The organism is Flavobacterium sp., assembly GCF_004295795.1.
GTDB lineage: Bacteria > Bacteroidota > Bacteroidia > Flavobacteriales > Flavobacteriaceae > Flavobacterium.
In genome coordinates this window covers 1-57671 of record NZ_SEBR01000002.1, presented here as the reverse complement: position 1 = coordinate 57671, position 57671 = coordinate 1, and the positions used below count along the sequence as shown (strand labels likewise).

The following is a 57671-nucleotide window of genomic DNA, read 5'->3' as shown; positions in this document are numbered from 1 at the left end:
TTTTCGGTATAAGTGTTCTTGAAATCCTGCTCGATCGCCTGATCCAAAAACGCCGAAGTCTGCAGGAATCGCGTCGCACTTTTCTTTACAGCGCGCATCACATATTCTTTTCCATCCTTATCGCCCAAACGCAGCGACATCGATTGGTGGCCGCCGCCGGCTTGCAACGGTTTGAGTCCGCCGTACAGCGTGTCGAGCGAAACTTGTCTTGCGCGAACCGTTGTGCTGTAATAGCTGCGGAAGTGTTCGCCCCAGAAAAAACGGTAAATCCCGCTCCTTTTGGTCATTTTTTTGGTGTAGACCGATGTGTCTTTCGTAGCCGCGAAAGCATTCGGATACTCTTTCAACTCCGGCATTTGTCGAGGCGGAAGCGCTTGTGTTTCGAAGATTATCTTGTTTTCCTTATCGGATTTTGGGGCGAAATAAGTGACATTGGTCGCTCCGTCTTTTTTGACCCTGACTTGGGCAAAACCGTTTTCCCCAAACGAAAAATCCTGTTTCCCGACAATTCTCGCGGCTTCGGTTTTCGATCCCGAACCCGAAATGATCTGCTTGATCCCGTCGCGTTCGATATATTCGAGATTGTGATCGTGACCCGAAACGACGAGCACGTTTTCCTTGTTTTGGATCAACGTCTTGACGCGCTTGATGAATCCGTTGTACTTGGCATTCTGCAAATCCTGCGGACTCAAACCCGATGATTTTCTCAAGATGTTTACGAACGTTCCCACGATCGGCAACGGAATTCTATCATTTATAGGAAAAATGTGCTTGTGAAAGGAAAATTCGCCTCCGTGCGCGCCATTGCTCGCTAAAGGATGATGCATCACGAGGAATATCGTCTTGTTTTGATAGTCGTTAATCTTGTCGCCGAGTTCTTTGTAGAACATTTCGCGGGTTTTGATGTCGCAGTCGTTGTTGATCGTCGGCATAGTATCCCAATCTTCGAGAAACCATTGCGAATCCACGAAAATCACCGCAACCGACTCTCCTACTTCGATAGCGTCCAAAGCGCAGCCTTTTTTGGGCCGTGACGCGTTCTTTTTCCCGAGCAATTCGTTCACCAATTTGGCTTGGTCGCGAACGCCGTCGAGTCCGCTATAGTAGTCGTGATTTCCAGGAATGACGTAGGTTTTGCCTTTGAAATCTTTGGCGATCGAAAGCTGTTTTTCCATTCGCGAACGCGCGTCTTCGTAGTTTGGTGCGTCTTTTTTGGGAAGTCCGTGCGGATAGATGTTGTCTCCGAGGAAAATCAAAGTGCTCGAAGTATCGGCCTTCTTTAGTTTTTCGGACAATAAAGCGAGTACTTCGGGCGTTTCAGTTCCGGTCCAATTGCCGGCGTCGCCTATCAGGAAAAAGTCGTGGTCGATTTGGGATGCGTCCGAAAATTCCTGCTGCGTTTTCCCGGATTCCGACCCGAACTGCGCTTTGTGCGTGGCACAGGATTGTATCAGAAAAAAACTGCCCAAAATGGCAATTACCCTCATATTTCGCCCGATTGACGAGGCAACCCGAAATAATTTCATAATTTGGTAAGGTAAAATGGTGACAATGACGCTTTCGCAGACAGCCGAAAATTTCGTGCGCGACCTCTTCAAAGATAAACTTTCCGATTCATATACTTACCATAATTTTAAGCATACGAAACGAGTGGTCGCGTCTGCCGAAGAACTGGCCGACAAGGAAAATCTATCTCCGGACGAGAAGTCCGCATTGGTGCTCGCGACTTGGTTTCACGATACGGGATACGTAAATGGCCCGATGAAACACGAATACAACAGCGCCATAATCTTCCGGGGATTTGCATCGGAAAACGACATTCCCGACAACATCGCAAATTTGGCCGAAAGACTGATTTTGGTGACTGAAATGTGCGAAAATCCCGAAACTTTGTCGGAAAAAATCATCCGCGATGCCGACTGTTCGCACTTCGGAAGCGAGAAATACGAGAAAATTGCCGCAACTTTGAGAGCCGAATGGGAAAGCCAGGGCCGAACCTACACAGATTCGGAATGGATCAAAGGCAATCTCGAAGTGCTCGAGAAATGGCACCGTTATTACACGACTTCGGCCGTGGAGAACTGGCAGCCGCAAAAGGAAAAGAACATCGCATCCATAAAACAAAAGCTAGAGGAAATGGAGCCTGAAAACGATAAGTCCGGGAAAGACAAATCTGAAAAGAAGAAAAAGAAAAAGGACAAGCCCGATCGCGGCGTCGAGACTTTGTTCCGTGTGACGCTCAACAACCACACGCAATTGAGCCAGATCGCCGACAGCAAAGCCAACATCCTGCTTTCTGTAAACGCGATCATCATTTCGATCGCCCTTTCCACTTTGATCCCGAAACTGGACAGTCCGAGCAACGCTCATTTGGTGATGCCGACTTTTATTATGCTGTTGTTCAGCGTGATCTCGATCATTTTCGCGATTTTGGCCACACGACCGAAAGTCAACACGGCCAAATATCATCCGGACGAAGTGAAACAGCGCAAAATGAACCTGCTTTTCTTTGGGAATTTCTCGAGAATGCCGCTCGATCACTACCAATCGGCGATGAAGGAATTGATGGAAGACCGCACTTATCTGTACGAATCCTTGATCAAAGACCTTTATTTGTTGGGAACGGTTTTGGAACGCAAATACAAACTGCTGAGAATCACCTATAACATTTTCATGTTTGGGATAATCAGTTCAGTGATCGCATTCGTGATCGCATTCAAATCGTATTAACTCTTGATATCGAGCTCTTTTACCAAATCGTCGAACGTGTAGTTTTCACCTTCGGGCGTGACTTGGTACAACACTTCCACTCTTAGCGCTTTCAATCCTGTGACGCCTTGCAGATCTTCGACTTCAAACGATTCGATATTGTTTCCAAGCCTGTTTTTGTATTGGAGCAAAGTGATGAAACGGCGATATTCGTGCTCTTCGTGGCTTTGTGAGAACACGATCGTGATCTTTCCGGCTTCGGTGATGCGTTTCGTCGTGCCTTTTATGTTCGATTTGTCGATGCGTTTCTTGACGACTTCATAGCGCGCGTTGTACGTTCCGTCGACGTCGAAGCGCTTTTCGTCCATTCGGAATCGAATCGATATCGGCGAACTGTAAACCAGAATCAGTGAAGTAACGTCGAGCTCATAAGGCAAACTCGGACGCAACCTGAAATATTCCACTTCGAGATCGCACATCGCCTGAAGTTGCCAAAGTCTCAAATTGTCGAGAAAAATCGGGCTGTAAGTTCGCTTTGGTGCGATCGATGCACCGATGTAAAGATTGTGTTCGACGCCATCAGTCTTGAAACGCTCGTAATAATGTGGAAAAAAATCTTGCGCCTCTTCCTGTTTTTTATCGAGTACCGATGCCATTCTCTTGTTGATAAGCGAAAGCGTGTCGTCGAACTTTTTCCTCGCATCGTAAACCATCCCAAAAGCCGGATCGAGAATCGCCGCGTAATTTTCGAGTTTGCCGACGATCTCTTTTCTCGTGTTGAAGTGTTCGAGCATCGGATGGATTTCGGTCAGAATGTAATTCTGGGCAACGGCTTCAGAATCGGCTTTGAGATCGTCCCCGATATTCACTTTGAGCTTCTCGAGTTCAAAAACGTGCTGTTCCAAAACCGGAAGTTTCTGGCTTTTGGTCAACTCGCTTAAAATGTCAGACAACGCTTCGATCTGTTTGGTCAAATCCTTTTGGATCGCCTGATTTCTTGCAACCGACGAACCTTTGATGTCGATTTGTCCATACATCGGATAAACGTCCTTGAAAATGATCTCGCGGAAAGGTTTGTCGGCGTTTTCAGACAATGTATGCAAATCGGCTTCTTCCTTGAATTTCCAGTAAACGCTGGGATGAATCGCCGTGTATTCTTTTTGGATGATCGCGTCGATGTGGTTCTGCTTTTCGGAATAATACCGATCCATCGTATCAGTGATGAACGGCAAAACGAAGTCAAGTTTGTTGGCGTTGATGCTGTTGAGTTGCCTCGGAATCGGAGAAACCAATTCGAAAACGCCCAAAACGCGCCCGTTTTTCATGATCGGGGCGAAAATCGCGCTTTTCACATCCTGGCGCAACAAGTGTTCGGCGAATTCTCTTTCCTCGGGAAATTGTTCGGCAAAGCGCTCCACGTCTGAAATGGCGAGATATTTTGCCTCGCTGACCAATTCGTCCATCGAGCACGCGCAAAGGTCGTGGTATTCGGTTTCGGACTTTCCGGCGAGCAAAATACTCGGGATGGCCGAACCGAAATTCGCGATCTTGAACCGCTGTTCTTCAGGCAAATATTCGGCAAAACCAAGCCGCAGATCATTGATTCTATATATCGACCGGAAAATATTCTCGAGCAGACTCGCCTTTCCGTCGTCTTTCTTTTTCTCGTTCGAAAGCAGGTTTTCCTTCAACAAAGAAACCGCGCTTTCTACTGTCGAATCGTACAAAGTCATGATTCCGAAACCTCTCAAAATCCAGGTTTCAGGCGGAAATTTCTCTTTCCACATCTCGAAATTGTCGAAGTTGTCGAGCAGGATCGCAATGTCTTCGGGCGAAACGTCGGGCGCCGCATCGGTCTTGACCACTTCCATGAAGTCGGCGTTGTACAAAATCCTGTAATGCTTCACGCTTCCGTCAGAATCCGGAATGTCGTAAAAAACCGGGCGTTGGAAATCGACGTTGTGTCCGTAGTGATATTTGAGAATCATGCAACAACTCATCACATAAAACTGATGTTCGTCGAAATCGCGTATTCCCATGTCGAATTCGGGTCCGGCATTGAGAATGATCTGGGCGAAACGGCGCGTGTGATTGAAAATTATGTGGTGAAACGGAATCGTCACGGCCTTGATTTCATTGTCGGTAAGCGCCGTAGGAAAAAGGTCTGACAACAAATGCCGGATGAGCTGGCTGTTTTTTTCGATTACTCTGGGATCGCTGATTCCCGTTCGCAACTCGGGCACTTTTGCCGCCTCGGCCAATAAGCCTTTGGCGTAGTTCGCCCTGAAATCCACATCGGAACGAGCTATTTCCTCAAGTCCTTCAATGACTTTGTGAAATGAAATCTCAATTTGAAATGGATTGCCAAACTGCTTCTCGAAAATCATCACCATCTGTTTTAGAACTGCAAAATTACGAATTTTTGAAGTCCGCGATTATTGAACTGCTTCAAGATTTCGGTAACTTTAACGCAATCAAATGTCTCAAATGGAAGCAAGCCTGACAAACAATCTTTCGCGCTACGTTACTTTCACCGACGAAGAACTGCGGGTATTGACCTCACTCGTCAAAACGCAATTCGTTCCTAAAAAAACCATGATGTTGCGAGCGGGCGAACACGGGAATTTCGAGGCTTATGTCGTCAAAGGTTGTGTAAGAAAATTCTACATCGACGAAGACGGAAACGAGTTGATCCTGCAATTCGGGATCGAAGACCATTGGGTTGGCGACATTTCGTTCAACGCTTTCGACGATCAGCCAAGCCGCGTGTTCATCGAGACTTTGGAAGATTCCGAATTTTTGATCTTCGACAAGGAATCGAAAGAGGAATTGTTCCGACGCGTCCCGAAGTTCGAGCGCGCCTTCCGGATTCTCGTGCAACGCCATCTCGCCTCGACCCAAAATCGCCTGTTCGACTCGGTTTCTAAGGACGCGACCCAAAAATATCTCGATTTCCTGAAACTTTACCCTACGATTCCGCAGCGCGTCGCCCAACATTACATCGCGTCCTATCTTGGGATTTCCCCGGAATTTTTATCGAAAGTCCGCGCGCGCCTTGCCAAACATTGAGTTATGGACTTGTCGGATTTTATCCTGAACAGAAAAATCGCGAACGTTGGAATCACTTCGAACATTTCCGATTTTCCGAAATGCGACAAAATTCAGGAACAAGAAGGCGACATTCCGGCGTTATTTGGATTTGATTTCGATGGAACTTATTTCGAGATTTCGGTTTTGGCCGATCTTTCCGATAAAACTTCGTTAAACGACTTGGCTGATTTCCTCAAAAGCACCAATTTGGAATTCGATATCGTAGCGTCAAAGTTCGCGGTTGGTTTTTTGGGGTGATTTTTTTGGCGCATTTTAGTTGATTGGTTGGGCGCGAAGTCTGTGACTTCGCGAGATGTGTGGCGGAGTTTGCAACTCCGTGTTCGGCACTTTTAACTCAGGCACTTTTTTACTTTCTTGTCCTAGTTCAATGCACAGCATCGAAATCAGTCGCAATTTTGTCCTGTAAACAAACGACAACACAATGGACAGAAAAGACTTCATAAAGAAAGGCCTAATGGGAACAGGAATGTTCGTCGCTTCGGCCGCAATGGGTGACGTACTCAAAAACGACATAGATGAGATCAAGGAATTGGAACCTGTCGGATTCAATCATTTGCCAAATACCGATTCGAAGATTCTCGAAAACACAGTGCTCCACAAAGCCGAATCCCGAGGACACGCCAGCCACGGTTGGCTCGATTCGCACCACACTTTCAGTTTCGCCAATTACCACAACCCGGAAAGGATGCACTTTGGCGTCTTGAGAGTTTTGAACGACGATCGCGTCGATGCCGGAATGGGCTTCGGACGCCATCCGCACGATAATATGGAAATCATCTCGATTCCGCTTGAAGGCGATCTGGAACACCAGGATTCGATGGGAAACACGGCCGTAATCAAGAAAGGCGATATTCAGGCCATGAGCGCCGGAACCGGAATTTTCCACAGCGAATACAACAAGAACAAAGACCGATTGACGAAATTCCTGCAAATCTGGGTTTATCCGAACAAGAGAAACGTCTCGCCGCGTTACGACCAAATCGCGTTGAATTTGTCCGACAGACACAACAAACTGCAGCAAATCCTGTCGCCAAACGCAGACGATGAAGGCGTTTGGATTCATCAGGATGCGTGGTTTCACCTCGGAACGTTCGACAAGGACACAAAAGTCGAGTACGATCTCAAAAAGAAAGGAAACGGCATCTACGCTTTCGTGATCAAAGGCGATTTCCAAATCGGGAACATCGAAGTGAACGAACGCGACGGCCTCGGAATCTGGGACACGTCAGCGATCGACATTCAGGCGAAATCCCAGGACGCCGAAATCCTGTTGATGGAAGTTCCGATGCAAATCGGTTAAAACCCAAAATAAGCGCTTCTTCGGAAGACAGTCATACATTTTCAAATCATCTAATTTTCAAATTATTATGTCTACAACAAAATGGGTTCTCGACCCGACACACTCAGAAATCACATTCAAGGTAAAGCACATGATGTTCACCAACGTTTCCGGTAAATTCGACACTTTCGAAGCTTCGGCAGAAACGGATGGAGACGACTTTTCTACAGCCAAAATCGAATTCGTTGCCGAAACAGCTTCGGTAAATACAGGAAATGCAGACCGCGACAATCACTTGAGAAGCGCCGACTTTTTCGACGCCGAACAATTCCCGAAAGTCACGTTCAAATCAGGCGGATTCGTAAAAAAATCAGGAGACGATTACACGCTGACGGGCGATCTGACACTGCACGGCGTTACGAAACAAGTCACATTGGACGCGGAATTCGGCGGATTGTTGCAAGATCCTTGGTTAAACACCAAAGCAGCGTTCTCGATCAACACGAAAGTGAACCGCAAAGATTGGGGATTGAACTGGAACGCGGCGCTTGAAACCGGCGGACTTTTGGTGAGCGAAGAAGTCCGTTTCGCGATCGAATTGCAATTCGTAAAACAATAATTGGTTTCTCGATCGCTTTTTCGGTCGGGAAATTTGATCCAAGACCTGGCATTTTTTTGAAAGCTGTCAGGTCTTTTTTTGTTCCGACATCTGTCAAAAAAACAAATCCAAAATCAGAAATCATGACAAAAGTCCTTTACATAGGTCGCCATCCGGAAATCCTCGAAACGGTTTTGAGGCTTATAAATGGCAAAGAAGATTGGTTCGCCCTTGGTGCGGAATCAGACGAAGAAGCGATTTCCCTGTTCCAAAAACACGATTTCGACATCGTCCTTTTGGGCTGCGGGTTGTCCGAGGAATGTGAAAACCAACTCACGTCCACATTCAAGAACCTGAAACCTGAAATTGCGGTCGTGCTGCATTACGGCGGCGGAAGCGGCTTGCTCACAAACGAATTGCTTTCGGCATTGACATAAAAAAACCCGCTGATGCCAACGGGTTTTCCTGCAGAAATATAGATATGAGAAATCCTATTAGTCTTCGTTGGCAATCGCCGTGTTGCCTTTGTCAAGTTTGTTGGCCACTTTAAGCGTCGTTGCGACACCTTGTTCGTTCACCATAGTCATGTGCATCGTGTCAAGAGATGCGAGTTTTTGTGAAACCAATCCGTTGAAACCATTGTAAGAAATGTTCAGCTCGCGCAATTTCTTGAGGTTCTCAAGTTCGAAAGGCACTTGTCCGTTGAATTTGTTCTCGAAAAGGCTAAGGTTTTCCAACGATGCCATTTTCGCCATGTCCGGACTCAATTTTCCAGAAAGTCTGTTGCTGCTCAACAAAAGCGTTTTCAAAGAAGTCATCGCGAACATAGAAGCCGGAATTTCGCCTTCGAGATCGTTGTTGTAAAGCGAAAGTGTCTGAAGTTTTCCCAATTGTCCGATTTCTGTCGGAATGTTCCCACTCAAACGGTTCATATACATTTCCAGGCTCGCCAATTCTTTCAATTGTCCAATAACCGATGGAATATTTCCCTGCAATTTATTGAAAGCCAAGTTCAACGACTGAAGTTTCTGGAGTTGTCCGATTCTCGCCGGAATCGTTCCCGTGATCTGGTTCTTGAAAAGATTGAGTTTCGTCAAACCTGTCAAATTCCCAAGTTCTGACGGAAGTTCGCCAACGAGATTGTTGTTCGACAAATCGATAGACACGACCTGATTGTTTTGGATCAATACACCATACCATTGCGTTTCCGGCTTTTTCAGATCCCATTTTTTCGTCCATTGCGTGCCATTCGTCGCTTTGTACAAACGGATCAGGGCAATTTTTTCTGCTGCCGGAATAGCGGCGAACATCGTAGAAGCGGCTAAGATAAGTGCGAGAGTAAAAATTTTCTTCATGGTGTAATGATTTAGGGAATTCTGATGGTGTAAAACTAGCAGAAACATCGATAACCGACAAATAAAATCGATGAACTACACTACAACTATACAAATTGACATAATTAACTTACAAATTGTCGACTTTTGCGCGAAGATTAATTACAAATTGGCGTGCGGATATTTTTCTACATTTGAACTACAAACCAATCAATTGAACAATAATGGAAAACATGAACTTCGTGCCTTATTTCGTGGCACCTTTCGTATCGCTCGTCGTGGGCATGATCTGGTACAATCCCAAAGTTTTCGGGAACGCGTGGATGCGCGAAGCCAGGATTACCTTCAATCCCGAAGAAAAATTCAACATGGTCAAATCGTTCGGGCTTTGTTTGCTGTATTCGTTTTTTATCTGTTGGATTTTGGGCGCGATCGTGATCCATCAAGCCGGAGCGCTTTCTGCGACATTCGGGATTGAAGGCATCGATCCTTCGGTTTTGAAAAACTACATGGACGCTTACGGCGACACTTACAGAACATTCAAACACGGCGCCTTGCACGGAACAATGGCGGGACTTTTCTTCGCCTTGCCGGTCGTGGGAACAAGCGCGATTTACGAAAAACGCAGTTTCAAATACGTGCTGATCGTAGGCGGATATTGGGTTGTGACCTGCGCAATCATGGGCGGAATCCTGTGCGCCTGGAAATGATGAGAACAACTGAAAATCCCGTCTTCTTGTGGCGGGATTTTTTTTCGCGTTAAAGTTTTACTTAGCCAGATTCGGCTGCGGCGCGCAATTTCTACCTTTGGCCACATTTTCGACAAGTATTGGAACATCGCTACACTTTTGCCATTTACGATTCGGTAAACCGATTGCCTGGCGATTGGGATGATTTGGCGTCCGACAACATTTTCCTGACCAAACGCTATTTCTCGGTGCTCGAAAATTCCGGTCCGTTGAACATGACTTCCAAGTTCATTGGGATTTTCGACGGACAAAATCTCGTCGGAATCGCCTTGTCGCAATTTCTCGATCTGAATATGTTGGAATCTTTTGGCGAACGCGACAAATGCGTCAGGACGACTGTTCGCAATTTCATCTTCAAGCGTTTCAGTTCGCACGTGCTTTTTATCGGAAACAATATGTTGACCGGACAGAACGCGTTTTATTTCAAGCCCGATGTCGATATGGATTCGGCTTTGTCCACTTTGAAAAACGCCGCAAACGAGGTCGCAAGATCGTATGGAAAATCCGGCAAAAAAGTACACGTGATCACTTACAAGGATTTTCTTCCGAACGAAATCGACCAACTCAAAAAATCAGGTTTTTCAGACTTTTTCAGATTTTCAGCTCAACCGAATATGGTTTTGGACATTCGCCCAAACTGGAAAAGTTTTGACGATTACGTGGCCGACATCACCAAAAAATACCGCGACCAATACAAACGCGCGCGAAAAAAATCCGAAGGTCTGGAAAAGCGAAAGATGCATTTGGACGAAATCGGGCGCTACGAAGAAAAGATTTACGATTTGTACCATCACGTCGCGTTGAACGCACCTTTCAACACGTTTTTCCTGGCGAAGAATCACTTCACGAAACTCAAGCAAGAACTCGCCGACGATTTTTTGTTCTACGGCTATTTTCTCGACGGAAAACTCGTCGGATTCAATACTTTGATCAAGAACGGCTGCGTTTTGGACACTTACTTTTTGGGTTACGACGACAGCGTCCAACGCGAGCACATGTTGTATCTGAACATGCTTTATGACATGATCACTTTTGGAATCAACAAAGGTTTCCAAAAAATCATTTTCGCAAGAACGGCTTTGGAAATCAAGAGTTCCGTAGGTGCTGAATCGATCGAGACGTTTGGTTTGATGAAACACCGGAACAAACTGGTCAATCGCAAACTGGACAAGATTTTCGACTATCTCGAACCGAAAGTTGATTGGCAAAAACGCAATCCTTTCAAGGAATAGCGACCTTCATTTGCTTTGGAAGAATGTAAGCGTCAAGCACGGTTTCTTCCCCAAAGTATTCTCCGTCGATCTGGAAATGCACCGGAACTTTGGTCGTGACTTTGGCTTTGTCTGTCGAATAAATCTCGATTTCTCCGGTATCGAGCGGCATATTTCCCGTAATAATTTTTCCGAAAAGCACCAAATCTAGCGTTTTTAGAATCACGACCTCGAATTTCCCGTCGTCCATTTTTCCTATCGGATTTATGGTTACGCCAGTTCCGTATTTCTGTGAATTCGCCAGCACGATCATTCGCGCCTCGGTCGTGATGGTTTTTCCGTCGACTTCGACCGTTGCTTCGAAAGATTCCTGTTCCTGAAGCGTCGCAAGACCTTGGAGCGCGTATCCGATTTTGCCGCGAACGGAACTTTGCTCGTAATTTTTGACCAGATTAGCATTGATTCCGATGTCGCTCAAGTGCAGACTTTTTTCGCCGTTGATGCAAACCATGTCGATTTCCATGTGATTTCCGTGAAAGGCGATCTGCAGGTTTTCGTCAAGTGCTTGCGGCAGATCCAGATCGACCGACAAGCCGTTGGCCGAACCCGCGGGCAAAATCCCGATGATCACATCGCAATGTTCGACGGCCTGACCGACCATTTTGATCGTTCCGTCACCGCCGGCCACTAGAATCCTTTCGGGACAATTGTCTTCGAAAAGCTTGCGGATCGCTTTCTCGTCGTCGTTTCCTGTGGTTTCATAAGTGATGATTTCGATCGATTCGTTTTTGGCAAATGCGGTCACGGCCGACAAAATTTCGGCTTTGTCCAAATCTCCCGAAATCGGGTTTACGACGAAAAGGTATTTCTTGAGCGTTTCCATACCCTAAATTTGCGCGATTTTTCGTAGATTGAAGTAAGCTTTAACAGCGATTTTAAATTTACAGATTTTCATGAAGCCAATATTGAAATTGTACCGAGGATATGCCAACGAAGAAGAACTGATTGTTATGGGCCACGTTTTTCGTCCGACGACTAAGGAAGAATACAATTTCCAGAAACGGCGTTTCCGGAATGCCAAATGGGTAATCCGGATGTTTCGCATCAAAACCCAAAAAAATGCCGACGTTTACCTGCATTGGAACGATCAGAAAATCCACACGAAAACCTTGGACGACGGTTACTTCAAATTTTCGATTCCGCTACAGAAAGAAACCGATTATGGTTGGATGGATTATCGCGTGAGCATCTTGCACGAAGGCGAGGAAATCGTGACCAAGAGCAGTTTTGTTCGGCCGCATGAGGGAAATTTGGGTTTTATTTCGGATATCGACGACACGTTTTTGGTTTCGCATACGAGAAATCCTTTCAAGAAACTCTATATTTTATTGTTCCGAAACGTGAATGACAGGAAGGTTTTTGAAGGCGTCGTGCCACATTACCAAGCCTTGAGCACGGCCGGACGAAACAAGAAGAACGAACAGAACGCGTTTTTCTACGTCTCGAGCAGCGAATGGAACTTGTACCGATTCATTGTCGATTTCACGCAATTGCACGAATTGCCAAGAGCCGTGTTGTTACTGAAGGACATCAAAACCAGCCTCACGGATTTCTTTATCACGGGACGAGGCGACCACAACCACAAATTCGAGAAGATCAAACATATCCTGGAGTTCTATCCGCATTTGCAGTACACGCTTTTGGGAGACGATTCCCAACACGATCCTTATTTGTATGAGGACATTTGCAAGATTTTCCCCGTCACGGTCAAAGCGGTCTACATTCGCCAAACCGGAAGTGAAAAGAAAAAGAAAGCGATCGAAGCCATAAAAGTCATGGAATCGATGGATGTCGCCTGTTGTTATTTTCGGGATAGCGAGGAAGCGATCGACCACTCAAAGCGAATCGGGTTGATTTCTTAGCTCGGGTTACAAACCCGAAAACGCAATCGCAAAGTCACAGACTTCGCTCCCACCCAAAACCTAGCCCGGATAAAAGCGGTTAGCCTTTTGCAGAAACCAACAAAGTTTTGTTCACTTGCCAAAGCGACCGAAGGAAGCTCTTGGCAAGTGTTACAAAACTCGTTGGTTTCAAGAAAGCTAAAAGCGGGTAGCCGGATTCAGCTCCCGATAAAATCAAGACTCGATTTCCTCCTGGATTTTTTCCCACTCGGCCATCAAAGTTTCGAGTTCGGCCTTTTTGCGGTTGTAAGCCACGAAGAAATTCGCGTCCTCGACATGTTTGTCGTAATTCGATTCGAGCGCTTTGTCGTCTTTTCTGATGTCTTCTTCCAACTGTTGGATCTGACTTTCGACTTTTGACAACCTATTTTGCAGCTGTTTGTTCTTTTTCTGGTCGTCCTGTGACAATTTCGGAGCTTCCTTGGCTTCTTTTTTGGCCACATCGCGTTTCTCGACCTCGCGCATGTTCTCGACATTTCGCTGTTCGAGGAAGAAATTGATGTCGCCCAGATATTGCTTGATCTTGTGATCGCGGAATTCGTAGACCACGTTCGAAAGGCCTTGTAGGAAATCCCGGTCGTGGGAAACGAGCAAAAGCGTGCCCTCGTACTTTTGGAGCGCGGCTTTCAACACGTTTTTCGACTTGATGTCGAGGTGGTTCGTCGGTTCGTCCATCAGCAAGACGTTGATTGGCTGAAGCAACAATTTGCAAAGCGCCAGACGGTTTCTCTCGCCTCCGGAAAGCACTTTGACCTTTTTCTCGACATCGTCTCCGCGGAACAGAAACGAGCCCAACATGTCGCGCACTTTCGAGCGGTTCGAGTCTGTCGCGGCATCTGTCATGGTTTCGAGCAGCGTAATTTCACCATCGAGGTATTCGGCTTGGTTTTGGGCGAAATAGCCGAGTTCGACGTTGTGGCCGAGTTTGATCGTGCCGGTGTAATCGATATCTCCGACGATCGCTTTGATGAACGTCGATTTTCCTTGTCCGTTTTGGCCTACAAAAGCCATTTTGGAGCCGCGTTCCACGAGAAGTGAAATGTCGCGGAAGATATTTTTGTCTCCGTAATTTTTTGTGACGTGTTCCGATTCGATCACGACGCGACCCGGTGTTTTGGAAACGGGAAACGAAATGTTCATGACCGACGTATCTTCTTCATCGACCTCGATCCGTTCGACTTTGTCCAGTTTCTTGATAAGCGATTGCGCCATCGATGCTTTGGACGCTTTGGCGCGGAATTTCTCGATCAGCTTTTCGGTTTCCTCGATTTTCTTCTGCTGATTTTTTTGAGTGGCAAGTTGCTTTTCGCGGATTTCCTGACGCAGTTCGAGATATTGCGTGTAAGGTTTCGCAAAATCGTACGCCTTTCCGAGCGAGATCTCGATCGTTCGGTTCGTGACGTTGTCCAGGAACATTTTGTCGTGGGAAACAATTACGACGACACCTGGAAAATTCCTCAGAAAGCCTTCGAGCCAGATGATGGATTCGATGTCGAGGTGGTTCGTCGGTTCATCGAGAAGCAAGATGTCGTTGTTTTGCAAAAGCAATTTCGCTAGTTCGATGCGCATTCGCCATCCGCCCGAAAAAGTGTCCGTTTGGTTGTTGAATTCTTCGCGTTTAAAGCCAAGTCCTAATAGGATTTTTTCGGTGTTTCCGATGTAATCGTATCCGCCGAGCAATTCGTATCTGTGAGTGAAATCGGACAAATCCTCTATCAATTTTGAATAACCTTCGGATTCATAATCGGTTCTAGTGACCAAATCGTGGTTGATTTTCTCGAGTTTCGCCTCGATCGACTTGATTTCCTCGAATGCTTGGTAAGCTTCATCGAGCACGGAACGCCCTTGAACGAAGTCGATGTCCTGGCGCAAAAACCCAATCTGGACTTCTTTCTCGGTTGCGATAACACCGGAATCGGGCAAAAGGTCGCGCGACAGGATTTTGAGCATGGTCGACTTTCCGGCGCCGTTTTTACCGACGAGACCAACGCGGTCGCCGGCTCCGAGTCGGAACGTTACTTCTTCAAATAGATATGAGCCTCCGAAAGAGACCGAAAGATTGTGGATATTGAGCATTATTGGCGATTTTTTACGGACGCGAATCCGTAATTTTGTGGCGGAAATTCACGGATAAACTTCTCGCGCGAAATTTTTTGCAAATGTTAAAAAAAGGTAGCAAACTCTATAGCATTTTAACAGGAACTTGTCCGAAGTGCCACGAAGACAAAATGTTCGTGAATAACAATCCTTACGCGCTGGCCGACAATCTCAAAATGCATAGAAATTGTCGCAAATGCGGATTCGTCTACAAGATCGAAACCTCGTTTTTCTTTGGAGCGATGTATGTGAGTTACGGCTTGGGCGTCTTGCTGGGAATGTTGATCTTCGGGCTGACTTATGCTTTTGGCGGAACGATGTTGCAATCTTTCGGATGGATTTTTGCCATCGAGATTTTGTTGATGCCCGTGATCACGAGATTTTCGCGCAATATTTACATCAATATGTTTGTCGATTACGATCCGGACGCGATTAGCCGTTATAAGGGAAGCGCGTGATATTGACATTCAAGGGGATTTCAGCTCCTGATTCGATAGCGTCGTAAAGCAGTTTGGCCATTGTTGGGCCAAGCATCACGCCTCTTGTTCCAAGTCCGTTCAGGATGTGGAAATTTGGATGGATCGGATGCGTTCCCACCATCGGCTTTCTGTCTTTTACCGTGGGGCGGATGCCTGCTTTTTGGTCGATGACTTCAAAGTCGACGTTTATGATTTCCTTTAGCTTTTCGATCAATTCCTGTTTCGCTGCTTCGGACGGGATCTCTGTTTTGTCGATCCATTCGTATGTCGCCCCGACTTTGAATGTTCCGTCGCCGTTTGGCAATATGAAAACACCACCTTTGATTATCGCGTTCGGTTCAAGATTCGCTTTGATGACAATAATTTCGCCTTTCGTGCCTTCGAGCGGCAAATAGTTGAAATACGGATTTGATTTGATCCCAAAACCTTCGCAGAAAACGACTTGCTTGGCTTCGAAATTCCCATATTTCACAAAATCGTCATGATGTGTCAATTTCGTATAATCGAACGTTTCGCCCGAATAGGAGTCGGAAGCTTTGAGAAACTGTCGGAAATCGGCCAAAAACGCTTGTGTGTCGACGAATCCGGTTTGCTCGACAAGGCCAAAGTCGAAAGGTGAATCGATGCCGCGGAATTTGTCACGGACGATTTTCGTCGACAGAAACGGTGAAAGCCCTTCTTTTTCGGATGCGATAAACCAATTGTTCTGTTCTTCGACCGACGCAAACCGACGCAGGATTGGCATATCGATGTTGTACTTCCTGCCGATGGTCGCTTCGATTTCGGCATAAAATTGCTTGACGGAATCGAGTTGCAATTGTGCATCCTGAAGCTTGCTGAAACGTTTCAGTATAACCGGATTGTAAACTCCGGCAGCGGTTTGGGACGAATGTTGGGAATCGTTGTCGAAAACGAGAATGGACTTTCCGTTTTTTAACGCTGTTTGCGCGAAGGCCAATCCGGCCAATCCGGCACCAACGATGATGTAATCTGTCATGGCGTAAAAGTACCGATTTCGCTTGAGTGGCGGAAGTGTTCAGGGGTAAAGAGTTGGCACTGGCGGTAGCAGTTGCAGTTGCAGTGGCAGTAGCGGTAGCAGAAGCAGAAGCAGAAGCAGAAGAGACAGAAACGTCTGTAAACAAAAAAACCCTCACTAAAAAGCGAGGGTTTTTGTATGATTCAAGAATTTCAGTAATTCCACATATCTTGTTCAAAATCGCGGATCTTGTCTTTGATACGTTCTGACTCCAAAAGTTGCATTTGAGCATTGTCTTTCATGTAGTCGGCAATCTGGCGGTCACCGTAAACGTTCTCTTCTTTGTAGATCTCCCCGCTGAAACGGCGTGAATTCAACAAATGGTCAAACGAGATTGGCATTGCCGAGTTGCGTTCGTTGAAAGCTTTGTGCTCGTGCAAAATCTCGCGGACAGAAGGGAAATACACCCAAAACAATTCAATCGGATCTGCTTTTTCTTTACCAATGTCACGTGCCTCGATGGCAAGTGGACAAATGGCCAACATACGATACTTCATTTCGCCCTGACGTTTGTCGAAATACCAATATCCTTTGATACGGTAACCTTTCACGTCTTGTGGAGTCAATTCAGTCTTGTTGATGTATTCAGCAGCCAATTGTTTTTGTGCTGGAACCGTTCCGCCTGGCGTAGATGAGATGATACGACCTTTCTTGTCTTTCTTCACGACAGCTTTTGTTGTGCGTGGGAAATACAAGTCGCGGTTGTTGTTAAGTTCATCACGTCCGGCGTCCAACGTATCGATATAAGTAAATACAGACTCCATGTCTTTCAACGTTTTCTTTGTGTTGAAATACTCGTCAGCATAAACCTCAGTGATCTTACCGTTTTGGATATTGGCAAGCAAAACATTGAACAAAGAACGTCTGTCTTTACCGATGTTCGCCGTATCTACCGGATAGTACATCGGAAAGTTCACACGCTGATCAAGATCAACGTATTCCCAGACTGTCTTACCCATCAGGACGTCGCGATCGTGCACATATCCGTAAGGAAGTGGTTTATCGTTATCGGAAATCATCTGTGCAGGCGTCTTTTTGCCGATTTCATCCGGATTCTTTGCATTGAGCAAGTTAGACTGGCCAAATGAATGACTCGCAGCCGCCGCGCACACTATTACTAAAAGGTTTCTGAGTTTCATGTTTTAACTGTTAAGTTATGTAGGTTAACGGATAACTTAAATTCTTATTGTATTTCGTAAAGCACCGGTGAACATTTCTTGGTTGTTACCGTTGGCGCATTTGTAATTACAGTTTTGATATCGCTGATTGTGATAACGTCACCACGTGTAGCACGAGCCAAAGCCGCTTTACAACGAGAATCAACTTTATCGCCGTTCACGACAACAGCTGCCTGTCCTGGAACTTTGAAAGTAAACTGGGTAACTCTAAAGTCAAGATCGTAAAGGAAGTCTTCCAGTTTCGCAGAAACCGTAGAAACTTCAAGACGAGACTTAGCCCCTTTGGAATCCCCAATTTGACCACCGATCGCTCCTTGAGGTCCAGGAATGTTTTTGATACGGAACACTTTTCTGTCAGTGACAGATTTTCCGTCAGACATCTTAGCGTTTACGTTAACTGTAACTTCTGTTCCACTTCCTGGGTTAAGGTTGTATTTACCTTTTCCACCAGCACTTGACAAACCTGCAGCAGAAGCTTTTACATCGCTATCAGCAACACCTGAGACAGAGATTGTCATCGGGTTTGGAAGTCCGCGGTATACTACGTTCATTTTATCAGCAGAGATGTTGGCTCCTGAAGGACGTGGCACAACAACATATTTTCCTTCGAATTTCAATGGAACCGGCTTACCGTCTTCAAGGAATGAAAATTCACCAGCGATTTTTTGCTCACCAATAGAACCAGCAGTCATATCAATTACAGCCTGACCATTTTCAATTTTACCTGGACCTTTGAAAGATGTCGGCTTAGTGTTTTCGTCATAACGACCCAAAACAACTTTACCTGTAACCTTCTCGCCTTGGAAATAAGCGTTTTTGTCAAGAACGACCAATGCAGTGTAATTCTTCATTGACGAGGCATCGATTGCAGCTTTACCCAAAAGGTTGTTGTAACTATCAGTTTCGGCCTTTTGAACGTCGTTTTGCCAAGCAGTCAATTTTGCAAGTGAAGCGATTGCCGGGAAGTGCTCGAAATGGTAATTCAAGTACTTTTTAGTAACACCTTCACGGTCTTTCACATCAGCAGTGTTGAACTTTGCTTCGATTTCTTTAACAACCGGAACAAGTTTAGGATTGGAACCAGCAGCCGCTTTCATATCAGCAACATACTTACCCATTTTCTCAACGATCTCTTTCCCTTTTGGAGAATAGCTATCGCTGATAAACCAACCTTCGTCAATTCCGGCTCCTTTATCCATTGACTCGTATGGAAGTTTTCCATCCTTATCAACCTCAACTCCTACAAGAGCGTCTTTTTTCAAAACCTCGATGTAGTCGTAAAAATCTTTAGATATTTTAGCGATTTTATCTGCAGACTTCTTAGCTTCTCCGAACAAACCAGCGTTTTCTGCACCTTTTTGGTCAAGTGTAGCCAACAACTGCTTGTTATTATCGATAGAAGCTTTGTTAGAAGCCTCAAATTTCTCGTTCATCAACCCGAAAGCCGATAGTACTTCTTTTGACATGTTCAATGCCAACATCGCGATGAAAACCAGATACATCAGGTTAATCATCTTTTGTCTAGGGGTTAATTTTCCTCCTGCCATTTTTTGTTTTAGCTAGTTAGTTAAATATTAAAAAATGATCCGGAATTAGTTTCTTCCCATTGCAGACAACATACCTCCGTAAACATTGTTCAATGAAGACAAGTTCGAAGTAAGCGATTGCATTTGATCTTTCAATTTTAGGTTGTTCTCAGCAACTTCCTGGTTGATTTGAGCGTTGCGAGAAGCGCTTTCCAACTGGATTTTATACAAGCTGTTCAATGACTCCAACTGAGCTGCAGCTGTAGTAAGTTCTTCGCTGTATTTCTTTTGAGAAGAGATTGCATCTACCGTAGGAGAAATTCCTTTTGCAGCAGATTCGAAGTTTTTGATGCTACTTCCCAAGCTGGCCATAAGCTCGCCGTCGATTTTAGCTTCTTTCAACAAGTTGTCAAGCTTCTGAGAAAGCAAACCTTGTGCTTCTGTTGGATTTTCAACTTTTTTGTCTTTTGCCTTAGCTTCCCCACCCGCAAGTTCAGGGTAAACCAATGACCAATCGAGATCTTTAGCAACAGGATCGAAAGCAGAAAGACCGAAAATCAACGCCTCAGTACAAAGACCGATAATCAAAAGCGGACCCGCTCCAGGATAGTGCTGGATCTTGAAAAGCGCTCCAACAATTACAACTGCCGCTCCCATACCGTAGCAGAAATTCATCACTTTAGGACTCAATAATGACATAATAATAATTTTTAGTTAGTTAAGTTAATCTACAATTATGTGGTTAAATAATTAAGGTTCTTATCTTTTTGGCGCTTTGCCAGTCAACTGCATACCCATGTAATCTTGTACAGTTCTGAATCCGATGTAGCTTCTGGCCGTGTCAGCATACTCGAAATCACGTGTTGAAACCTGAAGGAAGTAAGCGACATCTTTCCAAGAACCACCGCGAACTACTTTACGCATGTTGGTTTGGTCGCCTACTGTTGGGTTCATTGTCGAAACATACTCATAAGCTGCAGGATCGTAAGAAGAATCAGTCCACTCCGAGACGTTACCAGCCATGTTATACAAGTTGAATCCGTTTGGCTCGTAAGATTTTGCCTCTACAGTGTAAAGCGCTTGATCTGCCGCGTAATCCCCACGGTTTGGCTTGAAGTTAGCCAAGTAACAGCCGCGGTCATTCTTCGTGTAAGGACCACCCCAAGGGTAAGATCCTGACTCAAGACCACCACGAGCAGAATATTCCCACTCAGCTTCTGTAGGCAAACGGAAAGAGTTGATAAGATCTCTTCCTTTTTTAGTCTTGATGTAAGCATTCTTGTTCAAAGTTCTCCAAGCACAAAACGCTTTAGCTTGCTTCCAGGTAACACCCACTACAGGATACTCGCTGTAAGCCTGGTGCCAAAAGTAATCGTTGTGCATCGGCTCATTATAAGAGTAAGCGAAATCTTTGATCCACACAGTTGTATCTGGATAAACTTTAACCTGCTCATTCTTAATAAACTGACTGCGTTTTCCTACTTTCGCCTTAGCAGCAGCCTGGATATCCATCCAAGAATAACGGAATTTCAATTTGTTCACATCTACAGTGCGCAAACCGTTGAACGATTCCGCAACCGGCAGATACATACTGTCCATTACCTCAGTGTAGTACTCATCAGGATACTTGCTCGTATCGTTGATCAGTTTTACTTTTTTGTTAAGCCTTCTTCCCGCATATGGATCTTCAGAAGTACCTTGGCTGTAGTAATTCTCGAACATATACTTTTCGTAAGGCGTCATTTTCGCTGGATCGGCATCGTTGAAAGCGAAATCGCTGATACCTTTTCCATTGCTCTTTCCGCCACCGCCACCGGCAGTGCTTCCACCACCAACCTCGTCGGCAAGGATCGCAAGACGCACACGAATCGTAGAGTCTTTTACCCATTCCACAAACTGGCGGTATTCGCTATTTGTTATTTCAGTTTCATCCATGTAAAATGAACGAACAGTTACCGTCTTAGTAGGCGCATCCTGAATATTCGCCAAATCGTCATCCGATTTACCCATGATGAACGAACCTCCAGGAATCAAAACCATCCCGTAAGGTTTCTCCGGATGCCACTTCTTCCCTTTCACCCCAACGAGCTCACCTTTGCCGTTGTTCGAGCCGCAGCTTGCCAAAAGAGCGAAAAATGCTGTGAATGCAACGAATTTCTTCATATAAATTTGGGTTATGTGTGTTTTCTTTTTTAAGGGCGTAAACCTATCTATAATTTTTTAAAAAAACAATAAATAATTCTAAAATTTCTTTGACGTTTCAAATGTAGAATTATACTTCAGAATAAAAAAATATTTCATCGACAAAATGCATAATAATATCGATAAAATACACTTTAATTCAATTTCTGTAAGTAAAATCTCACGAAAACGTTTTAGTTACATCTTTAACTGACAATGTTACACTTACACAATATTCTTACGTTGTGCCTTCCACCATCGCTCTGGCATTTCCTGGTTACAAGCAGCCAGATATTCATCATACGAACATGGTAATAACGTGTTTCTTTTTAATTTATTATTAACATTTGAAATAAACGGAATTTCGATCCACCAACGATCTGTTCGGTCGCTTTTGTAGAATACGATTTCATCATCTTCCGAGGTAACTATATATTTAAGGTAGGATTCTTTGCTTCCGAAAGGATACTCATTCGAGCGATATTGCACACCCTCGACAAAGTACCAAACTATCTGTGCAATAAGCGGCGCCTCGTGTTTCGACCCGTGGTGACCGAAGATACCAAATGCGCTGACCTTATCGCTGATTCCGGCGTAACGCGCCAGCGAACAAATCTCTTTTCCGTCAAAACCGTTTGGCACGAAATGGCTCATGTTGCCCGACGCCGATGATTTCACCGCCTCAAGATCCAAACTAACCAAATCAGTGTCGCGCATAACGGGCTCGGCTAATGTCAGGTTGTTCGAAACTTCACCCAACCTGTAAGCGTCGAAAAACAACTTGTCGATCAGGTCGATTTCTTCCTGCGAATTATAATAGGTCTGATACCCCAAATTCGAATAATTGAAAAGGTTGTTCGGCTCATCGACGACAATACGCGACAAATAAGAATGTGCCGGAACCGCATCATTTTCCCCTTTTCCAAAATCGAACCGGCTGTCGATCGCAGTCAAGTTCACCATTTGTTCCAGCTCGTCGTAGGCACGATAGATTGAGTAGGTCAAATCCTGGCTTCCGCCGATTATCACCGGAATGATTCGCCTCTTGATCAATCCGGCGCAGGCTTTCTGCAAAGCATAATAGGTGTCCGACAAAGATTCACCCGCGACGATATTTCCCAAATCGGCAATAGCTACGCCCCAATTTCCGGGGAAAAGCGAATAAAGCTCCTTTCGGAAATGAAAAAGGTCCGTTTCAGTTGTTACCGAACCGGACCCGCGATTTTCATAAACGCCCAAAATGGCGATTCTGATGCTATCGAGGTCAGGAAAATCCTCCTCTGTGTGAAAAGTCACTTTGCTCCCAAGATGCTGGCTCGACAATTTTCCTACGAATTCCAGCACATTGTCTTCCACGGGAGACAAAAAATCAAATTCCATATTTTATTTCTTTTTGGCCACTGCCTTTTTTGTAGTCGCTTTCTTAGCTGCCGGTTTCTTGGCAGCCGTTTTTTTGGCCGGAGTTTTCGCAGCGATCATTTCCTTGACCTGTTCCAAAGTCATGTTTTCGGGATTCGCATCCTTGCCAAGCTCGATCTTGATCTTGCCTTTGGTAATCACCGATCTTCCCCAACGCGCTTTCTCGACCTTGATTCCTTCGTCTTCCCAATTGTGGATCACCTTGTCCTCGTCTTTCTGAAGTTTGTCGATGATCAGATTATCGACATCAGATTGCGTCAAGGCATCGAAGTTGTATTTTTTGTTGACGTTGATGAACATGCTGTTCCATTTGATGAAAGGCCCAAAACGACCTACTCCTTTTTGGACAGGCAATCCGTCGTACATCGCAATCGGAGCATCGGCTTTATTTTTCTCGTCGATGAGTTCGATGGCTCTGGCCGAAGTCACGTCAAGCGGATTTTCACCTTTCGGAAGTGAGATGAACGTTTTCCCGAATCTCACATAAGGCCCAAAACGACCGTTATTCACTTCGACTTCTTCGCCGTTGTATGTTCCGAGGCTTTTCGGAAGCAGGAACAAATCGAGCGCTTCTTCAAAACTGATGTTCGAAATATTCTGGTCAGACATCAAACTTGCGAACTGCTTGTTCTCGTCATCGGCTTCACCAATTTGCGCCATCGGACCGAATTTGCCCAAACGGACACTGACCTGCTTGCCGCTTTTCGGATCGATCCCAAGAATCCTTTCGCCACTCTCGCGCTCAGCGTTTTCCTCGACTTCTTTCACATTCGGATGAAAACGACTGTAGAATTCGGCCATCATTTTTCCCCAACTGCGATTTCCCTCGGCAATCTCATCGAAATCTTCCTCGACTTTCGCCGTGAAATTGTAGTCCATGATCGCCTCGAAGTTCTTTACCAAAAAGTCGGTTACGATCGTTCCGATGTCGGTCGGGACAAGTTTTCCTTTGTCCGAACCCGTATTTTCAGTCAGCGTCTTTTCCTGGATTTTGCCCGATTGCAAAACCAGTTGTTGGTATTTGCGCTCGACGCCGTCCATATTTCCTTTCTCGACATAAGTCCTGTTGATGATCGTGGAAATCGTCGGAGCATAAGTCGAAGGACGACCGATTCCCAATTCTTCCAATTTCTTCACCAAAGAAGCTTCTGTATATCGAGCCGACGGACGCGTATATTTTTCAGTCGCCGTAATCAACTCATTGCGCAAGCCCTCGCCCACTCTCAAAGCCGGCAACATGCCTTCCGTTTCCTCTTCCTCGTCGTCGTGTCCTTCGAGATAGACTTTCAAAAAGCCCTCGAATTTCAAAACTTCACCCGAAGCGATAAAGTTGTCATTGTGATTGTTGGCCGAAATCGTGACGTTCGTGCGTTCCAATTCGGCATCGCTCATTTGCGAGGCAAGCGTTCTTTTCCAGATCAGATCGTACAGACGCGATTGATCGCGGTCGCCGGTGATCGAATGTCTCGACATGTCCGTCGGGCGGATCGCTTCGTGAGCTTCCTGAGCGCCTTTCGACTTGGTCACGAAATTTCTCGGTCTCGAAAATTCCTTTCCGTAAGACGAAATGATCTCGTTTTTTGCAGCTTCTGACGCTTCCGCGGATAAATTCACGCTGTCGGTTCTCATGTAAGTGATGAGTCCGGCTTCATACAGACGCTGTGCAACCTGCATCGTGATTCCGACTGGCATATAAAGTTTACGCGCCGATTCCTGTTGCAAGGTCGAAGTCGTAAACGGAGCCGCCGGAGATTTTTTGGCCGGTTTGGTCTCAAGGTCGGCTACCTTGTATTGTGATCCGATGTTTTTCGAAAGGAAATCCTCGGCTTCTTTTCTGGTTCCGAAGTTTTTAGGAATGCGGGCTTTCACTGTTTTCCCGGCTTCGTTCGTAAATTCGGCCGTGACCGAAAACGAAGCGACAGGAGTAAAATTCTGGATGTCGCGTTCTCTTTCGACAATCAACCGAACCGCCACGGATTGCACGCGTCCGGCAGAAAGTCCGCCTTTGACTTTTCGCCACAAAACGGGAGAAAGCTCGTATCCGACCAAACGGTCAAGCACGCGTCTTGCCTGTTGCGCATCGACCAAATCATAATTGATCGACCGCGGATTGTCAATCGCTTTCAGGATCGCCGTCTTGGTAATCTCATGAAAAACGATTCTTTTCGTCTTTGATTTGTCGAGTTTCAGTTCTTCCGCCAAGTGCCAGGAAATGGCCTCTCCTTCGCGGTCCTCATCGGAAGCCAACCAAACCGTCTCTGCAGTTTTGGACAAATCCCTGAGTTTTTTGACCAGCGCTTTCTTGTCTGGTGAAACTTCATACTTAGGTTTGAAGCCGTTTTCCACATCGACGCCAATTTCCTTTGAAGGAAGATCGGCGATGTGCCCGTAACTCGATTCTACCTGAAAATCCTTCCCGAGGAACTTCTCGATAGTCTTGGCCTTTGCAGGCGACTCCACAATCACTAAGTTCTTTGCCATACCGTTTTTCGTTTGGCGCAAAAGTAGGTGAAAATTTTAAATATCGCACTTTAGTCGTTTTTGACATTTTCCACAGGCGGCAATTCTGATTCTACCTTAATATATATAGGTGTGATTCTCACCGGATAAATCTCTGTTAAATCACGAACTGACATCTTGTCACTATTATCATTTTTCGCGTATCTTTGCCGACCTATTTAAGCCTTTATGGAAAAGATTATTGAGGAAAGCAAACAAGGTGAAAGCCTCGTCCTGGAACAAAAGCCCGAGAATACGAAAAAACTTTTCATCGAAAGTTACGGTTGTCAGATGAACTTCAGCGACAGCGAGATCGTGGCCTCGATCCTTCACGGACAAGGTTATAACACGACCCAAAACCTCGAAGACGCCGATCTTGTATTGGTGAATACGTGCTCGATCCGCGACAAAGCCGAACAGACCGTTCGCAAGCGCCTCGAAAAATACAATGCCGTAAAAAGCATCAATCCGGGAATGAAGGTGGGCGTTTTGGGCTGTATGGCCGAACGTCTCAAATCGAAATTCCTCGAGGAAGAAAAAATCGTCGATCTTGTCGTCGGGCCTGATGCTTATAAAGACTTGCCGAATTTGCTGGCAGAAGTCGAAGAAGGACGCGACGCAATAAACGTGATTCTTTCAAAGGAAGAAACTTACGGAGACATTTCACCAGTTCGTTTGAACAGCAATGGCGTAACGGCTTTCGTTTCGATCACGCGCGGATGCGACAATATGTGTACTTTTTGCGTAGTTCCGTTTACACGCGGACGCGAAAGAAGCCGCGATCCGCAAAGCATCATGGACGAAATCGCCGATCTGCATTCGAAAAACTTCAAGGAAATCACACTGTTGGGACAGAACGTCGACAGCTATTTATGGTACGGCGGCGGACTCAAGAAAGATTACGACAAAGCCACCGACATGCAAAAAGCGACAGCCGTCGACTTCGCACAATTGCTCGATATGGCTGCCACGACTTACCCGAAGATGCGATTTCGATTTTCGACCTCGAATCCGCAAGACATGCACGAGGAAGTTCTGCACGTGATCGCCAAACACCACAACGTCTGCAAGTACGTCCATTTGCCGGTTCAGTCGGGAAGCACGAGAATCCTAAAGGAAATGAACCGCCAACATTCGCGCGAAGAATACATGGCCTTGATCGACAAAATCAGGTCGATTATCCCGAACTGCGCCATTTCACAAGATATGATCACGGGTTTTCCGACAGAAACCGAACAAGATCACCAAGATACATTGTCATTGATGCAATACGTGAATTACGATTACGGATTCATGTTCGCCTATTCCGAAAGACCGGGAACGCTGGCCGCGAGAAAACTCGAAGACGACATTCCCGAGGAAACGAAGAAACGCCGTCTGGCCGAAATCGTGGCGTTGCAGCGCGAACTTTCATTGAATTGCACGCAAGCTTTCGTGGGACAGATCGTCGAAGTCCTGATCGAGAAAGAATCGCATCGCTCCGATAAACACTGGAGCGGACGAAATTCCCAGAATACGGTAGTGGTTTTCCCCAAAGAAAATTACAAAGCCGGAGATTTCGTTTTGGTTCGCATCGATTCTTGCACCAGCGCGACTTTGATAGGAGAAGCGATCGGCTTTTCTGAAAGAATGCAATAACGACAAGATTCGGAACAACTAACTCAGGCACTTTCGCACTCAGGCACTCAGGCACTCAAACCATGGAATCAGTACAAGCCATAAAACAACGCTTCGAGATCATCGGGAACGACCCGAAACTCAACCGCGCCATCGAAAAAGCGATCCAGGTTGCTCCGACGGATATTTCCGTTCTAGTCACTGGTGAAAGTGGCGTCGGGAAAGAAGCGATCCCGAAAATCATCCACGCGCTTTCGCATCGAAAACACGGGAAATACATCGCCGTGAACTGCGGTGCGATTCCGGAAGGCACGATCGACTCGGAACTTTTCGGACACGAAAAAGGTGCGTTTACGGGCGCAACTTCCACACGTGAAGGTTATTTCGAAGTGGCCGACGGCGGAACGATTTTCCTCGACGAAGTTGGAGAATTGCCATTGACGACACAAGTTCGCCTGTTGCGCGTTCTCGAAAATGGCGAATTCATCAAGGTCGGATCGAGCCAAGTGCAAAAAACCAACGTGAGAATCGTCGCCGCGACCAACGTGAAAATGTCCGAAGCGATTGCCAAAGGCCGTTTCCGCGAAGATTTGTACTACAGATTGAGTACTGTCGAAATCCACCTTCCGCCTTTGAGAGAGCGAAACGAGGACATTCACCTATTGTTCCGCAAGTTCGCCGCCGATTTCGGCCACAAATACAAAATGCCGCCAATCCGTCTTGACGATCCGGCTGTTCAGAGTTTGGTGCGTTATCGCTGGGGCGGAAATATCCGTCAATTGCGGAATATAGCCGAACAGATTTCGGTTTTGGAGACCACAAGAGATATTTCGGGTGCGACACTGACTTCTTATTTGCCTACGGCCGACGGTTCGAGCAATCTTCCCTCGGTGATTCCCGACAAGAAATCCGACAGCGATTTTTCTACCGAAAGGGAAATCCTGTACAAGGTTTTGTTCGATATGAAAAACGATTTGAACGACCTCAAAAAACTGACCTTGGAACTCATGAAAGACGGAGGCGAAAAAGTGCAGGAAGATCATTCCGGCCTAATTCGGAAAATCTACGGAAATCCTGACGAGGACGACTTCGAATTCGAGCAACAACATCACGTTTCATTGCTTCCGAACCAAAAAACGCCTGTCGTCGCCGCTCCAAGCCGAGACGAAGAGTATGATTTTGCCGAAACCGTCGAGGAAGAAGAACCGCTTCGTTTGGAACAGAAGGAAATCGAGATGATCAAAAAGGCTTTGCAACGCAACAAAGGCAAGCGAAAGGCCGCTGCGACCGAACTCGGAATTTCGGAAAGAACGCTGTACAGAAAAATCAAACAGTTTGATTTGGAATAAGTTCGCTACATTTAACGAATGCACCAAAACCTTCAAACCATGAAAAACGCCTTACTTTTCCTGTTCTCGATTCTCGTTTTTTCGTCTTGTTCCGATGATGATCAGGGAACGACTCCGGATGTTCAGCAAAACGATCCGACGTTGCTTGCAATGGCTGTTTTCAATCCTGGCGCAACGAATGAAACGCATTGGAAATTCGACGATGACGGCATTCTCACAGACATCACTTCGGCAAACGGAACTGTTTTGAAACACTTCGAATACGATTCCCAAGGCAGGCTTACGCAGGCGAATTTCTTCGGGACGACTCCGGAGAATTTTGTTTTCACATACGATTCGAACAACCGCATCGCATCGGTAAACGGAATGGTGTTCACATACAACACGACTTCGGGAACTTACATCCAGGATTTTGAAGATCCGATAGTTGGTGCGGAATTCGATTATTTCGACCGATACGAATTCAATGTCGACGCCAGCGGACGTTTGGTTTCGGAAGTTGGGATTTACCTTTCATCTGACGGAAATTACGATACTGCGGGCGCGAATGCAGCTTACCAAAACGCCAACACGGTTTCGCTTTGGTCTTACGGAGGCGATTCGAGTGAAGGTTACACTTACGACAGCCACAACAATCCGCTGAAAGCCGCGACTGACGCCATAAGACGTGCCTTTGCAGTGACGCATTTCGGAAGTTATCACGACAAATTTCTCGGCGGAATGTATTCTTCGGGAAACAATCCTGTTACACAACATTACGCTTCCGAAGATCCGGAATCGCACGAATTTGAATACGAATACAACGCCAACGGATTGCCTTTTTCTTGTGTGTTGAAAAACTTCTACCTCGGAAATCCCGATGGCCAGGCGCAATACATCAACTATTATTATCAGGGCGACGTGCAACCGTAGCCAATTTCTATGAAAAATCTCAAATCGCTTCTTTTTCTTTTGCCGGTTTTCGTTTTGCTTAACGGATGTTCGGTCAATTACAACTTCACCGGAGCCAAGCCAATCGACGCCAAGACGTTCCAGGTGAATTATTTCCAGAACACCTCTGAGCTGATCGAGCCCGGAATCGACCGTACGTTCACTTTGGCGCTCCAGGATCTGATCCAGAACCAGACGAATCTCGTGCTGACGAATCAAGGCGGTGAACTCGTTTACGAAGGTGAGATCACCGACTACCGCATCACGCCAATGACCGCGACCGCTGACCAGAGAGCTGCCCAAAACAGACTCACGATTACGGTAATGGTGCGATTCACGAACAAGAAAAAAGAAGAGGACAATTTCGAGAAACGCTTTTCGTTCTTTTACGACTTTCCGGCCACGACACAATTGACCGGCCCGACGCTAAGCACGGCGCTTGACGAGATTTTCACGCGTATCACACAAGACATTTTCAACGACTCATTGGCCAAATGGTAAATCGCCGTTCTCGCCAATTTGACTAAATTTCGCCATTAAACACTCGCATTGAACGCATCCGATTATACCTATCTGCTCAATCATCCCGAAACGATGAACGAGAAACGCACCGACGAACTCGACAAGATCGTCACGGAATTCCCGTATTTCCAAAGTGCGCGCGCCTTGCGACTCAAAGGTTTGTACAACGAAGACAGTTTCCGCTACAATTATGCGTTGAAAGTCGCCGCGGCTTTTACGACAGACCGAAGCGTACTTTTCGACTTCATCACTTCTGACCGTTTCGTGTCGGTAGATCGCGAGGCTTTCCAGAAAAAGCAACAGGAATTGCTCGATATCGAAGTTTCGGAAATCGAGCAAAAACCGTATCTCGAGGAATTGACCGTAGACGAAAGTTTGCGCGCGAGCCTCGACACGGAATTCGTCCGGGTTGAAGAATTGGCTCAGGATTCTCACGAGGAAATGGCGTCCAAAACGACTGCTGTTTCCGAAACCACGGATTCCGAAGTCGAAAATTTAGAATTGTCGAACGGGATTTTGGCTGACGCCGATGTTGATTCAGAAGTGATTTCTGATAATGTTTCGGATTTCGACCTTCAGATTGAAACCCAAATCGCGTCGGAACAACCAATTTCCGAAACGGAAACAGCAGTGGAATCTGACATACGAATCGAATCGGAACTTGAGTCGGAATCGGAACTTGAGTCGGAAACCGCATCTGAGACAGAAACTGAATTTGAGCCGGAAACGGCGGTCGAATCGGAATCTGAAGAAAAACCAGAAAAAGTAGCTTACGATCCGGCGACGAAATCGATCCTAGATTCTATAAAAGAAGCCGAATCTTACGCCAAAAGCCTTGTGGTGGAAGACGTGGAAGAAGTTTCTGCGGAAGCGCATACCGCATCCGAACCCGAAATAATTGCCGAAGAACCGACCGAAATTCCTCAGCAACAAAAGTCGGAAACCGAGGAAAAACTTGAAATCGGGAAACCGCTGGACTTTTCATCGCGCGAAACGCATTCCTTTCATGAATGGCTGCAACTTTCGAAATTTGAACCTATCGTTCGCGACGTCGCGGCGCCGGATATTCCAGAAGCACAGGAAATCGATTCGGACAGCGACGCCTCGGAACTCGATTCAGAGCGGCAAAAAAAAAATGAATTGATCGACAAATTCATAGAGTCGAACGCGAAAATCCCAAAGATGACGCCCGACGCAAAAACGCCATCGTTCATTTTCGAACCCACGCAAGCCGACAATTCCTACCTGATGACAGAGACTTTGGCGCGTGTTTATCTCGAGCAAAAGAAGTATGACAAAGCAATTCAGGCATACGAAATTTTAATTTTGAAATATCCAGAAAAAAACAGTTTCTTTGCAGACCGAATTTTAGATATCAAAAGTTTACAACAAAATAATAAGTTTTAAAATGGCTAATTTCACTATTTTCCTTGTATTGATCACGATCGTTTGCTTCCTGCTCATCGTTGTGATAATGGTACAAAACCCTAAAGGCGGCGGTTTGTCATCTTCTATCGGAGGCGCTCAGATGTTGGGCGGCGTTCAAAAGACGAACGATTTCCTTGACAAAAGCACCTGGACATTGGCAACCGTTCTTATCGTGTTGATCATTTTGTCAAGCTTGAGCTTCAACGGATCGATGGCAGACGAGAACTCGCTTTTGAAAAGCACCGAAACTGCGGCTCCGAAAGCGGCAAGTCCTGCACCTGCAACTCCGGCTGCTCCGGCAACACCGGCCGATACTGCCAAATAATAAGACATTCTTATATGTAAAGTGCCAGCCTGTCAACGCTGGCATTTTTTTTAGGAAAAAGTGTCAGTTTTAAACCGATGGCACATTTTTCGACCAACAGCAATCAAATTTTAATAATCTAAAAAAATAGAATATGGCTTTGAATATCCAACCTCTCGCAGACCGAGTACTCGTCGAGCCCGTTGCAGCCGAAACACAGACCGCATCGGGAATCTTCATTCCGGACACGGCTAAGGAAAAACCCCAAAAAGGAACGGTAGTCGCCGCAGGAAAAGGCACGAAAGACCACGAAATGACTGTAAAAGTCGGAGACACGGTTTTGTACGGCCGTTCTGCAGGAACCGAATTGAAATTCGAAGGCAAAGATTACCTGATCATGGCCGAATATGAGATTTTCGCTATCATCTAAGCATTAACAACATTCAACTAAATCGCAAGCCGACGGCATAGAGTCTGAAACTTGCAGCAAATAAACCAAAAATGGCAAAAGACATAAAATTCGATATCGAGGCACGCGACGGTTTGAAACGCGGCGTCGACGCATTGGCAAATGCAGTAAAAGTCACGCTTGGCCCGAAAGGTCGCAACGTGATCATCAGTAAATCTTTCGGTGCGCCGACTGTCACTAAAGACGGTGTTTCGGTAGCCAAAGAAATCGAGTTGAAAGACACTCTTGAAAATATGGGCGCCCAAATGGTGAAGGAAGTCGCTTCCAAAACCAACGATTTGGCCGGAGACGGAACGACCACAGCTACCGTTTTGGCACAAGCGATCGTAAAAGAAGGTCTCAAAAACGTTGCCGCCGGAGCAAATCCGATGGACTTGAAACGCGGAATCGACAAAGCTGTCGTGGCAATCGTAGCCGATTTGGCCAGCCAGTCAAAAGAAGTAGGAAGCGACAATGACAAGATCAAGCAAGTCGCTTCGATTTCTGCCAACAACGACGAAGTGATCGGAGAATTGATCGCTACGGCTTTCGGAAAAGTCGGAAAAGAAGGCGTCATCACAGTCGAGGAAGCAAAAGGAACTGACACTTACGTGGATGTTGTCGAAGGAATGCAATTCGACCGCGGTTACCTTTCGGCTTACTTCGTGACCAACACTGAGAAAATGGAAGCCGAACTCGAAAACCCTTACATTTTGTTGTATGACAAGAAAGTATCGGTCCTGAAAGAATTGCTTCCTGTTCTTGAGCCGGTTGCACAATCGGGAAAACCGCTTTTGATCATTGCCGAAGATGTTGACGGGGAAGCTTTGTCGACTTTGGTAGTGAACAAATTGCGTGGCGCACTCAAAATCGCTGCCGTGAAAGCGCCAGGTTTCGGTGATCGACGCAAAGCACTTCTGGAAGACATCGCGATCCTTACAGGTGGAACGGTAATTTCTGAAGAAAGAGGTTACACTTTGGAGAACGCCTCTTTGGAAATGCTTGGAACCGCAAAACGTGTCTCGATCGACAAAGACAACACGACAATCGTTTCTGGTGCAGGCGATGCTGATTTGATCAAGAATCGCGTTGCCCAGATCAAAGCCCAAATGGAAGTCACGACTTCTGATTACGACCGTGAAAAACTACAGGAGCGTTTGGCCAAATTGGCCGGAGGTGTTGCGGTTCTTTACGTTGGAGCGGCATCTGAAGTAGAAATGAAAGAGAAAAAAGACCGTGTGGACGATGCACTTCACGCAACCCGCGCGGCTGTAGAAGAAGGGATCGTTGCCGGCGGCGGTGTTGCTTTGTTGCGCGCCAAGTCTGTGTTGAAAGATTTGAAGGCCGACAATGCTGACGAAGCGACCGGAATCCAGATCGTATCACGCGCAGTCGAATCTCCGCTTAGAACCATCGTAGAAAACGCAGGACTTGAAGGTTCGGTAGTCGTTTCTAAAGTGGCAGAAGGCGAAGGCGATTTCGGATACAACGCCAAAACCGACGAATACGTAGACATGCTCGCGGCTGGAATCATCGATCCTAAGAAAGTGACGCGTGTCGCTCTTGAAAACGCGGCTTCGGTTGCGGGAATGATCCTGACCACAGAATGCGCTTTGGTAGACATCAAAGAAGAAAATGCCGGAGGCGGAATGCCAATGGGCGGCGGAATGCCGGGAATGATGTAATTTCCAACACACATATTTAAACAAAAGCTGCTCTTAACCGGGCGGCTTTTTTTATATATTCGCAAAATCCAAACGAGGCCAATCGCAGGCTTCGCACCAAACAAAACCAAACAACAGATGAACAAATTACTTTCGCTTTTATGCGTAGGGCTTTGCGGCCTTTCGCATGCACAACAATCGTCCTCACCACCGATCGCGTCCGAATCTGTCGCAATTTCCGAGTATTTCAAGGCCGACCGGGAAGGAATTCACCTGCACGCCAACAAAGCGGCCTATCTATCGGCAGAGAAAATCTGGTTCAAAGGCTATATCATCAAGAAACAAAGTCGGTTGCCATATCCCGAGACGATGAACGTTTACGTGAATTTGCTCGATCCGTCAGGCCGGAAAGTCACAAACGCTTTACTGTATTCCGAAAACTCGCTTTTCAACGGTTACCTCGAGCTTCCGAAATCGCTCACGGCTGGCGTTTACTATCTTCAGGTCTACACGAACTACATGAACAATTTTTCCGAGGACGAATCGAGCCTGTACCCAATCACCGTTATCAACAAAGATTCGCCTGATTTCTTTGATCCGAATGCGATTGATTATTCCTCTTTGGACATTTCGTTCTTTCCGGAAAGTGGTGTTTTCCTGGCAGATGCGGCAAATACCGTAGCCTTTCGGGTATCGGATTGCAACGGAAACGGAATTCCGTCGGTCGAAACCAAGATCAAAGACGCAAAAGGAACGGTGATCGCTTCTCCAACGACCGACGCTTCCGGTTATTCGCGTTTCGATATTTCCGAAACCAATATGGCGCCTTATTCCCTGTCGGCTACGATCAAGGGCAAGGAGTATCAGAAACAGCTTCCGACGCCATCTGTAACCGGAATCACTTTCTCGATCAACAATTACGTCTTTACCGACAAAGCTGCGGTCACGATAAAGACCAACAAAGCCACTTTGGATCAGCTAAAAGGGAAAAACTACAACTTCGTGATCCAGGATTTTGGAGCCAGCACGCTCGCGACTTTCACCCTCGACGGAACACAGACCAAGCAAACACTCTCGATTCCATCGGCGAATTTCTCTGACGGACTCAACACGGTTTACCTGGTCGACTCGAACAAAAAGAAAATCGGCGAACGCGTGGTCTATCACGCTTACCGACCGCAAGTCGCGCCAACCGAATTGACGATCTCCCAAAAGCGCGGCGATTCGATTGTAGTAAAAGGCCGCTCCGGATTGAAGCTCGCGAGTTTGAGCGTCTCTGTCGTTCCGTCGGCATCGGTAAACAATTCCAACGACATTTACGGCAAACTGGAGCTTTCCGGACTTCGCAATACCGAAAAGATTTCAGGCCGTACCTATTTTGACGGCTTCAACCGCAAGAAACATTACGAGCTTGACAACATGCTGATGACGCAAAGTCAAAAGTACGATTGGGCGAAGATCACGGCATCGGCACCGATTCTGAAATACGACTTCGACAAAGGACTGACGATCAAAGGCGCGCTGAACAACAAATCTGTCGATCGCGCGAACGCGAAAGTAAACCTGAATTCAACGGCTATGGGATTGAACGAATTTTCCGTCCTGAACGAAAAAAATGAATTCGCATTCGACCGCATCATGGTCGAGGATTCGGCAATGGTGTTTTTCTCGCTGTTCAACAAGAAAAACGAACGCACAGAAATCCAGGTCGTGCCACAAGTAAGCGGCAACAACAGAAGTTTTGTCAAGCCGTTCGAACCTGTAGCAAAGACCTGCGTCCTGAAACCCGTAGCGTTGAAGTTCAACTATCCGGAATCAGGGAAAGGCGTGAAACTCGATTCGGTTGTGGTGAACGCTCCGAAAAAACCGAAACTCGACGACAAGAACCGCCTTTCGTTCAACAACAGTATGGCGAGAGGTTACAAAATTGAAGCAAATGACGTCAACCTCTATTCAAACGTCGTCGACTTTATTCAGAATCACGGCTACAATGTCTCTCAGCAAGCCGGACGCGTCATGATCACAAGAACGTTCTCGACCTCATTCCAAGGAAGCAATACGCCTCAGATTTTCGTTGACAACATGCTTCAGGACGATCACAGCCAACTCACGATGTACCGAATGGATATGGTGGACGAAATCTATATCAACAAAAGCGGCTACGGTGGCGGACTTGGAGGCGGAACCGCAGGAATCATCCGCATCTACCTAAAAAAGACTTTGGCAGGCAGAATGACCAAAACCATGACCAAAGGCCTGACGATCAAAAGCGGTTTCCAAAAAAGCATGGAGTACAAAAACCCCGACTATGCCGATTATCAAAGTGACGGATTCCAGACTTTAGGCGCGCTGCACTGGATTCCGGAAACGGCCACAGATGAAAACGGGAATTTCAGGTTCGCTTTCCCGAATTTCTTCCAGGATTCGGTCAAGATCGTGATTGAAGGAATCGCCTCAGACGGAACAGTGATTTCCGAAGTGCGGACGCTTCAAGTGAAACAGTAAACAAGAAAAATCAGAATCGATTACAACCCCGGCGCTTCCGGGGTTTTTGTTTTTTTGCTGAATTTGAGCAAAACGGGAACGATCGTAATGACGACCAAAATGATCACGATCCACTCGATGTAGTGTTTCAGGTCGATTCCGAACTCGGCCAGCAAAAAGCCGTAAAGGTAATGTCCGGCGAAGATCAGGCTGAAAGACCAAAGGAACGAGCTCAGAATGTTGTAGAACATAAAACGCTTCTTGTCCATCAATACGATTCCGGCCACGATTGGTGCAAACGTTCTGAAAATAGGAAGAAAACGCGCGAAGATAATGGCGCGTCCGCCGTGTTTTTCAAAAAATTCCTTCGATTGGATCAGGTATTTTTTCTTGAAAATCCAGCTGTCTTGTTTGTTGTACAGATAGTAGCCGCTCTTGGCGCCAAACCAATATCCGACCATATTCCCAAGAATTCCCGCCAAAGCGACGAATGTAGCCAACAAGACCACGTTCAAAAATGCGCTTTCGATGAACATGAAATTCTCGATAAGTTCGCGGTTGTAAATTCCGGAAAGAAACAACAAACTGTCGCCCGGCAGAAAGAAACCCGCAAATAGCCCGGTTTCGGCAAACACGATAAAAAGTACGATCAGGATACCGACCTTGACTCCATTGATGTCAAAGTGAATGTAAAACAATGGATCAATCAGGTCTTTCCAGTTAAAATCGCTCATTATCAGCTTGTTTGTAAGGTGTGTGAAAAAGGTGCGTGAAAGTAAGCAAATAATGCCGTTTCGGCAATTTCACGCACCTATTTAAGGTTTTGTTAACGGTTACTTCGAGTCCTTTCGGTCATACTTGCAACAGCTGTGAAGATTGTCGTAATCGGTCTTTTCTGCCTTGACATTTTTGGTGTCGTGACCCACTTTCGCGATCGCTTTTTCCACTTGGTCTACAGACGTTTTTTCTTCATTGAGAATCAGATTCAACTGATGCGAATCCACATCCCAAACGGCTGACTTGACTCCCGAAACAGAAAGCGCAGCTTTTTCGATGCGTTTCTTGCAACTCTCGCAATTCCCGTCGACCTCGACCGAATATTTGGCGTTCTTGTTTTTCTTGTCTTGTGCATTCGCACCAATTGCGGTCAAGCCGACCAACAGCATAAATAGGAACTTTTTCATGATTCTAAAGTAGTTATTTGATTTTGAAACGGAAACCGGCGTAATACATCTGACCAAAAACCGGCGCATACAAAACCGATGCGTCGAAATTCGGGCCAAACGGATCGTCGGCTCCCAAAATTGGATTTTTTTGTCTGTAATTTGCCATGTTCTCACCTCCCACATAAACCTCGAAGGCGGACGAAAACGTTCGGGTGATTTGCGCATTCAGCACCGAAAAAGCCGGAGAATAATCAGGAAGCGCGCCCGAAGCCGTAGCTGGCAAACGTTGCGTGCCCGTCCAATTCCACGTCGCGTCGAATTTCCAGCGCTGGCCTTTTTCCTTGATGTGCGTGGCGAATTCGGCATTGGCGAAAAAGCGGTGACGAGGCGTGAGCGGACGCTCGAAACTTCCCGTGGCATAATCTGTCCTGGAATCGTAATATTTGTAGGCCGTGCGCAAATTGAGATGTTTGTAGGGCTCGTAGTTGAAGTCGACCTGAACGCTGTTTACATATGATTTCCCTTTCAGATCATAGAAATCGGCCAAATTCCCGGCGGAGTAAAAATCGGCTACGGCTTGATTCTGGAAATCTGTTCGGTACAAATCGAATCCGGCGTCGGCAGGTTGTCCGAAAATGTGGAATTTCTGATTGAAACTCACACCGTAGTTCCAGGCAATTTCCGGTTTGAGGCCGTAAAATCCACTGTCGTTGTCCAAATACCATCCGAAGCTGCGCGAACTGGCGAAAATCTGTTGGTTTTCGGCAAAAATATTCGCGAGCCTTTTCCCTCTTCCGGCGGACGCCCTGATCACGGCATCTTTCCATGGATTGTATCTTGCGTGAAGCCTCGGGGTCAAAAAAGTTCCCAATCGGTTTGAGTTGTCGGCTCTTATGCCTGCTATCAGACTGAAATTGTCGGCATTGTCATAAGTGTATTCGAAAAAAGCCCCAAGCGCGTTGTCGATTCTCGAAAAATCGATGCTCCACAGTTTCTCGTCATACTTGTCGTATGTAAAATTGAGTCCCGTCGAGAATTTGTGCATCGTATTGTCGATGATCGAATTGAAGATCAGATTCGAATAATAGCTCGTTTGGGCAATATCGTACTCCACCAAACCGAAGTAAGAATCTTGCTCGTGACGGTTGATCGCATTTTGGAAACCGATGCTTTGGAAAGGCATTTCGGGCCAGACATATCCGATTTTGGTCGCCAGGTCGTATCGCCTCGTGTTGATTTCCGAACCCCAATGATTCGTCGTGAGTTTGTCCAGACTCGGAATGAAATCGACTTCTCCCGACTGTTTGGCATCGTCCATAAAACGCAGGTTGATAAAACTCACCCAGCCTTTTTCAGGGTTGGAATATTGCCAGCGGTTCATCATGTTGATTTGATGTCCGAGCGGATTGTCGAGAAAGCCGTCGTTGTTCATGTCGTTTTTGGTCAGGCGCGAATTGCCGTGAATGAACAGACTACTCGCCCATTTGTCTGACAACTTGCGATTGAGGTGCGCATTGAGCTCGAAACGCGAATCGGTCGACCCGTAGAAATTGAGGAAGAACGGAATGTCGTTCATCGGTTTGAGAAGTTCGGTGTTGATTTGCCCCGAAATCGATTCGAAACCATTGACAACCGAACCTGCACCTTTCGTGATCTGGATGCTTTCGACCCAAGTTCCCGGCGTAAAAGTAAGTCCGTAGGCTTGGGACGCGCCGCGAACCGACGGGATATTTTCCTCGGTAATCATCAAATACGGACTTGTCAGCCCGAGCATCTTGACCTGTTTGGCGCCGGTTAGCGCATCGGAGAAATTGACATCTATCGATGGATTCGTCTCGAAACTCTCGGCCAGGTTGCAACACGCGGCCTTGAGCAGTTCTTTGCTCGTCATGACTTGGGTATTTGCCGTGACGGTAAGTGATTTTTTGATGCTTCGTGTGTTCGATTGTACGCTGATCGTCTGCAAAGTATCTTGTGCAAATCCGACCAACGCCGTAAACGACAGCAAAGCCGTTAGGTATAAACGCATAAATCTGAATTAATGTTAGAAATGGATAAATCCGGGATCGAACAAAAAATCAGGCGTAGAAAATAAGTTGGCTGTAGAGTTTGAAAAGCGGAGGCGCGTTGGCTTCGCAATAATAGGAAGCGGCTGGCTTTTCGAGGAAAGAAGCGGTTTTTTGGATTGGGATTTCAAGCGCTTCGGACGGCACGAAAGGCGCTTCGAAAGCGAATGAAAATGTCTTGACGACCGTTTCGTGTTCTTTGTCGGATTTTACGATCTTGGTCTTGCAGCAACCCATTGGTTTGGATTTCTGCTTGCCGCAACAGCCTTTCTCCGACGTGAGGAAAATCGGCTTGACCGACGCAATCTCATCACCGCAATAATGCACGCTGAACGCCAATCCCAAGTTGGAAGCCAACATGAGGAAAGCGAGCAAAATACCAAGCGGTTTTTTGATTCCCATGTCGCAAAAGTAAGCAAAACAACCTTTTGCCTTCTTAAAGAAACCTTATTTTTTGGTCATCCGCCTTTGATAATAGAACGCCGGAACGAACAAAAGCAGGAAAAGCGGCTGGATCAAAAACCTTCTCGTGTAGAAAATCAGGAAATTGTTCTGGCTTTGGAAGTGCAGCAGCGCGAAAAATGCCAAGATAAGAATCAGGAAGAAAACCAGGTAGAGGATTGCCGTGAATTTTATCAGATTCCCGTCAGAGAACAACACATAAATGATTCCGATGGAAATAATGGCGTTCAGGAAATAGCGCGCCGACAATCCGAAAAGCAATTCACTGGAATCGTAAGCCGGCAAAGGCCCGACGAGGTAATCGTTTCGGAAATATTCGAGAAACGGATCGTAGAAAAGATCGTCCTCAAACCCGCGGATCGTCAGCAGAAGCAAAACCAGAACCGCCACGGTCGCGACTTTTTGGATGACGTCAATCTTTTTTTGTTCCATGTACAGAAAATTTATTGACCCAAATTACCCAAAGCGAAAAGACGATTCCATAAATCACCGCGGGAAAAACCACGCCGTGCAAAAAGTGTTCGTACTGCGGATATTTGACCAACGCCATGGCCAAAAGCCCGATTCTGGCGACATTCAGGAAGTGAATCAGAACGCTTCCGCCGATTATGAACAAGATCGTGTTTTTGAAATTGCCTTTGAAAGCGACTACAAACGACACGAATAAGATTATGACACTGAGCGCGTTGCAGCCTTCGACGACTCGCGCCACGTAACGTCCGTTAAGCGTCAACATTATCGAGGGTTGCAACGGATGCGATTCGGCCAACGTCTCGTAACCGAAAACTTGCGTGAACCACTTGGTTTGGCGCGAAACGAATCTCGTGAAATCGTCCACTTCGAAAGCCGCGATGTTGAACTGGTTCAGATAGATTTGGTAAATCAGCGTCAAGCCCGCGTAAACAGCGAAGAACTTGAAGAGAAACATAAAAAACGGCTGATATTGCTTGAAGATTTCCAAACCTTTTTTTTAACAAATTTATATAATTCAAGTGGTGTCGAAGGTTTAATTTTGTAGAAAAATCCGCACCATGACATTTGAAGAATTGCGCCAGAAGGCAATTGACATCCTCAAAAACGACAACGGCCTGAGAGACGATAAATTGCTCAAGATTTGCCATCTTTTGAGGGATAACATCGATTATTACGATTGGGTCGGATTTTACTTTCACAACGGCGACAAACCTGAATTGCTTCTCGGACCTTATGCCGGCGAACCTACAGACCACACCGTCATTCCTTTCGGAAAAGGCATTTGCGGACAAGTCGCGGTCTCGAACGAGAATTTTGTCGTACCCGACGTGATGGCGCAGGACAACTATATCGCGTGTTCGATGACCGTGAAGTCGGAAGTTGTCGTGCCTTTGTTCGTGAACGGCAAAAACATTGGCCAGATCGATATCGACTCTGAGGTTTTGGATGCTTTCACTGATTTGGACGAAAGGTTTCTCGAAGACCTGAACGCCTTGATCTCGAAGTTTTTGTTCTCGGACAAGAAGTGAGGTTTTGGCTTTTGATAATTTGGCGCCCGGATTTTCCGGGCGTTTTTTTTTGCTGGTTTGTTTTTGGTTGGTCGTTCCGACCCTCCCGTGGTAAATTTACGCCTTTGGGACAAGGGTCGTTTACAGAAAATCTGTAGAAAAAGTTAAAGGTAGGTTTGTAAAATTGATTTGCGAAGATTGGATTTTTGGTTTCGAATCAATTCTGTTGTTGTAGGCTTTTCCGATTGGGGAATTTTGGCGTTTGGGCTTTTTGGGATTGGAAAAGTCTTGCAATCTGGCTTTTTTCGTGAAACGGACGTTCCGACCCTCCCCGTCGTAAATTTATGCTTTGGGCAGCTAACCCGGTTACAGAAAATCTGTAGAAAAAGTTAAAGGTAGGTTTGTAAAATCGGTTTTGGAGATTGGATTTTTGGTTTCGAATCAAATCTGTTGTTGTTGGATTTTCCGATTGGGGAATTTTGGCGTTTGGGCTTTTTGGGATTGGAAAAGTCTTGCAATCTGGCTTTTTTCGGGAAACGGTCGTTCCGACCCTCCCATCGTAAATTTATGACTTTGGGACGAGGATCGTTTACAGAAAATCTATAAAAAAAGTTAAACCTAGGTGCGCAAAACCACCCAAAAAAAACACCACCTTCATTTAACGATTTCTACAGATTTTCTGTAAGCGACGAATTGTCCTACGCCGTAAATTCGCCATGGGCGGGTCGGAACGACCTGTGAAAACAAAACCACATTTCTGACAAAAAAACCAACTACCAACCATTCCCCTAGCCCGGATGGCCGCGGCTAGCCTTTTGAAAAACAACTGCCGGTTTTGCGCGGCTGCGGCAGCGACCAAAGAAGCTCGCCGCAACCGCTGGCAAAACCGCGGTTGTTTTCAAAAGCTAATAGCGGACAGCCGGAAACAGCTTCAAAAAAAGCATCCCCTACTCACTACTCACTACTCACTACTCACTACTCACTACTCACTACTCACTACTCACTACTCACTACTCACTACTCACTACTCACTACTCACTACTCACTACTCACTACTCACTACTCATTATTAATTATTCATTTTTCATTACCAATTATTCATTAAAAAGCTTACTTTTGCACCCGTATCCGAGAAACGGCTACATACATAAAAATCATTTAAACAATATTGGAATGTATCTAACGAAAGAAGTTAAGGCGGACATTTTCGCAAAACACGGCGGAACTGCTGAAAACACTGGAAAATCTGAAAGCCAGATCGCGCTTTTCACTTTCCGAATCAATCACTTGACAGAGCACTTGAAAAAGAATCGTCACGATTTCAACACAGAGCGCTCGCTTGTAAAGCTGGTAGGTAAAAGAAGAAGTCTTCTCGATTACTTGAAGAAGACAGAGATCAACCGCTACCGCGAGATCATCAAAGAATTGAATATTCGTAAATAATCAATCGAAAAGAGGTGCCCGCGCGCCTCTTTTTGTTTTTTATGGGATTTGTAATTCAAGTCCCGAGGTTGCAAGAAAAAAGTTCTGGTTTTTCATTGGGTTTTAGACAACTACACACGCACACAACAACACAACTACTAAACCCATTGTTTAATCAACGAAATTTGGATTTATGATTCCACAAGTATTTACAGAGGTTATCGATTTGGGAGATGGACGAAGCATCTCGATCGAAACCGGGAAACTAGCCAAGCAAGCTGACGGTTCAGTCGTCATCAGAATGGGTGACACCATGTTGCTTGGAACGGTAGTTTCCGCAAGAAAAGCTAGTCCTGGGGTTGACTTTTTGCCCCTGACAGTAGATTACCGCGAGAAATTCGCGTCTGCCGGACGTTTTCCAGGCGGATTTTTCAAACGTGAGGCACGTCCTTCTGACAAGGAAGTTTTGACGATGCGTCTCGTGGACCGCGTTTTGCGTCCGCTTTTCCCGGATGATTACCACGCCGAAACGCAGGTAATGATCCAATTGATGTCACACGACGAAGAAGTGATGCCGGATGCACTTGCAGGCCTTGCCGCTTCTACCGCTTTGGCGCTTTCTGACATTCCTTTCGAGACTTTGATTTCGGAAGTTCGCGTCGGACGCATCAACGGAGAATTCGTGATCAACCCAAGTCCTACGCAATTGGCCGAGTCTGACATCGACATGATGATTGGAGCTTCGGAGGATTCTGTAGCGATGGTAGAAGGTGAAATGAAGGAAATTTCCGAAGCCGAAATGGTTCAGGCAATCAAATTCGCACACGATGCCATCAAAGTTCAGATCGCTGCACAAAAGCGTCTTCAGGCTGCTTTCGGCAAGAAAGAAATCAGGTCTTACGACGAAGAAGCGACTAACGAAGAAGTAGAAGCGAAAGTTCGTTCATTGGCTTACGACAAGTGTTACGCAATTGCTCAGGAAGGAACTGGCAAAGCGGAACGCGGTGAGAAGTTTGCCGAAGTGAAAGACGAAGTGAAAGCTGGTTTTTCAGAAGAAGAGCAACTTGAGTTTGGAGATCTTATCTCGAAATACTTCAAATCGACACAAAAAGAAGCTGTCCGCAACGTGATCCTCGATTTGGGATTGCGCCTTGACGGAAGAAAGACAGACGAGATTCGCCCAATCTGGTGCGAGGTCGACTATCTTCCATCCGTACACGGATCGGCATTGTTCACACGCGGAGAAACTCAGGCATTGGCGACAGTGACTTTGGGAACTTCACGCGAGGCGAACATCATCGACGCACCAAGCGAGCAAGGAGAAGAAAGGTTCTACCTGCACTACAATTTCCCACCATTCTCGACAGGTGAAGCCAAGCCATTGCGCGGAACTTCACGTCGCGAGGTAGGTCACGGAAACTTGGCACAACGCGCGTTGAAAAACATGATTCCTGACGAAAACCCATACACGATCCGTATCGTTTCTGAGGTTTTGGAGTCAAACGGATCGTCTTCGATGGCGACGGTTTGCGCCGGAACTTTGGCTTTGATGGATGCGGGCGTCCAAATGACTAAACCGGTTTCCGGAATCGCCATGGGATTGATTTCTGATGACAAAACGGGCCGTTGGGCTGTACTTTCGGACATTCTTGGAGACGAAGATCACCTTGGTGATATGGACTTCAAAGTGACCGGAACCGCTGACGGGATCACCGCTTGCCAAATGGACATCAAGATCGAAGGACTGAACTATGAGATCATGGAAAAAGCGCTTGACCAAGCACGTGCAGGCCGTCTTCACATCCTAGGAAAACTAATCGAAACACAAGCTGCTCCACGTGAGAACGTGAAACCGAAAGCACCGAAAATCATCATGACTACGATTCCCGGAGCATTTATTGGAGCACTTATCGGACCTGGAGGAAAAGTTATCCAGGAACTTCAAAAGCTTACCAAGACCACGATCGTCATCAACGAAGTCAACGAAGAAGGTGTTGTCGAAATCCTCGGTACAGACCAGGAAGGAATCGACACTGTACTTCGCAAGATCGACTCGCTTACGTTCAAGCCGGTCATTGGTGATTCTTACAAAGTGAAAGTCGTCAAGATTATGGACTTCGGAGCCGTGGTTGAATACCAAGACGCTCCAGGAAACGAAATCTTGCTCCACGTATCGGAACTTGCATGGGAAAGAACTGAAAACGTAACCGACCTTGTGAACATGGGCGATGAGTTTGAAGTGAAATACATGGGAATCGATCCCAAGACACGCAAGGAACGCGTTTCCAAAAAGGCACTTACGCCTCGTCCTCCAAGAGATGAGAACGCTCCACGTCCTGAAAGACGCGACGGCGACCGTCCAAGAGGCGATAGAAACGACAGAAATGATCGCGGATCACGCTACGGTGGCGACAGAAATCGCGGAGATCGCAACGATCGCCCGAGAGAAAATCGCGAACCGAGAGAAAATCGTGAATCGGACAGCAATCAAAGCGAACCGAGCAACGACGCGCCTCAAGGCGAATAATTAAGTCACCAAATAGTGACATTCAATCCTGACGGGGCTTCCGTCAGGATTTTTTTTTGCCGGTAACTCAAAGTTCGGCTAAAATTATTCCTACATTTAGCGAACAACAATCAACAAATCGAACATGACTGCCCTGCGAAAATCCTTATTTTTGGCATGCGGATTAATTGCGCTATCGACCGTTTCGCATGCGCAGTCCGAAACCGAAATCTACAATTCCTATGACGCGGCGGGCGGATTGGAAAACCTGAATCTCAACGGTCGCGCCTATCCGAATCCTTACAAAATCCGAAAAGGGAACGACCAATTCTATAAAACCGACCAATATCTCGTCGGAAGCGTCGTCTACAGCAACCAACCTTACTACAATGTCGACTTGAGATACGACATCTATCACGACATTCTGATCTACCGACCGAAGAACATCAGCAACAACATAGGCACGATCCTCGAAAAGGAATTCGTATCGGGTTTTACGCTTGACGGACGCGATTTCGTCAACCTCAGCAGTCTCGAAAAAAAGCCGGATTTCGTCACTGGCTACTACGAGAAATGTGCCGTTGGACAAGGCTTCACGCTCTATGCAAAACACCACAAATTCATTCGACAGCGCAACAATGACAACGTAATCGTAGACGAATTCAACGAAGATCCCGGGTTTCTGATCGAGAAAGACGGCGTTTTCACCAAAACCGACAGCCGAGGCGATTTCGCCAAATTGTTTCCCGATCAAAAAGAGCGCATCAAGGACTTTTACCAATCCCAAAAAGACCTTTCCAAAAAAGACCCGATCTCGTTCATGACCAAACTTTTCCGCCACATCACAAACGCCAAAAACTGAAGCCGAAATGAGAAAACTTTTATTGCTTTTGCTTTTGGCGCTTCCGATGTGCATTTTCGCCCAACAAAAAATAAGCGTGTCGTTTTCGGATGTTCCGGTTTCGGATGCCATCCGTCAGATAGAAACCGCATCGGGATACAAATTCTTTTATGACGAAGCCTGGTTTGCTCAAACCGAACCTGTGTCGGCGAGCTTTACGAATACTGATTTAAATACAGTTCTCGAACAAGTTTTCTCGCAGACGAACCTTAACTTTTTCGTCGACGGAAATCGGGTAATCCTGACGCGTAATTCGGCGATCTACAACGAACTTCCCCAAAATTTTTTCGGAGACAAACCCAACGCCAAAACGTCGGACGAACCTAAACCTGTTTTCTTCCAGGAAGGGAAAACCGAAGAAAAAGACGCGATCGCACTCGTAGGAAAGGAAAACAGCACCACCGAAAAAACCTCCATCGTTACCGGATATGTTCGCGATGCGGTGACCGGCCAACCTGTTCCGGGCGTATTGCTTTCGGTAAAAGGTTTGACGATCGACGCAGTTACCGACGACAGAGGATTTTATGCTTTGAAAGTGCCGTCGGGCGCACATACGGTCGAGATCAGGTCGATCAATTACACACAGGCTTCCAAAAAAATCATGGCTTACAGCAACGGCCGACTCGATTTTGCCGTTTCCGAGAACCCGAATATGCTCAAGGAAGTCGTGGTTTACTCCAAAGACAATTCGAATTTCAGGACAGCAGTTACCGGCGTGACCAAAATCGACGTCGAAAAGATCAAGAACATTCCGTTGGTTTTGGGCGAACGCGACATTTTCCGCGTGGCCACGACACTTCCGGGAATAAAGACCGCGGGCGAAGGATCGGCCGGATTCAATGTTCGAGGCGGAAAAGAAGACCAGAACCTGATTTTGCTCGACGACGCGGTTTTGTACAATCCTTCTCACTTTCTCGGATTTTTCTCGGCTGTAAACCCTTTCACCACGGGCGATGTGACAATCTACAAAGGCAGCATTCCCGCAGAATTCGGCGGACGCCTTTCATCGGTGTTTGACGTTTCAACCAAAAAACCGGACACGCTCAAAGTCTCGGGAGAAGGAAATATCGGACCTGTAACTTCGAACCTGATGCTCAACATTCCCATCGTAAAAGGAAAAAGCGGACTGATAATCGGCGGACGCGCCACATATTCCGGATGGATCCTGCGCTCGTTAAAGAACTCCGATCTTCAAAACAGCCAGGCTTCGTTCTATGACGCTAACCTCAAATATGTGCACAAGATCGGGCAAGACGACGACATCGAACTCATGGGTTATTACAGCCACGACGATTTCAGCATCACTTCGGATTCCCTTTACAAATACGACAACCTTCTGGCCTCGTTCAAGTGGAACCACCGTTTCAACGCCAAAAACCGCGGAACGCTTTCCATTACAAACAGCCAGTATAAATTCAATATCGAGTATGACGCCCGCAATTCGTCTTCGTTCGATTTGGGCTATACGATAAACGAAACCCAGGCAGCGTTCAAATTCAGGTCGCAGTTTTGGGACAAGCACAAACTGAGCTACGGAATCAGCAGCAAACTCTACAAGATCGATCCGGGTTACATGGATCCGTTGGGCGCCAATTCGCTCGTCATTCCAATTGACATCCAAAAAGAAAAAGCACTTGAATCGGCAGTTTATTTGAGCGATGATTATGAACTTACAGACAAATTGCTAATCAGCGCAGGATTGCGTTATTCGTACTTTCTTGCGCTCGGAGCTTCAACCCAACGCACTTACCAACCGGGCTTGCCGCTGAACGACGGAACGGTTACGGGAGAAAATGTTTACGCAAACAACGAAGTCATCAAGCAATATGGCGGTTTCGAGCCGCGAGTTTCGGCGCGTTACATCATCGCCGACGATTTTTCGGTCAAGGCCGGATTCGACCAGACTTACCAATACATTCACATGATGTCGAGCAACACGACGCAATCGCCCACCGCGACCTGGAAGTTGTCCGATCTCAATATCGAACCTCAGGTCGCGCGCCAGTTTTCGCTTGGTTTTTACAAGAATCTCAAGGACGACATGTATGAAGTGAGCCTCGAAGGCTATTTCAAGAAATCGAAAAACATCCTCGATTACAAGGTCGCTGCCCAACTTTTGATGAACGAGCACATCGAGACCGAATTGCTTCAGGGCGAAGGAAAAAGCTACGGAGTCGAGTTGCTGATCAAGAAAAATCTCGGAAAACTCAATGGCTGGATCGGTTACACGTATTCGCGCAGTTTCCTGAAACTCGACTCTAAATTCGCCGACGAACGCGTGAACAACGGCGATTATTTCCAGTCGAACTTTGACAAACCTCACGATTTCAGCGCCGTTTTGAATTACAAGTTCACCAGACGCTACAGTTTTTCGGCCAACTTTATTTACCAGACCGGCCGACCGATCACTTATCCGATTGGATCGTACATGTACAACGGCATCGAGTACACTTTGTACAGCGACCGCAACCAGTTCCGGATTCCGGACTATTTCCGCCTTGACATCGGAATAAACGTCGAAGGAAACCACAAGATCAAAAAGCTCGCTCACAGTTTCTGGAACTTCTCGATTTACAACGTCTTGGGCCGAAACAATCCTTATTCGGTGTTTTTCGTATCCGAAAACGGACAGGTCAAAGCTTATAAAACGTCGATTTTCTCGATTCCCGTGCCCACATTTACCTACAATTTCAAATTCTAGTCATGAAGATTTTTCTCAGACTTACTGCCGCTTTTTCGCTTTTGTGCCTTTTCGGATGCACCGATCCTTACGTTTTGCAAACCCGCAACTTCGAAAGTGCGCTCATTATCGAAGCTTCGATCACGAACGAGCTCAAACAGCACGCCGTCAAGATTTCGCGCGCCTATCGCCTCGAAGAATCCGGTCCGACTTTTGAAACCGGCGCCAGTGTATACGTTCAGGACGACTTGGGCAATGTGATCGATTTCGAGCAACAGGACACGATGTATGTGTCCGAAAATGCTTTTCTGCCTGATGCCGCGCGCACTTACAGCCTACATATTTCTACGTCTGACGGAAATTCCTATTCTTCCACAGCCGAAAAACTTACGACGGTCACTCCTATCGGAAACCTTTCGCGAGAAATCGTCTCGATGGGCGGCGTAAATGGCGTGCAGATTCGCGCAAACACTTTCGATCCGACAGGAAATTCGAAATACTACAGATACGAATACGAAGAAGCCGGACGCTTCGCCACGCCAAACTACTTCGAAACCGAGGTTGTAGTTGGTCCGGATGACAGCGACGAAGACAATTTTGAGGAAATACTCCTTCAACCGAGAACGGAACAAGCACATGTTTGTTACCGTCAGGGCAAATCGAAAAGCGTGGTTCTAACTACGACGACCGGTTTGGGCGAAGACAGAGTTGTGGAATTTCCGGTGCGCACGATTGCCGACACAAGTTACATCGTCAACGACCGTTACTCGATCAAGGTGCGTCAATATGTGCAAAGCCTGGCTTCCTACACTTTTTACAAGACGTTGAGCGAACTTTCGTCGATCGGGAATATTCTGTCGCAGACGCAGCCCGGATTTTTCTACGGAAATGTCAGGAATGACGACAATTCTGAGGAAAAAGTGATCGGTTTCTTCGAGGTTTCTTCGGTTTCAGAAGCCGTGATGGCGTTCGATTACAACGAGGTTTTTCCCAACAATCTGCCCATTCCGTGGCCGTATGAATGCTCGAACCGCACCTTGAATCCTGAAAACTGGAGTTATCCGCGACCTTTGGGAGACGCTCACGTCATCATCGATCTGACGCAGGCAGGCACGATGGATCTCTCCGGATTCGATGCCAACGGCTGGTTTATCATGACGAGCGACCAATGCGTCGATTGCCGCGTTACGGGATCGAACGTGCCGCCGCCTTACTGGCAAAACTGAACACTATGAAAAAAAGGACATCCACATCGACTTTCGTTTTCCAAAGACTTTTGGGAACATTGCTGTTGCTTTCCATAATTGGATGTACCGAACCTTATGCGTTGCAGACCCGAAATTTCGAGAGCGCACTCGTCATCGAAGCCTCGATCAGCAATGAGTTGAAACAACATTCTATCAAGATTTCGCGTACTTATCGGCTTGGAGAATCAGGCCCGACATTCGAAAACGGCGCCAACGTGTATGTTCAGGACGATCTCGGAAACACGTTCGATTTTGAGCAACAAGACACGCTTTACGTCTCCGAAAACGCTTTTGCACCAAATCCCGAACGCGCTTACACCTTGCACATCGTGACTTCTGACGGAACTTCGTATTCGTCCACTCCCGAAAAACAGACCACGCCAACGCCAATCGAAAGTTTGACGGCAGTCGCATCGAATCTCGGCGAATTGCCCGCAATCCAGATTCGCATCAATACAAGCGATCCCACCGGCAATTCGCGCTATTACCGTTACGAATACGAAGAAGCCGGACGTTTCAAAGTGCCGCATTGGCGAAACAAATATCTCGCGGTTTACCCTGACAACGACGACGATGATACGTTTCCGGAACTTTTGCTCATGGACAGGACGGAAGAAGCCGAAACCTGCTACAAGAAAGGTCGCTCAAAAAGCATCATTCTTGTTTCGACGGTCGGTTTGGCCGAAGACAGGATTATCGATTATCCGATAAGGACAATTGCCGACACCGCCTATCTGATAAATGAAAGATACGGCATCAAAGTAAGGCAATACGTGCAGAATCTTGCGTCGTACACGTTCTACAAAACCATGAGCGAACTTTCGTCAACCGGAAATTTGCTTTCCCAATTACAACCCGGTTTTTTCTACGGAAACATCCGCAGCGACGGAAATCCCAATGAAAAAGTGATTGGTTTTTTCGAGGTTTCGGCTGTCGATGAAAAAGTCGTCATGTTCAATTACGGCAACTTTTTCCCCGGACAGCTTCCGCCTGCGTTTCCATCCGAATGTAAGTTCGACACTTATATCCAGGACGTGCTCGAACCCGGACAATTTTTGGGCTTGCAACTCATAGAACGCGTTCAGGAAAACGCCGTAAACTATTACGAGACCGACACTCAGGGAAATTACGTCGTAGTGACTTCCAAGTGCGGCGATTGCCGTCTCAGTGGTTCAAACATAACGCCGCCCTGGTGGCAAAATTGATAAAAAATTCAACTATATGAGCGCAATCAAACTGCTGTCGCTTTCAGTACTTTTCGCGTCTTTCACGGTTTTTGCCCAGCAAAATCAGGCGAAGTCATTCTCGCTTTCCGAAAAGATAAAAGTCCAACCCAATGCCACGGCTTTCGTGAGCGGCGAAACCCTATATTACAAGATGTATTGCCTCGACTCACGCAATCAGGCCAGCCAACTCAGCAAAATGGGCTATGTCGCTTTGGTCGGACGCGACAAAAAACCAGTTTTCATCCAAAAACTGTTTCTCGAAAACGGCTCGGCTGCGGGCGATTTTTTTGTTCCGACGTCTATCGCGTCCGGCAATTACAAACTTGTCGGTTACACGAATTGGAGAATCGGAAAGCCCGAAACTTTGTTCTCGACAGATATCGTGATCGTGAATCCGTTTTCATCGGAATCCGACAAAGTCGAAAACGGCGCATTTACGTTAAAAGCACGATCGGCTTCGGGTGCGATTTCCACTTCAAAGACAAAATTTGCCACACGCGAAAAGATCGAAATTTTGACCAAATTGCAACAAAAAGGCAATTATTCGCTCACGGTTCGAAAAGTCGATTCGCTTTCGCTTTTAGCCGATTTTCCTTCCGGATTCAACACGGCCAATTATATCACGAACAAAACAAGTGCGTTGCCTGAACTTCGGGGCGAGACCGTTTCGGGCAAAATCGTCGACAAGTCCGGAAATTCCGCGGCTGACCAAATCGTGAGTTTGGCGTTTCCGGGAAAAAACTTCGCATCCAAAATCGCGAAAACCGACAAATCTGGAAATTTCAGGTTTACGATCGAAAATCCATATTTCAACAAAGAATCGCTGCTTCAGGTCGCGGGCGAAAACCGACAGGATTTCACCATAAAACTCGACGATGTCAAAACTCCTGATTTCTCGTCTTTGGATTTTCCCGCTTACACGGTTTCGGCGTGGGCGAAAAAATCGGTTGAAGCGCGCTCGGTTTCGAACCAAATCGAGAATGCTTACTACAAACACCATCGCGACAGCGTTCTCGCGTTTCCGGATTACGATGTTTTCTACGCCAAAAGCGGCACTGTCTACAAACTTGACAATTACACACGCTTTCCGACGCTGACCGAAACATTGACCGAAGTGCTCGAGGAATCGTACTACGAAAAAAAGGGAGACAACTACGCGATCGTCTTGCGCGAACACATAATAGGTTACGACTCGACCGGAGAATCCGGCGTTTTTGTCGATGGAATCTGGCTAAGCAACCTCAATGAGATTTTTGAATATCCAACAAAGAACATCGATCGCATTACGACGATTCCTGGCTATTACTACGTTGGCCCAATGGGTTTCAACGGATTGGTCAGCATCCAGACCAAAGACGGGAATTACGATCTCAAAGCCAAAGGAACACACATTTTGCGCGATGCAATCTCGAGACCGGCGGCTCCAAAACGCCACTTCCTTGCCGATTATTCGTCGGCTTCATCGAGTCGCATTCCCGACTATCGCTACCAATTGGCTTGGATTCCGAAGTTGGCAAGCGAGGCTTCGATCTCGTTTTTTGCTTCTGACGTAAAAGGCACGTTCGAGGCGATTCTTGAGGGCATTTCAGAAGACGGAACCGCGGTTTACGAAGTCGCGACTTTCGAAGTCAACTGATTTTTGTCCGTCAAAGCGGAAAATCGGAAAGCTGCACAAACACAATGATCGCGCACGGAATCGTCAAGTTGTCGTAACCGTTTCTGCTGATGGCTTCGATTATCGTGGCCACGGCAGACAACATCAGACAGTGGAAAAGTAGTCCGAAAGTGAAACCGATGTTCGAGAAATACAGCGACAGCACCAAAATCGCGAAACAGCTCAAAAAGAAAACCAACGATCCCAGAAGCGTTTTCGATTGCGCTCCGACTTTGTATTTCCCGAGTGGCCATTTTCTTCCGCACAACGCTGCCAAAGGATCGCAAATCGCCAAAATCACGATCGGCAAATAGAAGATCGCGTACGAATCGCGTTGGATAAAAAGGCAAAAGCAAACGAAAATGGCGATAGGAAAGACAAGACTTCCTTGTGATTTTCTGTCGATTGCGTTTACCGACGGTAAAAGACCGAAAGATTTACTTGCGACCAACAACCCCATAAATCCGAGGCAAAGCACCAAAACCGACAGCCAATTTTCGAGAAAAAACGGAAAAGTCAAACAAGCCAGACCCGAACTTATGTGGACGAATTTTCGGGTAATCTCAGCCTTGATCGCAAAACTTCTGTATCCGATTTCGGCCAAAGTGAAAATCGTGAGAAACAGCAAAACGTACCCAACACAATTCCAGATTCCGAAATCAAATTGCGACAGCGTCTGTAGCGACAAACCCGCGAATGCCGCGAAAATCAAACTGTCGAAACGATCCAAAACGCCTCCGTGTCCCGGAATCAGTCGGCTGAAATCCTTGACGCCGTTTTGTCTTTTGTAGTACGAGGCGAGGAAATCTCCGGCGATCGAAAAAATCCCGATCAAAATCCCGTAAAGCAACGCCTCGGACAACTCCATTTTGAGGAAATTGCCGACTAGCAAAGCCGAAACCGAAAGCGCCAAAAATCCGCCGGCCATTCCTTCCAAGGTTTTTCCGGGACTAATTTTTGGGAACAATTTCGTGCGTCCGAACAATTGTCCGAAAAGCTGTGAAAATCCGTCGAAAACGATTACCGAAATGAACAGGAATTGCTGCATTTCGACAGCTTCGGAATCAAAAAACCAAAGATATCCGACAGCAAAAATCCCGAACAAAAGCAGTCCGATTGCTCTTGACCTTATCGATTTGCCGACCTTCCAGATTTCGTAAAATCCGACGGCCGAAACCAAGAGTGCGAATCCCAAATACCAACTTTTGGAGATCAGCAATAGCTGCAAAAAAACGAGTCCGAAGTAGGCTGCGAATTTTGTCCAATGCTTTTTCATTTCGGATAAATCGCGGGTATTTCGGCACACTTTGAAAGTCGCCAAACCTCCGATCGCGAACAAGACCAACAACAAACTATACAATTCCATGGCGCTGTTCTTTGATGATGTGGAAGAAACTTTTCGCGTTCGAAACCGGCTTTTTCAACGTCAGAACAACCAAAAAAACCTCGAATTCCGCCACACAACTTGCCGCGACCATGAAGTAGAAATAGACGTTCCAATTTCCGAAAACGAAAAACGTGAAGATGAAAATGCCTTGGATGTAACCCAGGATTTTGCTCGTGTAAAGGTGGAAACTCGTGGTGCGCCGGAATTTGACAAGAGACGAAAGTTGCCCCAAACCGTAAAATCCGAAAATCAGGCAAAAGGCGATGGCGTGTTCGCGTACAAAGTCTTCTTCGAAAACCCAGAATCCGGCGATCGACAGCAAAAATGTTCCCATGTCAGCCAACGAATCGAGTCTTGCGCCAAGTTCCGTGCACAAATTAAACGCTCTCGCGATCAGTCCGTCGAGAATGTCCGTCACTAAATTCACGCAGATCAAAGTGGCGAAAAGGTTTCTGTTTTCGTTGGCCAAACTCCAGATTATGACCGGAATCATCACGATTCGATAAGCCGACAAAGCGTTCGGAACCGTAAAAACGTTCTCTTTCGTTTTCATGATTTGTGGTTTTGAGGATTCGTTTTGCGTCCGAGTTTTTGGTGAGCCGATGCGAAATGTCCGGCCGACAAAGCCGCGGCGATCGACAATTCTCCGGCCAGGATCACCGCCCCGATTATCTCGGCGAACTTCACAGCTTTTCCTTCTCCGAAACACTCCATGATCTCGAGCGCTTCTTTTTGCGTCGGCAAACCGGTTCCGCCTCCGACCGTTCCCACGATCAATCCCGGCAAAGTGACGCTTGCGTAGAGCGAACCGTTGGGCAAGGCTTCCATTCTCGTGATTCCTACCGATGCTTCCGAAACGCACGCCACGTCTTGCCCGGTTGCAATGAACAAAGCCGCCAATCCGTTTGCATAATGGCCTTGCGCGCCTATCGATCCGCTTTGTACGACGCCCAAAGTCGATGACAGCCAATAGTCGGCCATCGCTTTCGCGGAAGATTTGAGCGTGTTTTCGACAATTGATTTCGGAAGCACGATTTCCGAGACGACTTTCTTGCCGCGAACGTGCGAAAACGACAGCGAAGTCGCCTTTTTATCACCCGAATAGTTGCCTTCGATAAACCATAATTTCGGCTTGACCGGCGCATTTTCCATTATGAATTCGCAGATGTGTTGCGTGCAGAAAGTCACCATGTTCTGTCCCGAAGCGTCGCCCGTAAAATACTCGAAGGTCAGCGTGAGATGATTGCCCTCGATGTTGGTCCGCATCTCGATAAGTCGCGCAAACCGACTGACTTTGGACGTGATTTCGCGGAAAGTTTCCAGTTCGAGATTGACCCAATCGAGGAAAGTCAAAAGTTCGTTCAGGTTCGAGAATTTGAGCACCGGACTTCTTTGCACGCCTTGACCGACGCAGATCGAGGTCGCGCCACCGGCTTCGTGGCAAGCTTTCGCGCCTCTGTTGTAACTCGCCACGAGCGCGCCTTCGGTTGTGGAAAGCGGCACGGTGAATTCGCCTTTTGCCTGCGATCCGTTTACTTTTACAGGTCCGATCAAACCTGTCGGAATCATCGCCATGCCAATGAAATTCTCTATGTTTCCGACAAGGAGCTCCGGATTTTCAAAATGTTTTTCCCCAAATAAATAAGGGGAATTCGGAATCGATTCGCGATTGCTTGCCGCGCTGTTGGTCTTGGTTGCTGTTTTCATATTGTTTTTGGTTACGGTTTATAGTATCTCACGACAAATCGGACGACGTTGTAAAGCAATTCCCGCAACACGAAGCCTTTTGGCGTGTCTGGTTCGGCTCTTCTGACAGCTCTTTTGTAAGCCAGCCAGTAACATTTCGCGAAAAAAAGTTTCATCTTACTCCGATTGTCTACACCAAACTTATCGCGATAAAAGCAACCAGACTTGTGCAATTCGTGTTTTAAAAAATGTAGATTTGTGAAAATCGCAAATTATGTCGCAACAAGAGGTGTTGCTTTCGATTCTTCGGAAGAAAATAAAATCAGGGTCGTTGATCGACGCGGTCGCGGTCGCACTTGGAATCAGCTATGACGCCGCGCACCGACGCGTTTCGTCCAAAAGCAAATTCTCGATAGACGAAGCCGTTGTTTTGTGCCGACATTACAAAATCTCGATTGACGCAATCCTGACCGGCTCAAGCAGTTTGGTCGTGGAAAAAACGCGTGAGATCGAATCAAGCGACGACATGACGCAATATTTTGGGCAATCGGCGGCTTATCTGGACAAATACGAAAGTGACGAAAACATCTCGATTTTTTATGCGGCCAAAGACATTCCGTTGTTTTACATGATCGGTGGAACGCTGCTCTCGAAGTTCAAGCTTTATGTTTGGATGGAATTGCTCACCGGACTCGAAAAGCCGTTCGAGAGTTTCGTGATGCCAGAAAACCTGCAGACGCACATCACGCGAATCCGGATGGCGTACGAAAGAGCCGAAGTGCACGAAATCTGGAACGACACGACCATAAATTCAACGCTGCAACAGATTTTCTACTTCTTCGAATCGGGATTGCTGAGCAAACAGAATGCCGTGGCGCTTTACGAAGACATGCGCCAATTGTTGCGGAAAGTCGAGAGCAAGTGCGAGGAAACCGGCGGCAACTTCAAATTGTACTTCAACGAATTGCTGATTTTGAACAACAATGTGATTGTTTCGTCTGTCGAGCGAAAGACGATGTTTATTCCTTATACCGCTTTGGGTTATTTCATTACCGAGGATGAGACTACTTGCCAGAAGGCTTTCGATTATTTTTTGCGTCAGATCAAGACTTCGAAGTCTTTGAATTTGTCGGGGACTCGGGATCGGAAGATTTTTTTTAATAAGGCTAGTCGGAAGGTGGATTTTTATATTTCGAGATTAGAGAATCCCGAGGAGCTTTTGGTTTAGTGAAATTCTATTTTTTACGTTAGAAGCTTCTTGCTTGCGCCAGTTCGTCCTTTAGAAGCTTCTTCCGGCTTTCTGGCATTAGCTTTCTTTAAAAAATCGGTTTTTCTAGAGCTTAAAACGAGCTTCCTGCGGTCGCTGTTTCAAGCTAAGAAAAGCTCACTTTTTTCTGCAAAAGGCTAATTTGCCCAAATCCGGGCTAGGATTGTCGTAACACGAATTTTCGTTTTTGAATCAAGTTTTTTGTTTACGGAAACTATCTCGCTCTCGAAACCCTATTAAAACAGCTGCGCTGTTTTTGCTTTTTTTTTCGGCGGCTGCGCCACCGTCGGCTTTGAATTTCTTTCGTCGCCTGCGCGGCGGGCGGTTCTTTTGTCTGGCAACAAAAGAACCAAAAATGCCTTGCGGCTACACCGTTTTGGCGACCTGACAGCCTTGCAAATTCCGCA

General features: G+C 46.4%; 50 protein-coding genes (1 of these 50 running past the window's edge). 28 read left to right on the top strand and 22 right to left on the bottom strand.

The genetic code is table 11. The annotated features are described in order from the left end of the window. Positions 1–1487, bottom strand: partial view of a metallophosphoesterase gene (locus EOO49_RS01405; RefSeq protein ID WP_290842098.1) — the start only. 2203 nt of this gene lie to the left of the window's left edge; 1487 of the gene's 3690 nt are visible here — the first part of the coding sequence; its start codon is at positions 1485–1487; the stop codon falls past the left edge of the window. 64 nt (positions 1488–1551) lie between these two features. Here EOO49_RS01405 and EOO49_RS01400 point away from each other — a divergent pair, with 64 nt between their 5' ends. Then, on the top strand, positions 1552–2730 hold the full coding sequence (locus EOO49_RS01400; protein ID WP_290842097.1) for a Pycsar system effector family protein: 1179 nt from the start codon (positions 1552–1554) through the stop codon (positions 2728–2730). Here the strand turns inward: EOO49_RS01400 and EOO49_RS01395 are convergent. After that, positions 2727–5096 carry a GAF domain-containing protein gene (locus tag EOO49_RS01395; protein WP_290842096.1) on the bottom strand — a complete coding sequence of 790 codons (2370 nt, stop codon included), beginning with the start codon at positions 5094–5096 and terminating at the stop codon, positions 2727–2729. The two genes, EOO49_RS01400 and EOO49_RS01395, sit on opposite strands and share 4 nt — an antisense overlap. Positions 5097–5196: 100 nt before the next feature. Between EOO49_RS01395 and EOO49_RS01390 the strand changes: the two genes are divergently transcribed. The 5 genes from EOO49_RS01390 (at position 5197) to EOO49_RS01370 (ending at position 8134) form a co-directional block, all read left to right on the top strand. Further along, positions 5197–5778 (top strand): Crp/Fnr family transcriptional regulator, encoded by a 582-nt coding sequence (locus EOO49_RS01390; RefSeq protein WP_290842095.1) that lies wholly within the window; start codon positions 5197–5199, stop codon positions 5776–5778. A 3-nt stretch (positions 5779–5781) separates the two neighbouring features. After that, on the top strand, positions 5782–6057 hold the full coding sequence (locus tag EOO49_RS01385) for a hypothetical protein (RefSeq protein WP_290842094.1): 276 nt from the start codon (positions 5782–5784) through the stop codon (positions 6055–6057). A gap of 184 nt (positions 6058–6241) precedes the next feature. Further along, the gene (locus EOO49_RS01380) at positions 6242–7120 is read left to right on the top strand and encodes a pirin family protein (RefSeq protein ID WP_290842093.1); all 879 of its coding nucleotides are present in this window, start codon (positions 6242–6244) and stop codon (positions 7118–7120) included. 67 nt (positions 7121–7187) lie between these two features. Continuing rightward, on the top strand, positions 7188–7718 hold the full coding sequence (locus EOO49_RS01375) for a YceI family protein (RefSeq protein WP_290842092.1): 531 nt from the start codon (positions 7188–7190) through the stop codon (positions 7716–7718). 122 nt (positions 7719–7840) lie between these two features. Continuing rightward, complete coding sequence (locus EOO49_RS01370) at positions 7841–8134, top strand: hypothetical protein (protein ID WP_290842091.1); 294 nt, start codon at positions 7841–7843, stop codon at positions 8132–8134. A gap of 57 nt (positions 8135–8191) precedes the next feature. Here EOO49_RS01370 and EOO49_RS01365 read toward each other — a convergent pair whose 3' ends face one another. Continuing rightward, positions 8192–9052, bottom strand: a complete 861-nt coding sequence (locus tag EOO49_RS01365) for a leucine-rich repeat domain-containing protein (protein WP_290842090.1) — start codon at positions 9050–9052, stop codon at positions 8192–8194. Between the two features lie 203 nt (positions 9053–9255). On the opposite strand from EOO49_RS01365, the gene EOO49_RS01360 reads away from it, so the two are divergent. Together EOO49_RS01360 and EOO49_RS01355 are read left to right on the top strand one after the other, a co-directional pair. Then, entirely contained in the window at positions 9256–9741 is a 486-nt protein-coding gene (locus EOO49_RS01360) for a DUF1761 domain-containing protein (RefSeq protein WP_290842089.1), read from the top strand. A gap of 119 nt (positions 9742–9860) precedes the next feature. Then, a complete protein-coding gene (locus EOO49_RS01355) occupies positions 9861–11012 on the top strand; it encodes a GNAT family N-acetyltransferase (protein ID WP_290842088.1) in 1152 nt (383 codons plus the stop codon). Here EOO49_RS01355 and EOO49_RS01350 read toward each other — a convergent pair. Next, the gene (locus tag EOO49_RS01350; RefSeq protein ID WP_290842087.1) at positions 11002–11874 is read right to left on the bottom strand and encodes a diacylglycerol kinase family protein; all 873 of its coding nucleotides are present in this window, start codon (positions 11872–11874) and stop codon (positions 11002–11004) included. The genes EOO49_RS01355 and EOO49_RS01350 overlap by 11 nt on opposite strands. A 70-nt stretch (positions 11875–11944) precedes the next feature. Here EOO49_RS01350 and EOO49_RS01345 point away from each other — a divergent pair, with 70 nt between their 5' ends. Further along, positions 11945–12913, top strand: a complete 969-nt coding sequence (locus EOO49_RS01345) for an App1 family protein (protein ID WP_290842086.1) — start codon at positions 11945–11947, stop codon at positions 12911–12913. 213 nt (positions 12914–13126) lie between these two features. Here EOO49_RS01345 and EOO49_RS01340 read toward each other — a convergent pair whose 3' ends face one another. Continuing rightward, complete coding sequence (locus EOO49_RS01340) at positions 13127–15028, bottom strand: ATP-binding cassette domain-containing protein (protein WP_290842085.1); 1902 nt, start codon at positions 15026–15028, stop codon at positions 13127–13129. A gap of 83 nt (positions 15029–15111) precedes the next feature. Between EOO49_RS01340 and EOO49_RS01335 the strand changes: the two genes are divergently transcribed. Further along, positions 15112–15507 (top strand): DUF983 domain-containing protein, encoded by a 396-nt coding sequence (locus EOO49_RS01335; protein WP_290842084.1) that lies wholly within the window; start codon positions 15112–15114, stop codon positions 15505–15507. On the opposite strand, the gene EOO49_RS01330 is transcribed toward EOO49_RS01335, so the two are convergent. The 7 genes from EOO49_RS01330 to topA all read right to left on the bottom strand — a co-directional run bounded on the left by EOO49_RS01330 (position 15482) and on the right by topA (position 25349). After that, entirely contained in the window at positions 15482–16525 is a 1044-nt protein-coding gene (locus EOO49_RS01330; RefSeq protein WP_290842083.1) for an FAD-dependent oxidoreductase, read from the bottom strand. The two genes, EOO49_RS01335 and EOO49_RS01330, sit on opposite strands and share 26 nt — an antisense overlap. A gap of 191 nt (positions 16526–16716) precedes the next feature. Next, complete coding sequence (gene gldN, locus EOO49_RS01325) at positions 16717–17703, bottom strand: gliding motility protein GldN (RefSeq protein ID WP_290842082.1); 987 nt, start codon at positions 17701–17703, stop codon at positions 16717–16719. A 44-nt stretch (positions 17704–17747) separates the two neighbouring features. Then, positions 17748–19289, bottom strand: a complete 1542-nt coding sequence (gene gldM, locus EOO49_RS01320) for a gliding motility protein GldM (RefSeq protein ID WP_290842081.1) — start codon at positions 19287–19289, stop codon at positions 17748–17750. Positions 19290–19334: 45 nt separating this feature from the next. Beyond that, on the bottom strand, positions 19335–19967 hold the full coding sequence (gldL, locus tag EOO49_RS01315) for a gliding motility protein GldL (RefSeq protein ID WP_290842080.1): 633 nt from the start codon (positions 19965–19967) through the stop codon (positions 19335–19337). Between the two features lie 60 nt (positions 19968–20027). Beyond that, positions 20028–21431, bottom strand: a complete 1404-nt coding sequence (gldK, locus tag EOO49_RS01310; protein ID WP_290842079.1) for a gliding motility lipoprotein GldK — start codon at positions 21429–21431, stop codon at positions 20028–20030. A gap of 243 nt (positions 21432–21674) precedes the next feature. Further along, entirely contained in the window at positions 21675–22829 is a 1155-nt protein-coding gene (locus EOO49_RS01305; protein ID WP_290842078.1) for a formimidoylglutamase, read from the bottom strand. 3 nt (positions 22830–22832) lie between these two features. Further along, the gene (gene topA / locus EOO49_RS01300) at positions 22833–25349 is read right to left on the bottom strand and encodes a type I DNA topoisomerase (RefSeq protein WP_290842077.1); all 2517 of its coding nucleotides are present in this window, start codon (positions 25347–25349) and stop codon (positions 22833–22835) included. A 207-nt stretch (positions 25350–25556) separates the two neighbouring features. Here topA and miaB point away from each other — a divergent pair, with 207 nt between their 5' ends. The 9 genes from miaB to EOO49_RS01255 all read left to right on the top strand — a co-directional run bounded on the left by miaB (position 25557) and on the right by EOO49_RS01255 (position 36134). Further along, entirely contained in the window at positions 25557–27005 is a 1449-nt protein-coding gene (miaB, locus tag EOO49_RS01295; protein ID WP_290842076.1) for a tRNA (N6-isopentenyl adenosine(37)-C2)-methylthiotransferase MiaB, read from the top strand. A gap of 62 nt (positions 27006–27067) precedes the next feature. After that, a complete protein-coding gene (locus EOO49_RS01290; RefSeq protein ID WP_290842075.1) occupies positions 27068–28333 on the top strand; it encodes a sigma-54 dependent transcriptional regulator in 1266 nt (421 codons plus the stop codon). A gap of 39 nt (positions 28334–28372) precedes the next feature. Beyond that, positions 28373–29245 carry a hypothetical protein gene (locus tag EOO49_RS01285; protein ID WP_290842074.1) on the top strand — a complete coding sequence of 291 codons (873 nt, stop codon included), beginning with the start codon at positions 28373–28375 and terminating at the stop codon, positions 29243–29245. A 9-nt stretch (positions 29246–29254) separates the two neighbouring features. Then, positions 29255–29764 carry an LptE family protein gene (locus EOO49_RS01280; RefSeq protein WP_290842073.1) on the top strand — a complete coding sequence of 170 codons (510 nt, stop codon included), beginning with the start codon at positions 29255–29257 and terminating at the stop codon, positions 29762–29764. 48 nt (positions 29765–29812) lie between these two features. Further along, positions 29813–31192, top strand: coding sequence for a tetratricopeptide repeat protein (locus EOO49_RS01275; RefSeq protein ID WP_290842072.1), 1380 nt, complete (start codon positions 29813–29815; stop codon positions 31190–31192). A gap of 1 nt (position 31193) precedes the next feature. Next, positions 31194–31538, top strand: a complete 345-nt coding sequence (secG, locus tag EOO49_RS01270; RefSeq protein ID WP_290842071.1) for a preprotein translocase subunit SecG — start codon at positions 31194–31196, stop codon at positions 31536–31538. Between the two features lie 133 nt (positions 31539–31671). Continuing rightward, positions 31672–31947 carry a co-chaperone GroES gene (locus EOO49_RS01265; protein WP_290842070.1) on the top strand — a complete coding sequence of 92 codons (276 nt, stop codon included), beginning with the start codon at positions 31672–31674 and terminating at the stop codon, positions 31945–31947. A 71-nt stretch (positions 31948–32018) separates the two neighbouring features. After that, complete coding sequence (gene groL, locus EOO49_RS01260; protein WP_290842069.1) at positions 32019–33650, top strand: chaperonin GroEL; 1632 nt, start codon at positions 32019–32021, stop codon at positions 33648–33650. Positions 33651–33767: 117 nt separating this feature from the next. Next, on the top strand, positions 33768–36134 hold the full coding sequence (locus EOO49_RS01255; RefSeq protein WP_290842068.1) for a hypothetical protein: 2367 nt from the start codon (positions 33768–33770) through the stop codon (positions 36132–36134). 20 nt (positions 36135–36154) lie between these two features. Here the strand turns inward: EOO49_RS01255 and EOO49_RS01250 are convergent, their stop codons facing one another. The 6 genes from EOO49_RS01250 to xrtF all read right to left on the bottom strand — a co-directional run bounded on the left by EOO49_RS01250 (position 36155) and on the right by xrtF (position 40768). After that, complete coding sequence (locus EOO49_RS01250) at positions 36155–36847, bottom strand: VTT domain-containing protein (RefSeq protein WP_290842067.1); 693 nt, start codon at positions 36845–36847, stop codon at positions 36155–36157. Between the two features lie 99 nt (positions 36848–36946). Continuing rightward, positions 36947–37297 carry a heavy-metal-associated domain-containing protein gene (locus EOO49_RS01245; protein ID WP_290842066.1) on the bottom strand — a complete coding sequence of 117 codons (351 nt, stop codon included), beginning with the start codon at positions 37295–37297 and terminating at the stop codon, positions 36947–36949. Between the two features lie 13 nt (positions 37298–37310). Next, entirely contained in the window at positions 37311–39308 is a 1998-nt protein-coding gene (locus EOO49_RS01240) for a TonB-dependent receptor plug domain-containing protein (RefSeq protein WP_290842065.1), read from the bottom strand. A gap of 49 nt (positions 39309–39357) precedes the next feature. Next, positions 39358–39747: a hypothetical protein gene (locus tag EOO49_RS01235; protein WP_290842064.1), complete on the bottom strand. Its 390-nt coding sequence runs from the start codon at positions 39745–39747 to the stop codon at positions 39358–39360. Positions 39748–39792: 45 nt separating this feature from the next. Next, positions 39793–40239, bottom strand: a complete 447-nt coding sequence (locus EOO49_RS01230; protein ID WP_290842063.1) for an exosortase F system-associated protein — start codon at positions 40237–40239, stop codon at positions 39793–39795. Next, a complete protein-coding gene (xrtF, locus tag EOO49_RS01225) occupies positions 40220–40768 on the bottom strand; it encodes an exosortase family protein XrtF (RefSeq protein ID WP_290842062.1) in 549 nt (182 codons plus the stop codon). The genes EOO49_RS01230 and xrtF overlap by 20 nt, the downstream gene beginning before the upstream one ends. Before the next feature lie 70 nt (positions 40769–40838). Between xrtF and EOO49_RS01220 the strand changes: the two genes are divergently transcribed. The 8 genes from EOO49_RS01220 (at position 40839) to EOO49_RS01185 (ending at position 52906) form a co-directional block, all read left to right on the top strand. Then, positions 40839–41309: a GAF domain-containing protein gene (locus EOO49_RS01220; RefSeq protein ID WP_290842061.1), complete on the top strand. Its 471-nt coding sequence runs from the start codon at positions 40839–40841 to the stop codon at positions 41307–41309. 1152 nt (positions 41310–42461) lie between these two features. Beyond that, a complete protein-coding gene (gene rpsO / locus EOO49_RS01215) occupies positions 42462–42731 on the top strand; it encodes a 30S ribosomal protein S15 (protein WP_290842060.1) in 270 nt (89 codons plus the stop codon). Between the two features lie 172 nt (positions 42732–42903). Continuing rightward, positions 42904–45237: a polyribonucleotide nucleotidyltransferase gene (locus EOO49_RS01210; RefSeq protein ID WP_290842059.1), complete on the top strand. Its 2334-nt coding sequence runs from the start codon at positions 42904–42906 to the stop codon at positions 45235–45237. A 151-nt stretch (positions 45238–45388) separates the two neighbouring features. After that, positions 45389–46078, top strand: a complete 690-nt coding sequence (locus EOO49_RS01205) for a hypothetical protein (RefSeq protein WP_290842058.1) — start codon at positions 45389–45391, stop codon at positions 46076–46078. 7 nt (positions 46079–46085) lie between these two features. Then, positions 46086–48818: a TonB-dependent receptor gene (locus tag EOO49_RS01200; protein WP_290842057.1), complete on the top strand. Its 2733-nt coding sequence runs from the start codon at positions 46086–46088 to the stop codon at positions 48816–48818. 2 nt (positions 48819–48820) lie between these two features. Then, entirely contained in the window at positions 48821–50023 is a 1203-nt protein-coding gene (locus tag EOO49_RS01195; protein ID WP_290842056.1) for a DUF4249 family protein, read from the top strand. Between the two features lie 5 nt (positions 50024–50028). Continuing rightward, positions 50029–51249 carry a DUF4249 domain-containing protein gene (locus EOO49_RS01190; RefSeq protein ID WP_290842055.1) on the top strand — a complete coding sequence of 407 codons (1221 nt, stop codon included), beginning with the start codon at positions 50029–50031 and terminating at the stop codon, positions 51247–51249. 16 nt (positions 51250–51265) lie between these two features. Then, on the top strand, positions 51266–52906 hold the full coding sequence (locus tag EOO49_RS01185; protein ID WP_290842054.1) for a hypothetical protein: 1641 nt from the start codon (positions 51266–51268) through the stop codon (positions 52904–52906). Positions 52907–52916: 10 nt separating this feature from the next. Here the strand turns inward: EOO49_RS01185 and EOO49_RS01180 are convergent, their stop codons facing one another. The 4 genes from EOO49_RS01180 to EOO49_RS01165 are packed head-to-tail and all read right to left on the bottom strand — an operon-like array spanning position 52917 to position 56173. Continuing rightward, positions 52917–54290: a phosphatidate cytidylyltransferase gene (locus tag EOO49_RS01180; RefSeq protein ID WP_290842053.1), complete on the bottom strand. Its 1374-nt coding sequence runs from the start codon at positions 54288–54290 to the stop codon at positions 52917–52919. After that, the gene (locus EOO49_RS01175; RefSeq protein ID WP_290842052.1) at positions 54277–54864 is read right to left on the bottom strand and encodes a CDP-alcohol phosphatidyltransferase family protein; all 588 of its coding nucleotides are present in this window, start codon (positions 54862–54864) and stop codon (positions 54277–54279) included. Before EOO49_RS01175 ends, EOO49_RS01180 begins: the two co-directional genes overlap by 14 nt. Further along, positions 54861–56018: a hydroxymethylglutaryl-CoA reductase gene (locus tag EOO49_RS01170; protein ID WP_290842051.1), complete on the bottom strand. Its 1158-nt coding sequence runs from the start codon at positions 56016–56018 to the stop codon at positions 54861–54863. The genes EOO49_RS01175 and EOO49_RS01170 overlap by 4 nt, the downstream gene beginning before the upstream one ends. A gap of 11 nt (positions 56019–56029) precedes the next feature. Next, positions 56030–56173, bottom strand: coding sequence for a hypothetical protein (locus EOO49_RS01165; protein ID WP_290842050.1), 144 nt, complete (start codon positions 56171–56173; stop codon positions 56030–56032). Positions 56174–56271: 98 nt separating this feature from the next. Here EOO49_RS01165 and EOO49_RS01160 point away from each other — a divergent pair, with 98 nt between their 5' ends. After that, positions 56272–57225, top strand: a complete 954-nt coding sequence (locus EOO49_RS01160) for a hypothetical protein (protein ID WP_290842049.1) — start codon at positions 56272–56274, stop codon at positions 57223–57225. Positions 57226–57671: the final 446 nt, after the last annotated feature.

Bases quoted from the DNA above. Each gene is read 5' to 3' on its own strand.
- EOO49_RS01285 (WP_290842074.1), top strand. From the start codon at position 28,373: ATGAAAAACGCCTTACTTTTCCTGTTCTCGATTCTCGTTTTTTCGTCT.
- groL (WP_290842069.1), top strand. From the start codon at position 32,019: ATGGCAAAAGACATAAAATTCGATATCGAGGCACGCGACGGTTTGAAA.
- EOO49_RS01360 (WP_290842089.1), top strand. From the start codon at position 9,256: ATGGAAAACATGAACTTCGTGCCTTATTTCGTGGCACCTTTCGTATCG.
- secG (WP_290842071.1), top strand. From the start codon at position 31,194: ATGGCTAATTTCACTATTTTCCTTGTATTGATCACGATCGTTTGCTTC.
- EOO49_RS01170 (WP_290842051.1), bottom strand. From the start codon at position 56,018: ATGAAAACAGCAACCAAGACCAACAGCGCGGCAAGCAATCGCGAATCG.
- gldM (WP_290842081.1), bottom strand. From the start codon at position 19,289: ATGGCAGGAGGAAAATTAACCCCTAGACAAAAGATGATTAACCTGATG.
- EOO49_RS01290 (WP_290842075.1), top strand. From the start codon at position 27,068: ATGGAATCAGTACAAGCCATAAAACAACGCTTCGAGATCATCGGGAAC.
- EOO49_RS01220 (WP_290842061.1), top strand. From the start codon at position 40,839: ATGACATTTGAAGAATTGCGCCAGAAGGCAATTGACATCCTCAAAAAC.
- gldN (WP_290842082.1), bottom strand. From the start codon at position 17,703: ATGAAACTCAGAAACCTTTTAGTAATAGTGTGCGCGGCGGCTGCGAGT.
- miaB (WP_290842076.1), top strand. From the start codon at position 25,557: ATGGAAAAGATTATTGAGGAAAGCAAACAAGGTGAAAGCCTCGTCCTG.
- gldL (WP_290842080.1), bottom strand. From the start codon at position 19,967: ATGTCATTATTGAGTCCTAAAGTGATGAATTTCTGCTACGGTATGGGA.
- EOO49_RS01195 (WP_290842056.1), top strand. From the start codon at position 48,821: ATGAAGATTTTTCTCAGACTTACTGCCGCTTTTTCGCTTTTGTGCCTT.
- EOO49_RS01340 (WP_290842085.1), bottom strand. From the start codon at position 15,028: ATGCTCAATATCCACAATCTTTCGGTCTCTTTCGGAGGCTCATATCTA.
- EOO49_RS01390 (WP_290842095.1), top strand. From the start codon at position 5,197: ATGGAAGCAAGCCTGACAAACAATCTTTCGCGCTACGTTACTTTCACC.
- EOO49_RS01200 (WP_290842057.1), top strand. From the start codon at position 46,086: ATGAGAAAACTTTTATTGCTTTTGCTTTTGGCGCTTCCGATGTGCATT.
- EOO49_RS01370 (WP_290842091.1), top strand. From the start codon at position 7,841: ATGACAAAAGTCCTTTACATAGGTCGCCATCCGGAAATCCTCGAAACG.
- EOO49_RS01180 (WP_290842053.1), bottom strand. From the start codon at position 54,290: ATGGAATTGTATAGTTTGTTGTTGGTCTTGTTCGCGATCGGAGGTTTG.
- EOO49_RS01175 (WP_290842052.1), bottom strand. From the start codon at position 54,864: ATGAAAACGAAAGAGAACGTTTTTACGGTTCCGAACGCTTTGTCGGCT.
- EOO49_RS01255 (WP_290842068.1), top strand. From the start codon at position 33,768: ATGAACAAATTACTTTCGCTTTTATGCGTAGGGCTTTGCGGCCTTTCG.
- EOO49_RS01395 (WP_290842096.1), bottom strand. From the start codon at position 5,096: ATGATTTTCGAGAAGCAGTTTGGCAATCCATTTCAAATTGAGATTTCA.
- rpsO (WP_290842060.1), top strand. From the start codon at position 42,462: ATGTATCTAACGAAAGAAGTTAAGGCGGACATTTTCGCAAAACACGGC.
- EOO49_RS01210 (WP_290842059.1), top strand. From the start codon at position 42,904: ATGATTCCACAAGTATTTACAGAGGTTATCGATTTGGGAGATGGACGA.
- EOO49_RS01250 (WP_290842067.1), bottom strand. From the start codon at position 36,847: ATGAGCGATTTTAACTGGAAAGACCTGATTGATCCATTGTTTTACATT.
- EOO49_RS01190 (WP_290842055.1), top strand. From the start codon at position 50,029: ATGAAAAAAAGGACATCCACATCGACTTTCGTTTTCCAAAGACTTTTG.
- EOO49_RS01265 (WP_290842070.1), top strand. From the start codon at position 31,672: ATGGCTTTGAATATCCAACCTCTCGCAGACCGAGTACTCGTCGAGCCC.
- EOO49_RS01350 (WP_290842087.1), bottom strand. From the start codon at position 11,874: ATGGAAACGCTCAAGAAATACCTTTTCGTCGTAAACCCGATTTCGGGA.
- EOO49_RS01335 (WP_290842084.1), top strand. From the start codon at position 15,112: ATGTTAAAAAAAGGTAGCAAACTCTATAGCATTTTAACAGGAACTTGT.
- EOO49_RS01305 (WP_290842078.1), bottom strand. From the start codon at position 22,829: ATGGAATTTGATTTTTTGTCTCCCGTGGAAGACAATGTGCTGGAATTC.
- EOO49_RS01385 (WP_290842094.1), top strand. From the start codon at position 5,782: ATGGACTTGTCGGATTTTATCCTGAACAGAAAAATCGCGAACGTTGGA.
- EOO49_RS01165 (WP_290842050.1), bottom strand. From the start codon at position 56,173: ATGAAACTTTTTTTCGCGAAATGTTACTGGCTGGCTTACAAAAGAGCT.
- EOO49_RS01280 (WP_290842073.1), top strand. From the start codon at position 29,255: ATGAAAAATCTCAAATCGCTTCTTTTTCTTTTGCCGGTTTTCGTTTTG.
- EOO49_RS01160 (WP_290842049.1), top strand. From the start codon at position 56,272: ATGTCGCAACAAGAGGTGTTGCTTTCGATTCTTCGGAAGAAAATAAAA.
- EOO49_RS01230 (WP_290842063.1), bottom strand. From the start codon at position 40,239: ATGGAACAAAAAAAGATTGACGTCATCCAAAAAGTCGCGACCGTGGCG.
- EOO49_RS01400 (WP_290842097.1), top strand. From the start codon at position 1,552: ATGACGCTTTCGCAGACAGCCGAAAATTTCGTGCGCGACCTCTTCAAA.
- EOO49_RS01245 (WP_290842066.1), bottom strand. From the start codon at position 37,297: ATGAAAAAGTTCCTATTTATGCTGTTGGTCGGCTTGACCGCAATTGGT.
- EOO49_RS01330 (WP_290842083.1), bottom strand. From the start codon at position 16,525: ATGACAGATTACATCATCGTTGGTGCCGGATTGGCCGGATTGGCCTTC.
- EOO49_RS01380 (WP_290842093.1), top strand. From the start codon at position 6,242: ATGGACAGAAAAGACTTCATAAAGAAAGGCCTAATGGGAACAGGAATG.
- topA (WP_290842077.1), bottom strand. From the start codon at position 25,349: ATGGCAAAGAACTTAGTGATTGTGGAGTCGCCTGCAAAGGCCAAGACT.
- EOO49_RS01345 (WP_290842086.1), top strand. From the start codon at position 11,945: ATGAAGCCAATATTGAAATTGTACCGAGGATATGCCAACGAAGAAGAA.
- gldK (WP_290842079.1), bottom strand. From the start codon at position 21,431: ATGAAGAAATTCGTTGCATTCACAGCATTTTTCGCTCTTTTGGCAAGC.
- EOO49_RS01240 (WP_290842065.1), bottom strand. From the start codon at position 39,308: ATGCGTTTATACCTAACGGCTTTGCTGTCGTTTACGGCGTTGGTCGGA.
- EOO49_RS01375 (WP_290842092.1), top strand. From the start codon at position 7,188: ATGTCTACAACAAAATGGGTTCTCGACCCGACACACTCAGAAATCACA.
- EOO49_RS01365 (WP_290842090.1), bottom strand. From the start codon at position 9,052: ATGAAGAAAATTTTTACTCTCGCACTTATCTTAGCCGCTTCTACGATG.
- EOO49_RS01235 (WP_290842064.1), bottom strand. From the start codon at position 39,747: ATGGGAATCAAAAAACCGCTTGGTATTTTGCTCGCTTTCCTCATGTTG.
- EOO49_RS01185 (WP_290842054.1), top strand. From the start codon at position 51,266: ATGAGCGCAATCAAACTGCTGTCGCTTTCAGTACTTTTCGCGTCTTTC.